Annotated in this window: 46 protein-coding genes, 1 pseudogene, 1 riboswitch and 2 other annotated features (1 of these 50 running past the window's edge); of the genes and pseudogenes, 37 read left to right on the forward strand and 10 right to left on the reverse strand. The window is 34.8% G+C overall.

The window, feature by feature from the left end:
• Nucleotides 1-2,283, forward strand: a 2,283-nt coding sequence (locus DT250_RS27005) for a transglycosylase domain-containing protein (protein WP_149213975.1), incomplete at its 5' end; no start/stop codon positions are given.
• 72 nt (nucleotides 2,284-2,355) lie between these two features.
• On the opposite strand, the gene DT250_RS27010 is transcribed toward DT250_RS27005, so the two are convergent.
• Nucleotides 2,356-2,637 (reverse strand): hypothetical protein, encoded by a 282-nt coding sequence (locus DT250_RS27010; protein ID WP_046955727.1) that lies wholly within the window; start codon nucleotides 2,635-2,637, stop codon nucleotides 2,356-2,358.
• A 237-nt stretch (nucleotides 2,638-2,874) separates the two neighbouring features.
• Here DT250_RS27010 and DT250_RS27015 point away from each other — a divergent pair, with 237 nt between their 5' ends.
• From DT250_RS27015 to DT250_RS27050, 8 genes and pseudogenes are all read left to right on the forward strand, one after another.
• The gene (locus DT250_RS27015) at nucleotides 2,875-4,020 is read left to right on the forward strand and encodes an MFS transporter (protein WP_088122049.1); all 1,146 of its coding nucleotides are present in this window, start codon (nucleotides 2,875-2,877) and stop codon (nucleotides 4,018-4,020) included.
• A gap of 68 nt (nucleotides 4,021-4,088) precedes the next feature.
• A pseudogene (locus tag DT250_RS27020) lies at nucleotides 4,089-4,279 on the forward strand (hypothetical protein); the annotation flags it as partial.
• 396 nt (nucleotides 4,280-4,675) lie between these two features.
• Nucleotides 4,676-5,797, forward strand: a complete 1,122-nt coding sequence (mmgD, locus tag DT250_RS27025; RefSeq protein WP_002108333.1) for a citrate synthase — start codon at nucleotides 4,676-4,678, stop codon at nucleotides 5,795-5,797.
• 98 nt (nucleotides 5,798-5,895) lie between these two features.
• Nucleotides 5,896-7,332, forward strand: a complete 1,437-nt coding sequence (prpD, locus tag DT250_RS27030) for a 2-methylcitrate dehydratase (protein WP_149213976.1) — start codon at nucleotides 5,896-5,898, stop codon at nucleotides 7,330-7,332.
• Between the two features lie 18 nt (nucleotides 7,333-7,350).
• Nucleotides 7,351-8,259: a methylisocitrate lyase gene (gene prpB / locus DT250_RS27035; RefSeq protein ID WP_149213977.1), complete on the forward strand. Its 909-nt coding sequence runs from the start codon at nucleotides 7,351-7,353 to the stop codon at nucleotides 8,257-8,259.
• A gap of 154 nt (nucleotides 8,260-8,413) precedes the next feature.
• Entirely contained in the window at nucleotides 8,414-10,123 is a 1,710-nt protein-coding gene (locus DT250_RS27040; protein ID WP_149213978.1) for an acyl-CoA dehydrogenase family protein, read from the forward strand.
• 16 nt (nucleotides 10,124-10,139) lie between these two features.
• Complete coding sequence (locus DT250_RS27045; protein ID WP_149213979.1) at nucleotides 10,140-11,030, forward strand: NAD(P)-dependent oxidoreductase; 891 nt, start codon at nucleotides 10,140-10,142, stop codon at nucleotides 11,028-11,030.
• A gap of 36 nt (nucleotides 11,031-11,066) precedes the next feature.
• Nucleotides 11,067-12,527, forward strand: coding sequence for a CoA-acylating methylmalonate-semialdehyde dehydrogenase (locus tag DT250_RS27050; RefSeq protein ID WP_149213980.1), 1,461 nt, complete (start codon nucleotides 11,067-11,069; stop codon nucleotides 12,525-12,527).
• A 71-nt stretch (nucleotides 12,528-12,598) separates the two neighbouring features.
• On the opposite strand, the gene DT250_RS27055 is transcribed toward DT250_RS27050, so the two are convergent.
• Together DT250_RS27055 and DT250_RS27060 are read right to left on the reverse strand one after the other, a co-directional pair.
• Nucleotides 12,599-13,231 (reverse strand): LysE family translocator, encoded by a 633-nt coding sequence (locus tag DT250_RS27055; RefSeq protein ID WP_000572331.1) that lies wholly within the window; start codon nucleotides 13,229-13,231, stop codon nucleotides 12,599-12,601.
• A gap of 227 nt (nucleotides 13,232-13,458) precedes the next feature.
• Nucleotides 13,459-14,514, reverse strand: coding sequence for an enoyl-CoA hydratase/isomerase family protein (locus DT250_RS27060; protein ID WP_149213981.1), 1,056 nt, complete (start codon nucleotides 14,512-14,514; stop codon nucleotides 13,459-13,461).
• A gap of 316 nt (nucleotides 14,515-14,830) precedes the next feature.
• Between DT250_RS27060 and DT250_RS27065 the strand changes: the two genes are divergently transcribed.
• The 4 genes from DT250_RS27065 (at nucleotide 14,831) to DT250_RS27080 (ending at nucleotide 19,770) form a co-directional block, all read left to right on the forward strand.
• Nucleotides 14,831-15,088 carry a hypothetical protein gene (locus DT250_RS27065; RefSeq protein WP_046955733.1) on the forward strand — a complete coding sequence of 86 codons (258 nt, stop codon included), beginning with the start codon at nucleotides 14,831-14,833 and terminating at the stop codon, nucleotides 15,086-15,088.
• 183 nt (nucleotides 15,089-15,271) lie between these two features.
• The gene (locus DT250_RS27070; RefSeq protein WP_000667347.1) at nucleotides 15,272-15,511 is read left to right on the forward strand and encodes a DUF2584 family protein; all 240 of its coding nucleotides are present in this window, start codon (nucleotides 15,272-15,274) and stop codon (nucleotides 15,509-15,511) included.
• 15 nt (nucleotides 15,512-15,526) lie between these two features.
• The gene (locus tag DT250_RS27075) at nucleotides 15,527-16,684 is read left to right on the forward strand and encodes an exonuclease SbcCD subunit D (RefSeq protein WP_149213982.1); all 1,158 of its coding nucleotides are present in this window, start codon (nucleotides 15,527-15,529) and stop codon (nucleotides 16,682-16,684) included.
• A complete protein-coding gene (locus tag DT250_RS27080; RefSeq protein ID WP_149213983.1) occupies nucleotides 16,681-19,770 on the forward strand; it encodes an AAA family ATPase in 3,090 nt (1,029 codons plus the stop codon). Before DT250_RS27075 ends, DT250_RS27080 begins: the two co-directional genes overlap by 4 nt.
• Nucleotides 19,771-19,893: 123 nt before the next feature.
• Here the strand turns inward: DT250_RS27080 and DT250_RS31855 are convergent, their stop codons facing one another.
• Nucleotides 19,894-20,067, reverse strand: coding sequence for a hypothetical protein (locus DT250_RS31855; RefSeq protein ID WP_098122520.1), 174 nt, complete (start codon nucleotides 20,065-20,067; stop codon nucleotides 19,894-19,896).
• A 335-nt stretch (nucleotides 20,068-20,402) separates the two neighbouring features.
• Here DT250_RS31855 and DT250_RS27085 point away from each other — a divergent pair, with 335 nt between their 5' ends.
• Nucleotides 20,403-20,702: an ArsR/SmtB family transcription factor gene (locus tag DT250_RS27085; RefSeq protein ID WP_000214798.1), complete on the forward strand. Its 300-nt coding sequence runs from the start codon at nucleotides 20,403-20,405 to the stop codon at nucleotides 20,700-20,702.
• A 58-nt stretch (nucleotides 20,703-20,760) separates the two neighbouring features.
• Here DT250_RS27085 and DT250_RS27090 read toward each other — a convergent pair whose 3' ends face one another.
• Nucleotides 20,761-20,946 carry a YkvS family protein gene (locus tag DT250_RS27090; RefSeq protein WP_149213984.1) on the reverse strand — a complete coding sequence of 62 codons (186 nt, stop codon included), beginning with the start codon at nucleotides 20,944-20,946 and terminating at the stop codon, nucleotides 20,761-20,763.
• 479 nt (nucleotides 20,947-21,425) lie between these two features.
• On the opposite strand from DT250_RS27090, the gene DT250_RS27100 reads away from it, so the two are divergent.
• From DT250_RS27100 to DT250_RS27145, 10 genes are all read left to right on the forward strand, one after another.
• The gene (locus DT250_RS27100; protein ID WP_060488686.1) at nucleotides 21,426-22,628 is read left to right on the forward strand and encodes an L-lactate MFS transporter; all 1,203 of its coding nucleotides are present in this window, start codon (nucleotides 21,426-21,428) and stop codon (nucleotides 22,626-22,628) included.
• A 647-nt stretch (nucleotides 22,629-23,275) separates the two neighbouring features.
• On the forward strand, nucleotides 23,276-24,061 hold the full coding sequence (dhbA, locus tag DT250_RS27105; protein WP_149213986.1) for a 2,3-dihydro-2,3-dihydroxybenzoate dehydrogenase: 786 nt from the start codon (nucleotides 23,276-23,278) through the stop codon (nucleotides 24,059-24,061).
• A gap of 26 nt (nucleotides 24,062-24,087) precedes the next feature.
• Nucleotides 24,088-25,287 carry an isochorismate synthase DhbC gene (gene dhbC / locus DT250_RS27110; RefSeq protein WP_149213987.1) on the forward strand — a complete coding sequence of 400 codons (1,200 nt, stop codon included), beginning with the start codon at nucleotides 24,088-24,090 and terminating at the stop codon, nucleotides 25,285-25,287.
• A 12-nt stretch (nucleotides 25,288-25,299) separates the two neighbouring features.
• Complete coding sequence (locus DT250_RS27115; protein ID WP_149213988.1) at nucleotides 25,300-26,916, forward strand: (2,3-dihydroxybenzoyl)adenylate synthase; 1,617 nt, start codon at nucleotides 25,300-25,302, stop codon at nucleotides 26,914-26,916.
• A 30-nt stretch (nucleotides 26,917-26,946) separates the two neighbouring features.
• Complete coding sequence (locus tag DT250_RS27120; protein ID WP_149213989.1) at nucleotides 26,947-27,840, forward strand: isochorismatase family protein; 894 nt, start codon at nucleotides 26,947-26,949, stop codon at nucleotides 27,838-27,840.
• 33 nt (nucleotides 27,841-27,873) lie between these two features.
• Nucleotides 27,874-35,031, forward strand: coding sequence for an amino acid adenylation domain-containing protein (locus tag DT250_RS27125; protein ID WP_149213990.1), 7,158 nt, complete (start codon nucleotides 27,874-27,876; stop codon nucleotides 35,029-35,031).
• Complete coding sequence (locus tag DT250_RS27130) at nucleotides 35,028-35,252, forward strand: MbtH family protein (RefSeq protein WP_088063306.1); 225 nt, start codon at nucleotides 35,028-35,030, stop codon at nucleotides 35,250-35,252. The genes DT250_RS27125 and DT250_RS27130 overlap by 4 nt, the downstream gene beginning before the upstream one ends.
• Nucleotides 35,252-36,694, forward strand: coding sequence for an MDR family MFS transporter (locus tag DT250_RS27135; protein WP_149213991.1), 1,443 nt, complete (start codon nucleotides 35,252-35,254; stop codon nucleotides 36,692-36,694). Before DT250_RS27130 ends, DT250_RS27135 begins: the two co-directional genes overlap by 1 nt.
• 64 nt (nucleotides 36,695-36,758) lie before the next feature.
• On the forward strand, nucleotides 36,759-37,508 hold the full coding sequence (gene sfp, locus DT250_RS27140; RefSeq protein WP_088122065.1) for a 4'-phosphopantetheinyl transferase Sfp: 750 nt from the start codon (nucleotides 36,759-36,761) through the stop codon (nucleotides 37,506-37,508).
• Between the two features lie 35 nt (nucleotides 37,509-37,543).
• On the forward strand, nucleotides 37,544-38,086 hold the full coding sequence (locus DT250_RS27145) for a hypothetical protein (protein WP_046955745.1): 543 nt from the start codon (nucleotides 37,544-37,546) through the stop codon (nucleotides 38,084-38,086).
• 39 nt (nucleotides 38,087-38,125) lie between these two features.
• On the opposite strand, the gene DT250_RS27150 is transcribed toward DT250_RS27145, so the two are convergent.
• Entirely contained in the window at nucleotides 38,126-38,398 is a 273-nt protein-coding gene (locus tag DT250_RS27150) for an HU family DNA-binding protein (protein ID WP_001043960.1), read from the reverse strand.
• A gap of 204 nt (nucleotides 38,399-38,602) precedes the next feature.
• Here DT250_RS27150 and DT250_RS27155 point away from each other — a divergent pair, with 204 nt between their 5' ends.
• Together DT250_RS27155 and DT250_RS27160 are read left to right on the forward strand one after the other, a co-directional pair.
• Entirely contained in the window at nucleotides 38,603-39,370 is a 768-nt protein-coding gene (locus DT250_RS27155) for a DUF3891 family protein (RefSeq protein WP_149213992.1), read from the forward strand.
• Between the two features lie 14 nt (nucleotides 39,371-39,384).
• Nucleotides 39,385-39,909 carry a DinB family protein gene (locus tag DT250_RS27160; protein WP_149213993.1) on the forward strand — a complete coding sequence of 175 codons (525 nt, stop codon included), beginning with the start codon at nucleotides 39,385-39,387 and terminating at the stop codon, nucleotides 39,907-39,909.
• A 99-nt stretch (nucleotides 39,910-40,008) separates the two neighbouring features.
• On the opposite strand, the gene DT250_RS27165 is transcribed toward DT250_RS27160, so the two are convergent.
• The 3 genes from DT250_RS27165 to DT250_RS27175 all read right to left on the reverse strand — a co-directional run bounded on the left by DT250_RS27165 (nucleotide 40,009) and on the right by DT250_RS27175 (nucleotide 43,808).
• A complete protein-coding gene (locus tag DT250_RS27165) occupies nucleotides 40,009-41,202 on the reverse strand; it encodes a S8 family peptidase (protein ID WP_060488697.1) in 1,194 nt (397 codons plus the stop codon).
• Nucleotides 41,203-41,428: 226 nt separating this feature from the next.
• Nucleotides 41,429-42,796: an alanine/glycine:cation symporter family protein gene (locus DT250_RS27170; RefSeq protein ID WP_000451054.1), complete on the reverse strand. Its 1,368-nt coding sequence runs from the start codon at nucleotides 42,794-42,796 to the stop codon at nucleotides 41,429-41,431.
• A 107-nt stretch (nucleotides 42,797-42,903) separates the two neighbouring features.
• A riboswitch (glycine riboswitch) is annotated at nucleotides 42,904-43,024 on the reverse strand.
• 208 nt (nucleotides 43,025-43,232) lie between these two features.
• On the reverse strand, nucleotides 43,233-43,808 hold the full coding sequence (locus DT250_RS27175; RefSeq protein WP_088081789.1) for a hypothetical protein: 576 nt from the start codon (nucleotides 43,806-43,808) through the stop codon (nucleotides 43,233-43,235).
• A gap of 132 nt (nucleotides 43,809-43,940) precedes the next feature.
• Here DT250_RS27175 and DT250_RS27180 point away from each other — a divergent pair, with 132 nt between their 5' ends.
• The 4 genes from DT250_RS27180 to thrS all read left to right on the forward strand — a co-directional run bounded on the left by DT250_RS27180 (nucleotide 43,941) and on the right by thrS (nucleotide 48,595).
• Nucleotides 43,941-44,306, forward strand: a complete 366-nt coding sequence (locus DT250_RS27180) for a hypothetical protein (RefSeq protein ID WP_147788060.1) — start codon at nucleotides 43,941-43,943, stop codon at nucleotides 44,304-44,306.
• Nucleotides 44,307-44,512: 206 nt separating this feature from the next.
• Entirely contained in the window at nucleotides 44,513-45,133 is a 621-nt protein-coding gene (locus tag DT250_RS27185; RefSeq protein ID WP_149213994.1) for a YdbC family protein, read from the forward strand.
• Nucleotides 45,134-45,316: 183 nt separating this feature from the next.
• The gene (gene rluF, locus DT250_RS27190) at nucleotides 45,317-46,024 is read left to right on the forward strand and encodes a 23S rRNA pseudouridine(2604) synthase RluF (protein ID WP_001222161.1); all 708 of its coding nucleotides are present in this window, start codon (nucleotides 45,317-45,319) and stop codon (nucleotides 46,022-46,024) included.
• 125 nt (nucleotides 46,025-46,149) lie between these two features.
• Nucleotides 46,150-46,373, forward strand: a binding site (T-box leader).
• A gap of 35 nt (nucleotides 46,374-46,408) precedes the next feature.
• Nucleotides 46,409-46,631, forward strand: a binding site (T-box leader).
• Nucleotides 46,632-46,675: 44 nt separating this feature from the next.
• Nucleotides 46,676-48,595, forward strand: coding sequence for a threonine--tRNA ligase (gene thrS, locus DT250_RS27195; RefSeq protein WP_098705183.1), 1,920 nt, complete (start codon nucleotides 46,676-46,678; stop codon nucleotides 48,593-48,595).
• Nucleotides 48,596-48,720: 125 nt separating this feature from the next.
• Here thrS and DT250_RS27200 read toward each other — a convergent pair whose 3' ends face one another.
• Nucleotides 48,721-49,203, reverse strand: coding sequence for a DUF2975 domain-containing protein (locus DT250_RS27200; protein WP_046959368.1), 483 nt, complete (start codon nucleotides 49,201-49,203; stop codon nucleotides 48,721-48,723).
• A gap of 392 nt (nucleotides 49,204-49,595) precedes the next feature.
• On the opposite strand from DT250_RS27200, the gene DT250_RS27205 reads away from it, so the two are divergent.
• The 7 genes from DT250_RS27205 to DT250_RS27235 all read left to right on the forward strand — a co-directional run.
• Complete coding sequence (locus tag DT250_RS27205) at nucleotides 49,596-50,363, forward strand: ABC transporter ATP-binding protein (RefSeq protein WP_000106412.1); 768 nt, start codon at nucleotides 49,596-49,598, stop codon at nucleotides 50,361-50,363.
• 11 nt (nucleotides 50,364-50,374) lie between these two features.
• Nucleotides 50,375-52,258: an FtsX-like permease family protein gene (locus DT250_RS27210; protein ID WP_149213995.1), complete on the forward strand. Its 1,884-nt coding sequence runs from the start codon at nucleotides 50,375-50,377 to the stop codon at nucleotides 52,256-52,258.
• 273 nt (nucleotides 52,259-52,531) lie between these two features.
• Nucleotides 52,532-53,563: an alpha/beta hydrolase gene (locus DT250_RS27215; protein ID WP_088063312.1), complete on the forward strand. Its 1,032-nt coding sequence runs from the start codon at nucleotides 52,532-52,534 to the stop codon at nucleotides 53,561-53,563.
• A 214-nt stretch (nucleotides 53,564-53,777) separates the two neighbouring features.
• Nucleotides 53,778-55,064: an MFS transporter gene (locus DT250_RS27220; RefSeq protein ID WP_149213996.1), complete on the forward strand. Its 1,287-nt coding sequence runs from the start codon at nucleotides 53,778-53,780 to the stop codon at nucleotides 55,062-55,064.
• A gap of 53 nt (nucleotides 55,065-55,117) precedes the next feature.
• Nucleotides 55,118-55,984 (forward strand): ABC transporter permease subunit, encoded by an 867-nt coding sequence (locus tag DT250_RS27225; RefSeq protein ID WP_149213997.1) that lies wholly within the window; start codon nucleotides 55,118-55,120, stop codon nucleotides 55,982-55,984.
• Nucleotide 55,985: 1 nt separating this feature from the next.
• The gene (locus tag DT250_RS27230; RefSeq protein ID WP_088063314.1) at nucleotides 55,986-56,990 is read left to right on the forward strand and encodes an ABC transporter permease subunit; all 1,005 of its coding nucleotides are present in this window, start codon (nucleotides 55,986-55,988) and stop codon (nucleotides 56,988-56,990) included.
• A gap of 108 nt (nucleotides 56,991-57,098) precedes the next feature.
• On the forward strand, nucleotides 57,099-57,671 hold the 5' portion of the coding sequence (locus DT250_RS27235) for an alpha/beta fold hydrolase (protein WP_046955760.1). It continues 186 nt past the right edge of the window; only the first 573 of its 759 coding nucleotides appear in the window; the start codon lies at nucleotides 57,099-57,101; the stop codon falls past the right edge of the window.

Raw genomic sequence — 57,671 nt, forward strand, 5'->3', positions numbered from 1 at the left:
TCCTCAAAAATTTATGATAAAAATGGCGATTTGGTATATGAATACGGGAAAGAAAAACGGACGAATGTTACGTATGATCAAATTCCTAAATTAGTAGAAAATGCATTTTTAGCAACTGAAGATGCACGTTTTTATGAGCATAGTGGAGTAGACTTTAAAGGTACTGCCCGTGCTGTTTTGGTGAGTCTTAAAGGAGATTACGGTTCACAAGGTGGAAGTACGATAACACAGCAGGTTATTAAAAACTACTTCTTATCGATGGAAAAAACATCAAAACGTAAGGTTCAAGAAATATATTTAGCGTATAAGCTAGAACAACAGTATTCAAAACATGAAATTTTAGAAATGTATTTAAATAAAATTAATTTAGGAAACCGTTCATATGGTATCGCAACAGCAGCACAAAACTACTATGGTAAAGAATTGAAAGATTTAACATTACCAGAAGTTGCGATGCTTGCAGGGTTACCGAAAGCACCAAATAACTATGATCCATCGAAACCAGAAAATGTTCAAAGAGCAACAGAAAGAAGAGATGTTGTACTAAAATTAATGAATCGACATGGTTATATTACAAAAGCAGAAATGGAAGAAGCATCGAAAGTTTCAGTAACGGATGGTCTTAAACCTGCAACTGAACTTCAAGCAATGCCATATCCTGCATTTATGGATGCAGTTGTGAAAGAAGTAGAAAAAGAATTGCCCGATGCTAATATTGGCTCAGATGGTTTAGAAATTCATACAACTTTGGATCCAAAAGCACAGAAATTAGCTGATAATATTTTAAATACAAATATTATTAATTATCCAAATGATAAATTCCAAGGTGCTTTCACATTTATGGATACGAAAACAGGTGAGGTTCGTGCTATAGGTAGTGGACGCGGTGAAAATAAAGCAGTATTTAAAGGGCATAATATGGCAATTGAATTAGATCGTGCAGCTGGTTCGACGATGAAGCCAATCTTTGATTACGGTCCTGCAATTGAATACTTAAAATGGGCTACGTATCATCAAATTGATGATTCTCCATTTAAATATTCAACTGGACAAGAACTTCGAAATGCGGACAGAAGTCATTTAGGCCCAATTACTATGCGTGAAGCGTTAAAAATGTCACGTAACGTTCCAGCAGTTAAAACTGCAAAAGAAGTAGGACTTAATAAATCAAAGGAATTCTCTGAGAAATTAGGTATTACATTTAATAAACCGCTGGCAGAATCTACAGCTATTGGTACAAACGAAGTATCACCAACTGAAATGGCGGGTGCTTATGCGACATTTGGAAATGGTGGAAAGTATGCAAAACCGCATTTTGTTAAGAAAATAGTTTATCCAGACGGCAAGTCACAAAGTTTTGAGCAAAAACCAAAACAAGTTATAGCTGACTCTACAGCATATATGATTACTGATATGCTTCGTTCAGTAGTGACATCAGGTACTGGTACAGCGGCAAATATAAGTTCTTTAGATGTAGCTGGAAAAACAGGTACAACAAACTATGCTTCAAAACAATTAGCTCAATATAAAATTCCAGAAAGTGCAACTCGTGATAGTTGGTTTGCAGGTTATACGCCGCAATATACGATGGCAGTATGGACTGGGTATATGAAAGATGGTAAAGACGAGTATATTAGTAGTAAAAATACGAAAATTGCACAGTTGATCTTTAAAGAAATGATGAGCGAGATGGCTACAGATAAATCAAGATTTAAAATGCCAAGTAGTGTAATTCAAGAAGGTAGTGAGCTACGTATAAAAGGGGAAAAACGTGATTCTTCTCCAAATACGAGCGTACCGGATACAACGGAACAACCAAAACAAGATCAACAGCAAAAAACTGAAGAAGAGAAAAAGCAAGAAGAATTAAAGAAACAAGAAGAAGAAAAGAAACAAGAGGATCTTAAGAAACAAGAGGATCTTAAGAAGCAAGAAGAGCAAAAGAAACTAGAAGAGCAAAAGAAACAAGAAGAAGAAAAGAAACAAAATGAACAAAATAATGGAAATGGCCAAGGAACGACACCTCCAGCGAATAACGGAGGAGGCCAAGGAAATACAACACCTCCAGCAAATAATGGAGGAGGCCAAGGAACACCACCTCCAGCGAATAACGGAGGAGGCCAAGGAAATACAACACCTCCAGCGAATAATGGAGGAGGCCAAGGAAATACGACACCTCCAGCAAATAATGGAGGGGGTCAAGGAAATACAACGCCACCAGCGACCACACAACCAGATACTGGTGGGAATACAGGAGAGGCTCCTGCTAATAATGGGCAATAAGAAAATTTTATGAATAATATTAAAAAGCACTTAAGATTTGTAAACATTACAAATCTTAAGTGCTTTTTTCGTTTAAATGTTAAAAGTACCATAGAAATTTTGAAAATAAATGGAAGGGAAATGATAAAAAACTTGAGCCTGAGGTAATGGAGGATAACTTTGGCTTTGAAAGGTGGTACTACTTGGATGTGCGCCATGATGCCAAAATGAGGGAGTAACTTGACCTGGAATTTGATATTGTTGCCAAGTTGCAGGAAGTTCAATTCCTACATCGGAACTAGCTGTATGAACGGCTGGAACGTGTATCCCAGGAGTCGAAGGAACGACGGCTGTTACTCTTGAAGATACCCACATAACATAATCACTCCTAAGTTGTGATAATAAAATAGTATATTCTTTTCACGCGTATAAAGGTACATATAGATAGGACTTTAGGCTAATGTATACTTATAAAGTTGTAAGACCAATTTATATTGATGGTGGACCATTTATTATAAAAAGTTACGTCTATTTACGGAGGGAAAAGGGACTAAGAAAATGTAAAATGGAGGTGTTAATTGCAAGAATATACGTGTTTATGGAGGGATTTTAATGGAACGATTATGGACGAAATCATTTATTCAAATGACTTTCGCAATGTTATTTTTATTTACAGGATTTTATTTACTTGTACCAACGCTCCCGCTCTTTATTAAAGAGATAGGCGGCAATGAATCACAAGTTGGACTTATGATGGGAATGTTTACAATAGCAGCAGTTGTAATACGACCGATTATCGGAGGAATGTTAGATCAATATGGGAGAAGATCTTTTATTATTTTCGGACTCGTCTTTTTTGGGATAACGATGTATTCTTATAATTTAGCATCGACTATTGTTCTTTTAGCTGTTTTACGGGTTATTCATGGGGTGACATGGGCTGTTTCTACAACAGCTGTTGGAACAGCGATAACTGATATTATTCCAGATTCACGCCGTGGTGAAGGTATGGGTTGGTACGGGATGGCTATGACAATTGCAATGGCAATCGGCCCAATGATTGGATTATCGGTTGTACAACATTATTCATTTCACGGCCTATTCTTGTTGGCAACTCTTTTATCCTTTATGGCAGTCCTATTATCGTTCATGACGAAAATGCCATTCACACCACAAAAAGAAAAAGGGAAAATGCAGTTGTTTGAAAAATCGGTTCTATCCATTACAATTGTAGTTTTCTTTTTGTCATTTGCATATGGAGGAATTACGACGTTTTTACCGCTATTTGCATCTTCAATCGATGTGAATCCTGGGACATTCTTTCTTGTATATGCAGTTGCTTTAACGATTGTAAGACCAATTTCAGGAAAACTATTAGATAAGTATGGAGAAGAATTTATCATACTCCCGGCACTATGTATTACGATTATCGCGATAGTTGTATTAACGATTTCAAATAGTTTAATAGGGGTAGTTATCGCAGCTGCATTATACGGTGTTGGATTCGGTTCAGCACAGCCCGCATTACAAGCAGCGATGCTTACAATTGTTGATCCGAGTAAAAGAGGAGTTGCTAACGCTTCATTCTTTACCGCATTTGATTTAGGGATTGGACTTGGTGCGATTTTACTTGGAGTTGTTTCGCAAATGTTTGGTTACCGTATTTTATTTGCAGGTAGTGCAATTTCAGGACTAATCGCTTTCATTATTTTTGTCATTTTTGTAAAACAGCGATTAGGTAAAAAAGAATTTGCGTAAACGGGAGTAACATAGATGAAAATTTCAATTGAACTTAACGATTTACAATGGTTAAAGGATAACATAATAATAGTTCAATTCAGCCGGACTATTCTTTAGGGATAGTTTCTGAGAAATCAGATGGGGAAATCGTGTCAGCTGAGAAAGAAGTCATTCTATTTTGGGAGATGTTTATAATCTTTGGTACTTTAAAAACTATCATTTAGTTAAATGTTACTATGAGGAAACGGAAGAAATTCAATTTAATTATGTGAAATAATAACTTTTTTAAAAATAAATAAGTTTTATATAAGAATTATATTGATGAGATAGTGAAATAAATATCATGTAGAAACGAGTTGTATATGTGTACAGCTCGTTTTTTTTATTTTCTTTAAAAAAATGGTTGAATGATATATTCTGTGGGATTTTCTGAGTCATCCTTATATTTTGTTTTAATAAGATGCATAAAGAAGTCAGTCCTTTCTTTATAAAATGTGAAAATTATTTTTGGAAAATTGTATTGTTACATCGGTAAAAGTATAGGAAACTTATCATTATAAAATAAATTGAAATCTTCTAAAAACTCTGATACATTGAAATAGAAATGTAGTTTCACGATTTTGTAAAGGCTTACAGTTATGTGCACGAAGATCTATTAGGATTGGAGGAAATAATGATGAAAGCTGAAGAAAAATTTTCCCCGGGATTAGATGGTATAGTGGCAGCGGAGACGAAAATTTCGTTTCTTGACACAGTGAAAGGTGAAATTGTAATTCAAGGGTATGATTTAATCGAACTCTCAAAAACAAAAGAGTATTTAGACATTGTGCACCTTTTATTGGAAGAACATCTACCAAATGAGGATGAAAAAGCAAAACTCGAAAAGAAATTAAAAGAAGAATACGCGGTACCAGAAGGTGTATTCAACGTATTAAAGGCATTACCGAAAGAAACGCACCCGATGGATGGATTGCGTACAGGTGTGTCCGCATTAGCTGGTTACGATAATGATATCGAAAACCGCTCGTTAGAAGTAAACAAAAGCCGCGGGTACAAATTATTGAGCAAAGTACCAAACATTGTAGCGAATAGCTATCATATTTTAAATAATGAAGAGCCAATTCAGCCTCTTCAAGAATTATCATATAGCGCGAATTTCTTCTATATGTTAACAGGTAAAAAACCAACTGAACTTGAGGAGAAGATCTTTGATCGTTCCCTTGTTTTATATAGTGAACATGAAATGCCAAACTCTACATTTACAGCGCGCGTTATTGCATCAACGCAATCGGACTTATATGGTGCTTTAACAGGTGCAGTTGCATCTTTAAAAGGTAGCTTACACGGTGGTGCAAACGAAGCGGTTATGTACATGCTGTTAGAAGCTGGTAATGTTGAGAAGTTTGAAGAGTTGTTACAGAAGAAATTATATAACAAAGAAAAAATTATGGGCTTTGGACATCGTGTGTACATGAAGAAGATGGATCCAAGAGCACTCATGATGAAGGAAGCTTTGAAGCAGTTATGTGATGTAAAAGGTGATTATACACTATATGAAATGTGTGAAGCTGGAGAAAAGATTATGGAGAAGGAAAAAGGAATTTATCCGAACCTTGATTATTATGCAGCTCCAGTATATTGGATGCTTGGTATTCCAATTCAACTTTACACACCAATCTTCTTTAGCTCTAGAACAGTGGGACTATGTGCGCACGTAATTGAGCAACATGCGAACAATCGATTGTTCCGTCCACGTGTAAATTATGTTGGCGAGCGACATGTACTTAGTAAATAAGAACAACTGGGGAGTTGTTAGTGCCGCCCGCTAGATGGGTGTTTGACCGACACCCATCATTAATAATAACGAATTTTCGACAGAAAGGGAAGAATAGTATGATTAAAACAAATGAAATTAAACAAAAAGATGCATTATTAGAAGAAATTGCGGATTATGTATTAAATAAAGAGGTAACTAGCGCAGAAGCATTCAGTACTGCTCGCTACGTATTACTTGATACAATTGGATGCGGAATTTTAGCACTACAATATCCAGAGTGTACGAAATTACTAGGACCAGTTGTACCAGGAACAATCGTGCCAAATGGTACACGTGTACCAGGTACGTCATATGTGCTTGATCCAGTGAAAGGTGCATTTAATATCGGATGTATGATCCGTTGGTTAGACTATAACGATACTTGGCTTGCAGCAGAGTGGGGACATCCATCTGATAACTTAGGCGGAATTTTAGCAGTTGCAGATTATATTAGCCGTGTTCGTATCTCAGAAGGAAAAGAACCATTAAAAGTACGTGAAGTATTAGAAATGATGATTAAAGCACATGAAATTCAAGGTGTACTTGCTTTAGAAAATAGCTTAAACCGCGTCGGTCTTGACCACGTATTATACGTAAAAATAGCAACAACTGCTGTAGTTGCAAAAATGCTCGGCGGAACACGTGAAGAAATCTTTAATGCATTATCACATGCATGGATTGATAATTCTAGTCTTCGTACATATCGTCATGCACCAAATACAGGCTCACGTAAATCATGGGCAGCAGGTGATGCAACAAGCCGCGGTGTTCATCTTGCAATGACTGCTCTAAAAGGTGAAATGGGATATCCAACAGCATTATCTGCACCAGGCTGGGGATTCCAAGATGTATTATTCAATAAACAAGAATTAAAGTTAGCAAGACCATTAGAGTCTTATGTAATGGAAAATGTATTATTTAAAGTTTCATATCCAGCAGAATTCCATGCACAAACAGCTGCAGAGTGTGCTGTGAAATTACATCCAGAAATTAAAGAAAGATTAGATGAAATTGACCGTATTACAATTACAACTCATGAATCAGCAATTCGTATTATCGATAAAGAAGGTCCATTAAATAACCCAGCTGATCGTGATCATTGCTTACAATACATTACGGCAATCGGTTTATTAAAAGGAGATATCGTTGCGGATGATTATGAGGATGTAGTAGCAAATAATCCACGTGTAGATGAATTACGTAATAAGATGGTTGTTGTTGAAAACAAACAGTACAGTTTAGATTACCTTGACCCGAACAAGCGCTCAATCGCCAACGCTGTTCAAGTTCATTTCAAGGATGGCACTGTAACAGAAAATGTGGAATGTGAATATCCACTTGGTCACCGTTTCCGTAGAGACGAAGCAATTCCAAAAGTTGTTCAAAAATTCACTGCAAATATGGCAGGTCATTATTCTAGTAAGCAACAAGAACAAATTCATGAAGTTTGTCTAAATGAAGAAAAACTAGAAAATATGAATGTAAACGAATTTGTAGATCTATTCTTAAATTAATAATAGGGGGAATTTAGAATGGCTTGGGTTGTGAATAAACAGTCAACACAAGAGGAGCTTGCGAATCGCTTCCAAGCTTTAGTAGAAGCAAATGGGATTTTGCAAATTCCAGGTGCTCATGATGCAATGGCTGCTCTTGTTGCGAAAAATACAGGTTTTTCAGCTTTATATTTATCGGGAGCTGCTTATACTGCAAGTAAAGGTCTACCAGATTTAGGAATCGTGACGTCTACTGAAGTAGCAGAAAGAGCAAGAGATCTAGTAAGAGCTACAGATTTACCAGTTCTTGTTGATATTGATACAGGATTTGGCGGTGTATTAAACGTAGCGAGAACAGCAGTAGAAATGGTGGAAGCAAAAGTTGCGGCTGTTCAAATTGAAGATCAACAATTACCGAAGAAATGTGGACATTTAAATGGTAAGAAACTCGTTACTACAGAAGAATTAGTTCAAAAGATTAAAGCGATTAAAGAAGTTGCGCCAAGTTTATATATTGTGGCACGTACAGATGCTCGTGGTGTAGAAGGCTTAGATGAAGCGATTGAAAGAGCGAACGCCTATGTAAAAGCAGGTGCAGATGCGATATTCCCTGAAGCGCTTCAATCAGAAGAAGAGTTCCGTCTATTTAATAGTAAAGTAAATGCGCCTTTACTTGCGAATATGACTGAGTTCGGGAAAACGCCGTATTATAGTGCAGAGGAATTTGCGAATATGGGCTTCCAAATGGTTATTTATCCTGTAACTTCACTTCGTGTTGCAGCGAAAGCCTATGAGAATGTGTTTACTTTAATTAAGGAAACAGGTTCTCAAAAAGATGCACTTTCAAGTATGCAAACGAGAAGTGAGTTATATGAAACAATTTCATATCATGACTTTGAAGAATTAGATACTGGAATTGCAAAAACAGTATTATCAGAGGATCAATAGATAAAACAACTAAGGCGATGAGAATACATCTTTGGCAAAACGAACTGCTTGATGTGAAAATTCATCGCCTTCTGTTTTCAAAAATAAGAAATTCCACTCATCGTAGACGAGCATACGTAGTAGCAAGTAAGGCCGAAATGATAGGGGGATTCAGATGGAGAAAACAAAGTTACCGTGGGATGAATTTTTTTCACTTAATAAAGATGTGAATTATACTTTCTTTACGCCAGAAGATTTTTCAGGAGATGAAGATTTAATCGCAAAAACGACAGAACAATTCGTTAAACAAGAAATTATTCCACAAATGGAGAATATAGAACAACATAACTATAAAATTTCTCGTCAATTATTTGAGAAAGCTGGAGAACTTGGATTATTAAGTATCGAAGTCCCAGAAGAGTACGGCGGATTTGAGTTAGGAAAGGCAGTTTCAGGGCTTGTAGCAGAAAAAATGGGATACGCTGGTGCATTTAGTGTTTCCTTTAATATACACGCTGGTGTAGGTACATTGCCTTACATATATTACGGAACGAAAGAACAAAAAGAAAAATATTTGCCGAAAATTGCGTCTGGAGAATGGATTGGGGCTTATGCTTTAACTGAGCCAAATGCTGGTTCTGATGCTTTAAGTGCAAAAACAAGTGCAGTATTAAATGAAGATGGTACTGCTTGGAAGTTAAATGGTGAGAAGCAGTGGATTACAAATGCTCATATGGCAGATGTATACGTTGTTTTTGCGAAGACAAATAAAGGAATGACAGCATTTATTGTCGAAAGAACATGTGAAGGTGTATCCATTGGACTAGAAGAAAAGAAAATGGGGATTAAAGGTTCTTCAACGGCTACCCTAATTTTAGAAGATGTTGTCATCCCTGCTCAAAATGTTTTAGGGGAAGTTGGAAAAGGGCATCACGTAGCTCTTAATATTCTTAACTTCGCTAGACTAAAGCTGGCTTTTGGAAATATTGGAACAGCAAAACAAGCAATTGGTTTGTCGGTTCAATATGGAAAAGAGCGAAAACAGTTCCAAACGGAATTAGTAGATTTTACGATGATTCAAGAGAAAATTGCAAATATGATCATTGCTACATATGGAGCAGAAAGTGCAGCCTACCGTACAGCAGGTGTAATTGATGAAGCAATTCATGAGAGTGATGAAGATCTTATGAAGAAAATGTCTCAATTTGCAATTGAATGTGCACTTAATAAAGTAAATGCATCTGAAACACTTGGTCATATCGTAGATGAAGCTGTACAAATTCATGGTGGTTACGGTTATATGCAAGAGTACGAGGTAGAACGATTATATCGTGACGCTAGAATTAGTCGTATTTTTGAAGGAACAAACGAAATTAATAGATTAACAGTTGCTAAAATGTTAATGAAGCAAATGGAACGAATTGAAGATACTGAAGTAGAGATTGATGTAGCAAATGTTGAAAGAAACCATCGTTACATTTTATTAGCGAAAAAATTGTTGAAACAATCTTTGAAAACGCTCTCTAAAACTCCAGGGTTAAAAATTGACCAAGAACAAGAATATTCACGTGTATTATCAAATATGTTAACGGACGTGTACGTCATGGAATCAGCATTTTTACGTACGAGTAAAGCAATTAGTAAAAATGGTGAAGAGAAAGAGCGTACGAAACAAATGATAACTGACGTTATTTGTGAAGAAGGCTATCGTAAAGTAGAAGAAGCGGCGATTTCTATACTTTCAGCGGCTGTCACAGAAGAACAAGATAGACACGTAATTTTAGCTGAAATTCGTCAATTATTAGTGCCTTTATACACGAACGTGTTTACGAAAAAGAGAGAAATTGCGAAAGCTATTATAAATCGCGGAAAGTATATTGTGTAAATAGGAGGAAAGCGATATGAAAAAGATTGGCTTTATCGGTTTAGGTAACATGGGTCTTCCAATGTCTAAAAATTTAGTTAAATCAAGTTACACAGTATACGGTGTGGATTTAAATAAAGAGGCTGAAGCTTCCTTTGAAAATGAAGGAGGAGTTATTGGCATATCAATCTCAAAACTAGCAGAAACATGCGATGTGATTTTTACAAGTTTACCTTCACCTCGCGCTGTTGAAGCGGTGTATTTTGGGGAAGAAGGATTGTTTGAAAATAGCCACTCGAATGTAGTTTTAATTGATACAAGTACTGTATCTCCACAATTAAACAAACAGTTAGAGGAAGCTGCAAAGGAAAAGAAAGTAGACTTTTTAGCAGCACCTGTTAGTGGTGGGGTAATTGGAGCCGAAAACCGTACATTAACGTTTATGGTTGGTGGATCGAAAGAAGTATATGAGAAAACGGAATCTATCATGGGCGTACTAGGCGCGAATGTTTTCCATGTTAGTGAGCAGATTGATAGTGGCACAACAGTTAAATTAATTAATAACCTATTAATTGGTTTTTATACAGCTGGTGTGAGTGAAGCTTTAACATTAGCGAAAAAGAATAATATGGATTTAGATAAAATGTTTGATATTTTAAATGTAAGTTACGGTCAAAGTAGAATTTATGAGCGTAATTATAAAAGTTTCATTGCAACTGAAAACTACGATCCAGGCTTTACTGTGAATTTATTAAAGAAAGATTTAGGATTTGCAGTAGATTTAGCGAAAGAAAGCGAACTTCACTTACCAGTAAGCGAAATGCTATTAAACGTATATGAAGAAGCAAGTGAGGCAGGATATGGTGAAAACGATATGGCTGCTTTATATAAGAAAGTTAGTGAACAGTTAATTTCTAACCAAAAATAATAGACTTATATACATCATAAAAAAGGAGAGAATATAATGATTACAACTGAAATTAAACGAGTAAAAAATCATATTAATGGTGAGTGGGTAGAATCTACTGGTACAGAAGTAGAAGCAGTTCCGAATCCGGCGACTGGAAAAATTATCGCTTACGTTCCGCTATCTCCGAAAGAAGATGTTGAAAAAGCTGTTGAAGCGGCAAAAGCAGCATACGAAACATGGTCTAAAGTACCAGTTCCGAATCGTTCAAGACAATTGTATAAATATTTACAGCTTTTACAAGAAAATAAAGAAGAGCTTGCAAAAATCATTACGCTAGAAAATGGTAAAACATTAACGGATGCAACTGGTGAAGTGCAGCGCGGGATTGAAGCGGTAGAACTTGCAACATCAGCACCAAATTTAATGATGGGACAAGCTCTTCCGAATATTGCTAGCGGCATTGATGGATCGATTTGGCGCTACCCAATTGGAGTTGTTGCTGGTATTACACCGTTTAACTTCCCAATGATGATTCCATTATGGATGTTCCCACTTGCAATTGCTTGCGGTAATACGTTCGTATTAAAAACATCGGAAAGAACGCCACTTTTAGCAGAGCGACTTGTAGAGTTATTCTATGAATCTGGTTTTCCAAAAGGGGTATTAAATTTAGTACAAGGCGGAAAAGATGTTGTAAATAGCATTTTAGAAAGTAAAGATATTCAAGCTGTTTCGTTCGTTGGCTCTGAGCCAGTAGCTCGTTACGTATATGAAACAGGTACAAAACATGGGAAACGTGTACAAGCGCTAGCTGGTGCGAAAAACCATGCGATTGTAATGCCAGATTGCAATCTTGAGAAAACAGTGCAAGGTGTAATTGGATCTGCATTCGCAAGTAGTGGAGAGCGCTGCATGGCATGTTCAGTAGTAGCAGTAGTTGATGAAATTGCTGATAAATTCATCGACGTACTAGTAGCAGAGACGAAGAAGTTAAAAGTAGGTGACGGTTTCCACGAAGATAATTATGTTGGACCATTAATTCGTGAATCTCATAAAGAGCGCGTATTAGGCTATATTAATAGCGGTGTAGCAGATGGAGCAACTTTATTAGTTGATGGTCGCAAAATTAAGGAAGAAGTTGGAGAAGGTTACTTTGTAGGTGCGACAATCTTTGATGGTGTAAATCAAGAAATGAAAATTTGGCAAGATGAAATTTTTGCTCCAGTATTAAGCATTGTACGAGTTAAAGATTTAGAAGAAGGTATTAAATTAACAAATCAATCTAAATTTGCAAATGGCGCGGTTATTTATACGTCAAATGGTAAACATGCACAAACGTTCCGTGATAATATCGATGCTGGTATGATCGGTGTAAACGTAAACGTTCCAGCACCAATGGCATTTTTCGCATTTGCAGGAAATAAAGCTTCATTCTTTGGTGATTTAGGTACAAATGGTACAGATGGTGTTCAATTCTATACACGTAAAAAAGTTGTAACAGAGCGCTGGTTTTAATAGAGAGTAAACAGCCAAAACAGTTGTTAAATGAAAAACACCACTCTGAAGATGTGGTGTTTTTCGTCTTGTTAATTATTTTTTTCAAAAGCTAGTTTAATACCAAAACCAATTAAGACGATTCCTGTTAAGCCTTGAATATAACGTTGCGTCCTCGGTTTTTTCATAAAAGCACTAATTTTATCAATTAAAAATATATAAAAAGCGAACCAAATAACTGTTAATACGAGGTAAGTAAGACCCATTACGAGAAGTTGAATAAACGTATTATGATTTGGATTTAAAAATTGAGGTAAAAAGGTTAAAAAGAAGACTGCAACTTTAGGGTTTAATAAATTCGTAAGAAACCCTTGGCGAAAGCAAGAAGTGTGTTCATCTTCATTATTTAAAGATATATCGTTCGTATCAAAGCCTTCTTTGTTTCTTACCGCTAAAAGGGCTTTAATGCCAATATAAATTAAATACAGAGCTCCAACGTACTTGAAAATAGAAAATAAAAGAGCTGACTTTACAATAATTGCGGAAAGTCCGATTACTGCTGCTAAAGTATGAATTAAAAGTGCAACACATGTACCGAACACTGTTTTCACTCCACCGACCTTACCGGCAACCAATGTATTTTTCGTCGCCATTGCAGTATCAGGACCGGGTAAAATAATAAGACAAATAGACATAATGATGAAAAGAAAATAATTTTCAATCATAGTTGCTCCTCCTTTTTATTTTTAGAATATTTGATTAAAAATAGTGTAGCACACATTTTTGATTTAATAAAATTAAATTTTATTAAAAATTATTAAATGAGAAAGAGGCTATATAGTAGTGAAATTCCACTACTATATAGCCTCAATTTTATCCCGCATGACCGGACGATCGGTGAGGGCTAATAATAAGCGGGTAATGAACCCTCACTGATTAATGTTTCACCTTATTATGCATTAAGTAAGTTAAAGAACCGATTTACATCTTCTTCTGAAACATCACTTAATTGCTTATATTTATAATTCGGATTTTGATCTTTATCAACGACAACGGATCGTACTCCTTCGAAGAAATCTTCATGTCTCATGAAATTTTTAGCAAGTACAAGGTCGGTAGCAAAACATTCTTCAACGGATTTATCTTGTCCATCAATAAACTGTTTTAAAGTTACTTTTAATGAAATAGGGGATTTTGATAATAGCGTTTCTTTTGTTTTTAAAGCAAAGGAACTTTGAGCTTTCTCCAATGAATCGGTGATCTCTTCAATTGTATCGAATGCAAAATGTGAATTAATTTCTTCTAATGAAGTAGAAAGCTCGCTTTCTAAGTTTGGAGCAGTTGCAAATGTACGAATGACTTCTTTTAAATTAGTATGTACATCATCTTGTTTATGCCAATTTACACTTTCAAGTTCAGTAAGGAAAATTGGTAATGAATCAGATGTCATAAAGTAATCAGCAGCGTTTATAAATAATACGTCAGAAGCTTTTAAAACAGATGCTGTTAAAGCAACATAGCGGCCAGCAAACCCTGGAGCTTTATTTAAGAAATAAGCAGCACCGACATCTGGGAAGAAGCCGATATTCATCTCTGGCATTGCCCATTTCGTACGCTCAGTTACAATTCGATATTTCGCACCATTTGTAAGACCGACACCACCGCCCATTACAATTCCATCTAAACAAGCGATGATCGGTTTTTTATATTGATAAATATATGTATCAATTTCATACTCTTCTTCAAAAAAACGTTCCGCATGCTGCAATGCAGTTTCATTTGAACGCGCTTCATAAAGAGTTTTAATGTCGCCGCCTGCACAAAAACCTTTTGTGCCAGCTCCTTTTAATACGATAAGCGCAATTCGCTCATCATTTTCCCACTCTTTCAGTTTTTGCCCAATTGGTTGCAACATGTCATAAGATAAAGAATTAAGTGCTTTTGGGCGGTTTAAAGTAATTGATGCAACGCCGTTTTCGCTAACAGAAAATAAAACGTGTTCAGTCATAATTCATCCTCCCTTACATATCTTCTTATTCTTAATTCTTGATACGTACTGAAATGTCCTTTATAAATTTTGTCTAAACTTGACGGTGCGTGTTAATTTCGACACTGCATATTTTGACGAGTTATATTTGCAGGATTTTGAAGGTTGAAAATGAATATTACAACATTACTGTAATTGTAATTATTTGAAATTATCATGATAAACACGCTATTATATATGTGTAAATTGTGCATAATTACTTCAAAAAGAGTATTTGAAGTGATTATGATGAAAGAAAAATTGCTTTTCATTAGAAATAGAGAAAGGAGAAATCGGAATGCCAGGACCTTTACTATTGTCGGTGATTATTTTGTCTTCTTTAATGATAGGGATAACGCAGTATTTTCATCATACAGATACGACAGAGGAAGTGAAGGATAAAGTACGACTTGTATTTCCGATTTTTATCATATCTATTTCTTTTTGCATTTTATTAAATAAGGATGGGTACATTATCGCAGTATTTTCATTTTTTGTAGCGATCGTTTTCATTACAGTTTTATATTATGTAATGAAAGACTTTATACAAAAATAAAGATGTCACATTAGACATTTTTATTTTTACAATAAATAAAATTTCACATACCGTATTATATATAAAAATAAAAAACATATAGCGGTAGAAAAGTGTGTACTTTGCCGTGTATTTACTTGTCAATCTTGCATAGCCAATATACTATTAATAGTGTAGAGATTAGAAAAAGGGGTTGTATCTGTCATGAAATTTGAGATGCACACAAAAATTATTTCAAATGAAAAAGAAGTAAGATTACATATAGAAGAAAACATATTTCAATTAAAATTGGATGGTTATCACTTATTTACAGTTCAAGAAATATTGCCTTTATATAAATCAAATGAAGAAAGAATTGGTAGTGCAATGATACAAAAGTTAGAGTGGGAAAACGGAAAAACTACAATAAACTATCAACTCGTATCACTAAAATCAGTAAATTAAAAGGAGCAGGAAACTATGAAGTTATTTCATACAGCGGATTGGCATTTAGGAAAGCTCGTTCATGGCGTGTATATGACTGAAGATCAAAAGATTGTATTAAATCAGTTTGTACAAGCTGTTGAAGAAGAAAAACCAGATGCCGTAATTATTGCAGGGGATTTATATGACCGAGCAATTCCACCTACGGAAGCAGTAGACTTATTAAATGATGTTTTACAAAAAATAGTCATTGATTTACAAACACCAGTTATTGCGGTTGCAGGAAACCATGATAGTCCAGATCGTATTCATTTTGGAAGTAGTTTAATGAAGAAACAAGGATTATTTATTGTGGGACAATTTCAATTTCCATATGAGCCAATTATATTAAATGATGAATATGGCGAGGTTCACTTCCATCTCGTTCCATATGCGGATCCAAGCATAGTTAGACATGTTTTGAAAAACGAAGATGTACGTTCTCATGATGATGCGATGCGTATTTTTATGAATGAGCTTTCTAAAACAATGGATAAAGAAGCAAGACACGTATTTGTTGGTCATGCATTTGTAACTTCTGCGGGAGAAGCGGAAGAGAATACAAGTGATGCAGAACGACCACTTTCAATTGGTGGTGCTGAATACGTAAATAGTCATTATTTTGATAAGTTTCATTACACAGCGCTTGGACATTTACATCAAGCGCATTTTGTACGTAATGAGACAATTCGATATTCAGGTTCTCCACTTGCATATTCTATTTCTGAAGAAAAACATAAAAAAGGATATTATATTGTGGAACTGGACGAGCAAGGTGAAGCAACAATTGAAAAAAGGTTACTTGCACCACGTCGTAAAATGCGAACAGTAGAAGCGAAAATAGATGAATTATTACAACATCCAGTAAGTGAAGATTATGTGTTTGTAAAATTATTAGATGAAAATCCTGTCTTGCAGCCAATGGAAAAAATACGATCTGTATATCCAAATGCAATGCATGTTGAAAGATCTATTCAAAGACGAGAGTTCACAGAGTCAAATGAAGTAACTGTTTCAAGACATAAAACGGATGATTTATCGTTATTAAAGGCTTTTTATAAAGAAATGAAAGGCTTAGATTTATCAGAAGAGAAAGAACGTCTATTTGTAGAAGTACTACAAACAGTGCAAGAACGGGAAGGTGAACGAGGATGAGACCGATTCAACTAATTATGACAGCATTTGGGCCATATAAACAGAAAGAAGTAATCGATTTTAATGATCTTGGAGATCATCGTATTTTCACCATTTCTGGGAATACAGGAGCTGGAAAGACAACGATTTTTGATGCGATTTGTTATGTGTTATATGGTGAGGCAAGCGGAGAAGAACGTAGTGATACGAGCATGCTTCGCAGTCAATTTGCGGATGATAATATGTATACAAGTGTAGAACTAACCTTTCAGTTAAAAGGGAAACGTTATGAAATAAAACGACAACTTGGACATAAAAAACAAGGGAACAAGACAATTACGGGACATGCAGTAGAACTATATGAAGTGATTGATGAAGAGAATGTTCCAGCTGTTGATCGTTTCCATGTAACGGATGTAAATAAAAAAGTGGAAGATTTAATTGGTTTAAGTAAACATCAATTTAGCCAAATTGTTATGTTACCACAAGGGGAATTCCGAAAACTATTAACATCTGAGACAGAAAACAAAGAAGAAATTTTACGTCGTATTTTTAAAACGGATCGTTATAAGTTAATGCGTGAGTTACTTGATCAAAAACGAAAACAATGGAAAGACGTTTTACAAGAAAAACAGAAAGAGCGAGAGCTATACTTCCGTAATGTTTTCAAATTACCAATCCGTGATGGAGCATTATTAGAGACATTGGTGGAACAAGAACATGTAAACACGCATCAAGTAGTAGAAGCATTAGAACAAGAAACAGATGTGTATAAGGCAGAGGTTGAGCAATTACAAGTAGAACAAGATGTTCAAGCGAAGCAATTAAAGGATGCTGAAATACGTTTTCATGCAGCGAAATCTATAAATGAGAAATTTATAGATTTACAACAAAAGAATGAGAAATATAACACTTTACAAGAAAATCGTACCGTTATTGAAATGAAAGAAAAATCTTTTAAACGTGCGGAAGAAGCGAAGCGCTTATTACCATTTGAACAATGGTACGAAGAAGCAATGCAAAATGAGCAGAAGGCTGAAAGTTTATTAAAACAAATAATCGCTAAAAAAGAAAATGTAACGAAAAGCTTTGAACTTGCTCAGGAGAAATATGAAGCGGTAAAGAATAAAGAACCTGAGAGAGAAAATGCAAAAAAACTTGTTCAAAGATTAGAAGAGTTACAACCGATTATTGCATCATTAGCTGAGAAACAGTTGAATTTACAAAATGCAGAAATTCAAATAGGGAAATTAAAAGAAAGTATGCAAAACTTAGATCGACAATTAGATGAGCATACAAATCAAAAACAGCTAATGTCTGATGAATTACAGCAATTAGAACGAGCACTTGAGCAATATGTAGCTAAAGTAGAAGAACTAACGAATATGCGAGAAGATGCCAAAGTTTTAAAGCAAGCATATGATGTTTGGCAAGAAAAGCAAAAATTCGAGAAAGAAAAAGAAGCGGCATATAATAAGATGCGATTGGCAGTTAACGCATATGAAAATATGGAACGTCGCTGGTTAAGTGAACAAGCTGGTATATTAGCTCTCCATCTACATGATGGCGAATCTTGTCCAGTATGTGGTAGTACGAACCATCCGAAAAAAGCTACAGAGCAAAGTGATGCGATCGATGAAAAAGAGTTAAATGATTTAAGAGAAAAGAAAAATGTTGCTGAAAAATTACATGTTCAATTAGAGGAGAAATGGAATTTCTATCACCTACAATATGAACAGGTAATAGAAGAGGTTAAGAAGCGAGGCTATCGCTCAGAGGAATTAGTTGAAACATACAGTGCACTTGTTCAAAAAGGAAAACAATTAGCAACTGAAGTAAATACGCTAAAAGCAAGTGAAGAAACGCGTAAGCAAACTGCTGTGAATATAAAGAGTGTAGAAGAAAAAGTAGATGCACTTCAGAAACAAAAGCGTGAGGTAGAAATAGTACAGCACCGTACAGAAATGGAGTGTATGCAGCTTCGTACGTCATATGAACATGACAAGAAAAATATTCCAGATAACTTACAAACAGTACAAGCTTGGAGAATTCAGTTTGACCAAGCTATACATGAACTCAGATTAATGGAAGACGAATGGAAGAAAGTACAGGAAGCGTATCAACATTGGCAAAATGAAAATATACGTATTCAAGCAGAACAGGAAAGTGCTTCTAATCAATTTGAAAGTACAAAATTGAAGAAAGAAGAGACGTTTACGCGCTTTATGAAAGAGCTTGAACAGAGCGGATTTATAGATCAATCCACGTATAAAGAAGCTAAATTAAATGATATTGAGATGGAGATGTTACAAAAAGAAATTCAAAGTTATTATTCATCTCTTGAAGTGCTTGCAAAACAAATTGAAGAGTTACATGCTGAATTAAAAGATAAAGAGTACATGGATATTACGGCGTTAGGTGAACACATAACAGAATTACAAATTAATCTCGATATAATAAAAGAAAAACGCCAACGTGCGCAAACTACGGTAACATATATTTCTGATTTACATGAAAACATTAGACGAATTGATGAACAAATTCATGAGGAAGAAAAAGCTTTCCAAGAACTTGTTGATTTATATGAAGTAATGAAAGGTGATAACGAAAGCCGTATATCATTTGAACGTTACATCTTAATAGAGTATTTAGAACAAATTGTTCAAATTGCAAACGAACGATTACGTAAATTATCAAATGGACAATTTTATTTAAAACGAAGTGAACGAGTTGAAAAGCGCAATCGTCAAAGTGGATTAGGATTAGATGTATACGACGCATATACTGGCCAAACACGCGATGTAAAAACATTATCTGGCGGTGAGAAATTTAATGCCTCACTTTGCTTAGCGCTTGGAATGGCAGACGTCATTCAATCGTATGAAGGCGGTATTTCCATCGAAACGATGTTTATCGACGAAGGTTTTGGTTCATTAGATGAGGAGTCATTAACAAAAGCAGTAGACGCCTTAATTGACTTACAAAAATCAGGCCGATTTATCGGTGTTATATCACACGTTCAAGAGCTGAAAAACGCAATGCCGGCTGTGTTAGAAGTAACGAAGCAGAAGGATGGGTGTAGTCAGACTCGGTTTGTGGTGAAGTAAGTTCAAGTGTAATTCATACTTAAAGCATTCTTTGCGGGTTTCTAGTATAGAACTTATGATAAAACAAATGCCATCTCTTAATAGAGGTAGCATTTGTTTGTTATTCAATATAAAACAATTCACCTACGAGTTATCTGGAGAAGGCGGTGTATTTTCCAAACGATTATAAGCTTTAAAAGCCGAAATTGCGGATATAACACCACCTACTAAAAATAAAGCTGATCCACTAACTAATATGATACGACTGACATACGTTTCACGCGCTTCTTCAACTTCTTCTTGTAGCACTGTTGGCATTTGAAATCCCCCTTAAACAACATTTATTTTGTAGATAGTATATACAAACGCCTAAAATATGTTAAAATCACTGGATAGTGTTATGAGGAAGTATATAGTTAGATGTGAAGTGTTTGAAAAATCTTCATTATAAATATATGCTAACTTCACATAGAGCACATATTAACATTGTATTATGTATATGTACCAAATAAATAAATAAAGTGAATTGTATTTCGTTCTGTTTTTAAAAATTTAAAATTCTATTATTTTTATATAAAGGTTTCACATCGGAGTTTTAAATATTTTGGAAATAGATCTAAATAAGAGGAATTCATATAAAAGGGGAATGTCTTATGACAACATATACGAGTGAAATGAGAAAAAGTTTAGTTTCAGAAGAAGATGTAGATATTTTAAAAATTATGGCTCACCCAATCCGATTACAAATTGTAAATGAATTAAGTACGAGAAAAACATGTAATGTAACGCAATTAACAGAATTACTAAATATTCCACAATCGACTGTTTCGCAACATTTATCAAAAATGAAAGGTAAAGTGTTACGAGCTGAGAGAAGGGGCTTAGAAATTTATTATCATATTAATAATTTAAAAGCGAGTAAGATTGTAAGTGTTTTAGGATATATAAACTAATGAAGTATTTTCATATAAAATAGCCGCTGCTGGTGAGCAGGGGCTATTTTTTGTTGTTTTATGTATTCGTATTTAAAATTTTATAGTTTTTATGATTTACAATCGTTCGATCAAATTCAAAAGTACCACTGCTTACATTTGTAATTTCAACTAAGACCGATTCAGTATAAAGTTTTAATACAGATCCTGTAATCTTTAAATTATTTCGTTGAAAAAGTATAGTATCCCCTACGTTTGCTTTCATAGTACCTCCTCATTAAAGACAGAAATATTTTTTTATTATATATATTAAACCACGTATAGATATATTAGTGAATATTTAGTTTTGTTTATCAATAAAATATTTTTTATTTTATAAAAAATAAAGTGCACTATAGTGTAAAAATAGTTTTTTTGTTGTATAGGAAAATCGAATTTTTGTAATCTAGCCATCATATAACTTGAGACATAATTTTTATAAAAGAAGATGATAAAACAGCTGTAAGTCGTATGGATGCAAAACATGATAATAACTATTTACGTATTTAATAATTCGTTTTTTGTATTTCGTCCTTCGTTTTCTGTAACTGATTCCATATTTTTGACGCCCTGTCTTGTAAGTGCTTACATAAGTGGTGACATCTTATACAATGAAGGTGTTAAATCAAAAGAGGTGGTCAATATGAACATAAAAAAAGTAAATTTAGCGAACAGCATTGAAATAGAAAGAGGAGGCAGAAAGGTATGAAAAAATCAAATGTTAATCCATGGCTAGTTGTACTTGGCACAGTCATCGTACAAATGGGGCTTGGAACGATTTATACATGGAGTTTATTTAATCAGCCTTTAGTTAGTAAATACGGTTGGAGTCTTAACGCAGTTGCTATAACTTTCTCAATTACTAGTCTTTCCTTAGCGTTTTCGACTTTATTTGCGAGTAAATTGCAAGAAAAATGGGGACTTCGTAAACTTATTATGATAGCTGGACTAGCATTAGGACTAGGATTAATACTTAGTTCACAAGCTTCCTCATTAATATTGCTTTATGTACTAGCAGGGGTTGTTGTAGGTTATGCAGATGGTACAGCATATATCACTTCACTATCCAATTTAATAAAGTGGTTTCCAAAGCGTAAAGGTTTAATTGCTGGTATTTCTGTCTCTGCATATGGTTCGGGTAGCTTAATCTTTAAATATGTTAACGCACAGTTAATTGAATCAGTTGGTGTATCACAAGCGTTTATATACTGGGGTTTAATTGTTACAGCTATGATTGTAATTGGCGCTTGTTTAATCCATCAAGCTGCAGATCAAGGAGCAGTCCATGAAACAAAAACTCAGGAATATACAACGAAAGAAATGTTAGGCACAAAACAAGTATACTTATTATTTATTATGTTATTTACATCATGTATGAGTGGCTTATACTTAATTGGTATGGTAAAAGACATCGGTGTTCAACTTGTAGGGCTTAGCGCAGCGACAGCAGCTAATGCGGTGGCTATGGTTGCAATCTTCAATACATTAGGTCGTATTATTTTAGGACCGTTATCAGATAAAATCGGCCGTTTAAAAATCGTTACTGGTACATTTGTTGTTATGGCAGCTTCAGTCTTGGTTTTAAGTTTCGTAGATTTAAATTATGGTATCTACTTCGTATGTGTAGCAAGCGTAGCGTTTTGCTTTGGTGGAAATATCACTATTTTCCCAGCTATCGTTGGTGATTTCTACGGTATGAAAAACCATAGTAAGAACTACGGAATTGTGTATCAAGGATTTGGATTTGGAGCACTTGCAGGTTCCTTTATCGGTGCACTTCTAGGTGGATTCAAACCAACCTTCATGGTGATCGGTGTATTATGTGTCGTATCATTTGTTATCGCAATTTTAATTCAAGCACCTAAGCAGAAAAAAGAACAAGAAGAAGAGTATCGCAGCGTAGCATAAGTATATAAATCTTCTATCACACTATAAATACGAAAAAGCATCCTATTAAATAGGGTGCTTTTTTTATGAATGATTGTAACGAGGTTATATAATATTTGGGATTTTTCGAGACAAAAAAGTGAGTGAAATACCTGTTTGGATTATATTGGAATATCAAAAAATGATACATCATATTCGAAATACGTATTAAATCTTAAATTATAAACAAGACATACATCAGTAATTGCAAGATATATTTTCTCGGTATTTTCAGAAAAATGTTGAGAAAATATATACTTGGTTTTTTGATAAGGCTTTGTAAATGAAGGTATCTACAGTTAGTCTTCTACAAGTTTAAAAAGAGGAGTATGAATTAAATGTGTAATGTAAGTACTTATTAATGCTTTTAGATGTAATTGTGTTGAGAATCATTAAAATATTTTATCTGAAAAATAAAAATAGGTTGACAAGTTTATTGAGAAAGATTATCATTTAGGTGTAAGAATGTTAAATGAAAAACATTATCAATGAATAATATTTTGATCAAAAAGTACACTTGACCAATTAGTTTAGTAAGTGTATTATTTTTTACATTATCAGTGATAATGAAAATCGTTATCATTAATGATGTTAAACTGGATTAATTTTTATATGAAAGGATAGAGGAAATGAACATAGGGGAATTTGATGGGAAAACGGTTTTAGTAACTGGTGCAGCGCAAGGTATAGGTAGTGTTGTAGCAAACATGTTTTTAGAAAGAGGAGCTACAGTTATTGGGGCTGATCAAACTGAAGAGGGGTTAAACGTACTCTTAAATCAAAATGAATTAAATGAAACACGTGTGAAAACGTTTCGTTTAGATGTGAGTGATAGTGCCGCTGTTGAAGAAGTAGTAGAACGGATTGAAAATGATATAGCACCGATAGATATATTAGTAAATGTTGCAGGGGTTTTACGTATGGGAGCGATTAACTCTTTAAGTGATGAAGATTGGAATAAAACATTCTCTGTAAATTCTACAGGAGTTTTCTATATGTGCCGAGCAGTAAGTAAATATATGATGCAAAGAAAGTCAGGGGCAATTGTTACAGTTGGCTCAAATGCGGCAAATACTCCGAGAATGGAGATGGCTGCGTATGCTGCATCAAAAGCTGCAACGACGATGTTTATGAAATGTTTAGGGTTAGAACTTGCAGCATACAATATTCGCTGTAACTCAGTTTCTCCAGGTTCTACTGAAACTGAAATGCAAAGATTATTATGGGCTGATGAGAATGGAGCTGAAAATATAATTGCTGGTTCTCAAAATACATATAGACTCGGTATTCCGTTACAAAAAATCGCACAACCTTCAGAAATTGCTGAAGCAGTATTGTTTTTAGCCTCTGATAAAGCGAGTCATATTACAATGCACAATTTATGTGTCGATGGCGGAGCTACATTAGGAGTTTAATAAAAAATTCAGGAGGTTTTAATACTATGAATGAACTTATAGCCGTAAAGGAACTGTCGGAAAAATTATTAGAAGATTATAAAACTGAATCTTCGTTCTTTTTCGCTTCACCAACTCGAACGATATTGACAGAAGGAGAGTTTACTACAGTAAAACATCATGAAATTGAAAGTTTTACAGAACTTGTACAAGCGGTATTAAGTAATGCAAAACAAGCTGGAAATCCGAATCCTATCGTTGTTGGTGCTTTGCCTTTTGATCGTAGAAAAGAAGTTCAACTTATCGTACCAGAACATAGTAGAATTACTGAGCGTTTACAGTTAGAGACAACAAATGAGATAAAACGAAATGAGAAACTGACATTTGAAATGACACCGGTTCCAGCTCCTGAAGTTTATATGAATGGTGTGAAGCAAGGGATTGAAAAAATTCAGGACGGAGATTTAAAGAAAATCGTTCTATCTAGATCGTTAGATGTTAAATCTTCAGAGAAGATTGATAAACAAAAACTACTTTGCGAATTGGCAGAGCATAATAAGCACGGTTATACATTTGCTGTGAATTTACCGGAAGATGAAAACGAGTGTAATAAAACATTAATTGGAGCAAGTCCTGAATTACTCGTTTCACGTAATGGTATGCAAGTTATTTCTAATCCGTTAGCTGGTTCAAGACCACGTAGTGATGATCCAGTAGAAGATAAGAGAAGAGCAGAGGAATTACTTTCTTCTCCGAAAGATTTACATGAACATGCGGTAGTAGTGGAAGCGGTTGCTGCTGCGCTTCGTCCATACTGTCATACATTACAGGTTCCGGAAAAACCATCCGTTATTCATAGTGAAGCGATGTGGCATTTGTCTACTGAAGTGAAAGGTGAACTAAAGGATCCGAATACTACTTCTTTGGAATTAGCAATTGCTCTTCATCCTACGCCAGCAGTTTGCGGAACGCCGATGGAAGAAGCGAGAGAGGCGATTCAAAAAATTGAGCCATTTGACCGTGAATTCTTTACAGGAATGCTAGGATGGAGCGATTTAAATGGAGATGGTGAATGGATTGTTACAATTCGCTGTGCTGAAGTACAAGAAAATACACTTCGATTATTTGCAGGAGCAGGAGTTGTTGCTGAGTCAAAACCAGAAGATGAGTTAGCAGAAACATCAGCTAAGTTCCAAACAATGCTGAAGGCTTTAGGATTAAGAGATAATTCGTTGAATGAAAAATAGGGGGAAGAAATAATGTTATCAGGTTTCACGGGATGGCCAGAAGAATTTGCAAATCGTTATCGAGAAGAAGGATGTTGGCTTGGAGAAACATTTGGTTCGTTGTTGAGAGAACGTGCTGAAAAGTATGGAGATGAAATTGCAGTTGTAAGTGGTAATATGCATATGACGTATAGTGAGCTTGATAAAAAAGTAGATCGCTTAGCTTCAGGTTTACTGAATTTAGGAATAAAGAAAGAGGACCGAGTTGTAATTCAGTTACCCAACATTATTGAGTTTTTCGAAATATGCTTTGCACTATTTCGAATTGGAGCACTTCCTGTTTTTGCACTACCTTCACATCGAAGCAGTGAAATTAGTTATTTTTGTGAGTTTGGTGAGGCGAGTGCTTACGTTATTTCAGATAAGGCTCTCGGCTTTGATTATCGAAAACTAGCAAGAGAAGTGAAAGAGAAAGTACCAACTTTACAACATGTAATTGTAGTGGGAGAAGAAGAAGAGTTTGTGAACATAAGTGATCTGTATATAGATCCCGTTCCATTACCAGAAGTTCAGCCAAGTGATGTTGCGTTTCTCCAATTATCAGGAGGGACAACAGGACTTTCTAAATTAATTCCTAGAACACATGATGACTATATTTATAGTTTATGTGTTAGCGCTGAAATTTGTAATTTGAATACGGATAGCGTCTATATGGCGGTTCTTCCAGTAGCGCACAATTACCCGATGAGTTCTCCAGGGACATTTGGAACTTTCTATGCGGGTGGAAAAGTAGTGTTAGCAACTGGTGGTAGCCCAGATGAGGCATTTGCTCTTATAGAAAAAGAAAAAGTTACGATTACTGCTCTAGTTCCACCATTAGCAATGATTTGGCTTGATGCAGTTTCTTCTCGTAATAATGATTTATCGAGCTTAGAAGTGATTCAAGTAGGTGGTGCTAAGTTTAGCGCTGAGGTTGCAAAGCGTATACACCCTACATTTGGATGTACGTTACAGCAAGTGTTCGGTATGGCAGAAGGGTTAGTAAATTACACAAGATTAAATGATCCGGAAGAAATCATCATTCATACACAAGGGAGACCGATGTCTACATTCGATGAAGTAAGGGTCGTTGATGAAAATGATAACGATGTGAAACCTGGTGAAGTAGGTAGTTTGTTAACAAGAGGGCCATATACAATTCGTGGCTATTATAAAGCAGAAGAGCATAATGCACGATCATTTACAAAGGATGGATTTTATCGCACAGGTGATCTTGTAAAAGTAAATGAACAAGGTTACATCATTGTAGAAGGTAGGGATAAAGATCAAATTAACCGTGGTGGTGAGAAAGTTGCTGCGGAAGAAGTTGAAAATCATCTATTAGCACACGATGCAGTACATGATGTAGCCATCGTATCAATGCCTGATGATTATTTAGGAGAACGTACTTGTGCATTTGTAATAGCTCGTGGACAAGCTCCGACAGTAAGTGAATTAAAAATGTTTTTAAGAGAACGGGGTATAGCGGCTTATAAGATTCCAGATCGAATTGAATTTATTGATTCATTCCCGCAAACAGGTGTTGGAAAGGTAAGCAAAAAAGAGTTACGTAAAGTCATTGCGGAAAAACTTATTACGGTAAAACGATAATAAATATAAAAATTGGAAGGAAGTGATTAGATGGCTATTCCATCTATTTCAGTATACAAAATGCCAGTTGAATCAGAACTACCAAAAAATAAAGTGAACTGGAAACCAGATCCGAAACGTGCGGTTCTTCTAATCCATGACATGCAAGAATATTTTCTTGATGCATATAGCGATAAAGAATCACCAAAAGTAGAACTTATTTCAAATATTAAGGTAATAAGAGAAAAATGTAAGGAACTTGGTATACCAGTTGTTTATACAGCACAACCAGGTGGACAAACGTTAGAACAACGTGGATTATTACAAGACTTCTGGGGTGACGGTATTCCTGCTGGACCAGATAAAAAGAAAATTGTCGATGAACTTACTCCTAATGAAGATGATATATTCTTAACAAAATGGAGATATAGTGCATTTAAAAAGACAAATCTATTAGAAATTTTAAATGAACAGGGAAGAGATCAACTTATTATTTGCGGTATTTATGCGCATATCGGCTGCCTTTTAACAGCTTGCGAAGCATTTATGGATGGTATAGAACCATTTTTTGTAGCAGATGCAGTTGCTGATTTTTCAATAGACCATCATAAACAAGCATTGGAGTATGCATCTAATAGATGTGCAGTAACGACATCAACAAACTTACTGTTAAAAGATTTACAAAGTGTAAAAAGTGATGAGAGTGAAGGAATCACTTTACAGGAAGTGCATGAACTAGTTGCACAACTACTTCGTGAGCCAGTAGAGAGTATTGATATTGATGAGGACTTACTAAATAGAGGACTTGATTCGGTCAGAATTATGAGTTTAGTAGAGATGTGGCGTCGCGAAGGGAAAGAAATAACTTTTGCAGATTTAGCAGAACGTCCAACTGTTTCCTATTGGTACAGTTTACTATCTTCACAGACAGCACAGGTGCTGTAACAAATAGACTACATAATAAAGGGGTAGTAAAGAATGCCTAATAGTCAAAAGGTTCGTCATTCGTTATCATCTGCGCAGACTGGTATGTGGTTTGCACAGCAATTAGATCCGCTTAATCCGATTTATAATACTGGGGAATATGTTGAAATAAACGGAAATATTAATCAAGAAATTTTCGAATTAGCAGTACGTAAAGTTGTAACAGAAGCAGAAGCACTACATGTTCGCTTCGAAGAGGATGAAATTGGTCCATGGCAAGTTATTGAAGAATTACAGTTTCATATGCATTTTATTGACGTTCGTAAAGAAGAAAATCCTGAAGAAGCTGCTAAAGTATGGATGAAAAATGATTTATCTATGCCAGTCGATTTGAAAAGAGATACTTTATTTACTGAAGCACTTATTCAAGTTGAAAATAATCGTTTCTTTTGGTATCAGCGCATCCATCACATTGTGATGGATGGCTATGGATTTTCACTTCTAAGCCAAAAGGTAGCGAAAGAGTATACATCACTTATAGAAGAAACAAGAAAGAATGAAAAGCCATTTGGTTCTCTTGCAAAAATTGTACAAGAAGATATGGAGTATCGTGAGTCTAAACAATTTCAGGAAGATCGTACTTTTTGGTTAGAAAAGTTTGCAGATGAACCGGATGTCATAAGTTTAGCAGAACGAGCGCCGAGAACATCAAATGGATTTTTACGAGAAACAGCTTATTTATCCAGTTCTAGCACGAAAACTTTACTAGAAGATATCAATGTTTCTTTAACAAATTGGCCGGAATTTATTGTAGCTGTAACAAGTATTTACATGCATAAATTAACAGGTGCAAATGATATTGTTTTAGGTTTACCAATGATGGGGCGTCTCGGTTCTGCATCTATTTATACACCGAGCATGGTAATGAATTTAGTACCACTTCGTATTACAGTAACTCCAAATATAACTCTTGCGGAATGCATACAGCAAGTTTCTAAAGAGATTCGAGAAGTACGTCGTCATCATAAATACCGTCATGAGGAATTAAGAAGAGACTTAAAGTTACTAGGTGAAAATCAAAGGTTATTCGGGCCGTTAGTGAATGTGATGCCTTTTGATTATGGGCTTAATTTTGCTGGGAATCGTGGTATTACACATAATTTATCAGCAGGACCAGTCGATGATTTATCGATAAATGTATATAAACGTTTTGATAAAAATGAGCTAATGATTCATTTTGATGCGAATCCGTTAGTATATAGTGATACGGAACTAGCATTGCATAAAGAGAGATTTATGAATGTATTAGAATTAGTGATAAATGATTATCAAAAAGACGTGTCGATTGGAAATATAAACATTACTCTTCCAGAAGAAAATCATAAAGTTTTATTCGAATGGAATGAAACTAAGGAAGCTGAGGATTTAATCACTCTACCTTTATTATTTGAAAAACAAGTACAAAAAAATCCAAATAAAATAGCGGTTACGTGTAGCGGAGTAGACCTTACGTATAAAGAGCTAAATGAACGTGCGAATGAACTAGCGCACTATTTAGTAGAAGAAGGAATAGGGCCAAATCAGTTTGTAGCTTTAGTATTTCCAAGGTCAATAGAAATGGTAGTTAGTATGCTAGCAGTTTTAAAGGCTGGTGCAGCGTATTTACCGATAGATCCAGAATATCCAGCTGAGCGAATACATTATATAGTAAATGATGCAAAACCAATTTATATCATCACACATTCATCTGTTTCATCTACTTTAGTTATAGAAAATGATATAAAAAAAATCGAATTAGATCGAGAAGAAACAGGACTAGCATTAAAAGCATATTCTCATAGGAATCTACCATTTAGAAATGATGATTCATTTTTAAAGCCTGCGTATACAATTTACACTTCAGGCTCAACCGGAAATCCAAAAGGTGTAATTGTTCCTATGAAAGCTTTAAGTAACTTTCTATTGGCTATGGACGATATGTTTTCACTAAATGAGAACGATCATTTAGTAGCAGTTACAACATTTGCGTTTGATATTTCTGCTCTAGAGATTTATTTACCTCTTATTAGTGGTGCAAGTTTAACAATTGCACAAAAAGAGGTAATTCAAGAGCCTTCTGCGTTAACGGCACTGTTACAAGAAGAAAGAGTGACAGTTATGCAAGCTACACCGACGTTATGGCAGGCGTTAGTAACTGAATATCCAGAAAGGCTACAAGGGCTAAATGTGCTCGTTGGTGGTGAAGCTCTTCCAGCCCATTTAGCAAATATATTAAAAGAATTAGGTTGCTCTATTACAAACTTATATGGACCAACTGAAACGACTATTTGGTCTACTGTCATGAACATTAATGAAAATGAAATTGGTATACCTCCTATTGGAAAGCCAATTTGGAGTACAGACGTGTATGTATTAGATGCAGGTTTACAACCAGTACCACCTGGATTAATTGGTGAATTATATATTGCAGGGGAAGGGCTTGCGAACGGATATTTAGGAAAACCAGAGTTAACGGCTGAACGGTTTGTTGCAGATCCTTATGGAAAACCAGGGAAGCGCATGTACCGCACAGGTGATCTTGTGAAATGGCGTAACGATGGTGTGTTAGAGTACATGAGCCGCGCAGATCATCAAATTAAAATTCGTGGTTTCCGAATTGAATTAGCTGAAATTGAAATGGTATTACAACGACATGAATATATTCAACAAGCGGTAGTAATGGTACGGGAAGATCGCCCAAATGATAAACGAATCATTGCGTATATCGTTGCCGAAGGGAATGAAGGGATTAACCTTTCAGAAATTCGTTCTTATGTTTCAGAAAGTTTAGCGAATTATATGGTGCCATCGGCATTTGTTGTGCTAGAAGAATTACCATTAACGCCAAATGGAAAGGTTGATAGAAAGAAATTACCTGCTCCTGATTTTAATGAAATGAACAAGGAGCGAGTTGCTAGAAATCCGAAAGAAGAAATATTATGTGATTTATTTGCAGAAGTACTTGGTGTTTCTCGCATTAGCATTGATGATAATTTCTTTGAAATGGGTGGCCATTCGCTTCTTGCATCTCGTCTAATGGCAAGAATTCGTGAAACGTTAAGTGTTGAATTAGGAATAGGAAAACTATTTGAATCGCCAACTGTTGCTGAACTGGCGAAACAATTGGATCAAGCAAAAACTGCAAGACCAGCTATTAAGAAAGTAAGTAGACCAAATGAAGTTCCACTTTCATTTGCACAGCGCAGGTTATGGTTCTTAAATTGTTTAGAAGGTCCAAGTCCTACTTATAATATTCCATTAGTCGTTCGTATTTCTGGAAAGTTGAACGAGGAAGCATTGCAAGGTGCCTTTTATGATTTAGTTGAGAAACATGAAACGCTTAGAACGATTTTCCCTAACGTATTAGGTAGTTCCTATCAGAAAATTTTAGATATGGAAAATTTAAATCTAGAAATGATAATAACAAAAACATGTAAAGATGAATTAGAAAGTGTGCTTGCAGAGGCGGTAAGATATAGTTTTAACCTTGATGTTGAACCAGCAGTTCGTCTGCAACTATTTACAGTGAATGAAAACGAACATGTATTACTAATTCTATTGCACCATATTGTAGGGGATGGCTGGTCATTACAACCGTTAACGAGAGATTTTACAGTGGCATATAAAGCACGATGTCAAGGTAACAGAGTGCAGCTAGAGACACTTCCAGTTCAATACGCAGATTATGCACTTTGGCAACAACAGTTGCTTGGTGATGAAACTACAGAAGAGAGTCTTATTTCAACACAATTAGAGTTTTGGAAGAAAGAGCTAGAAGGTTTACCAGATCAGCTGGAGTTACCTACAGATTACCAGCGTCCAATTGAAACGAGTTATCGCGGAGAAACACTTCATTTTCAAATAGATGCGGGTATGCATAGTAGGTTAGTAGAGCTTGCACGGAAAAACGGAGTTAGTTTGTTTATGGTGTTGCAAGCAGGACTTAGTGCACTATTTACAAGATTAGGTGCAGGTACTGATATACCAATTGGTAGTCCGATTGCTGGAAGAAATGATGATGCACTCTCTGACATAGTCGGTTTATTTGTAAATACATTAGTGTTACGTACAAATACAGCAGGAGATCCAAGCTTTAAAGAATTATTGAATAGAGTGAAGCAATCAAATCTTGCAGCTTATGAAAATCAAGATGTTCCATTTGAACGACTCGTTGAAGTGTTAAATCCAGTACGTACTCGAAATAGTCATCCGCTGTTTCAAGTTATGTTAGCTTTCCAAAATACGCCAGAAGCAACGTTTGATGCTCCGGATATAGAAGCGAACCTTGAAATTCAAAGCGTTGGTTCTGCCAAGTTTGATCTAACATTTGAAATTAGCGAGAGTAACGGAGTTGATGGTACTCCAGATGGCTTAAACGGATTACTAGAATTTAGTACGGATTTATATACACGTGAAACAGTTCAAAAATTAGTTGAACGATTTATTTTGTTATTAGATGATGCAGCGAAACATCCGGATCAATCAATTGGCACATTAGAAATATTAACTTTAGCAGAGAAAAATACAGTGTTAGAAAAGTGGAATGGTGGTTTTCAAATTGTACCAGAAATGACATTGCCACAATTATTTGAAAAGCAGGCTCATATAAATCCAAATTCTATTGCTGTCGTCTTTGAAGATGAAAAGTTAACTTATGAAGAGTTGAATAAAAAAGCGAATAAAATAGCTCGATTGCTAATAGCAAATGGAGTAGGCCCTGATCAACTCGTTGCTTTAGCGATGCCGAGATCTTTAAATATGGTTGTAAGCTTACTAGCTGTTCTGAAAGCTGGTGCGGGATACCTTCCGTTAGATCCGGATTATCCGTCAGATCGTATTTCATTTATGCTCCACGATGCGAAACCATCATGTGTTTTAACAAATTCAGATGTGGAAATTGAATGTGATGAGGAACTGAAAATTTTAGTTGATGATGTGAAAGTAATAGGGGAAATTGAGAAATATAGTGAAGACAATATTGATGAAATGGAGCGCATGAAGCAGTTATCTCCTTCGCACATTGCGTATGTTATTTATACATCAGGCTCAACTGGTAGACCGAAAGGCGTTATGATACCTCATCAAAATGTAGTAAGACTTTTAGGAGCAACTGATCATTGGTTCCAATTTGACGAGAACGATGTATGGACAATGTTTCATTCATATGCTTTTGATTTCTCGGTTTGGGAAATTTGGGGACCTTTATTATATGGTGGGCGTTTAGTCGTAGTACCACATACTGTAAGTCGCTCGCCGAAAGAATTTTTACAACTTCTTGTTAAAGAAAAGGTAACTGTTTTAAACCAAACTCCATCAGCGTTCTATCAATTGATGCAAGCAGATCATGAAAATGAAGAAATTGGCCAAAAATTATCTTTACGATATGTTGTTTTTGGAGGAGAAGCACTTGAGCTAAGTCGATTAGAAGATTGGTATTGTCGACATTCTCATAACGCACCAAAACTTATTAATATGTACGGTATTACGGAGACGACAGTACATGTTAGTTATATTGAATTAGATGAAACAATCGTCTCTTTACGAGCAAACAGTTTAATTGGGTGTAGTATACCTGATCTTAAAGTGTATGTGTTAGACAACTATTTACAACCGGTGCCACCTGGAGTAGTTGGAGAAATGTATGTTGCAGGTGCAGGGCTTGCTCGTGGATATTTAGGAAGAGCAGGCTTAACAGCAGAACGTTTTATTGCAGATCCATTTGGTAAGCCAGGTACAAGAATGTATCGTACTGGGGACTTAGCACGTTGGCGTCAAGATGGGACGCTAGATTATATAGGACGTGCAGATCATCAAATAAAAATTCGTGGATTCCGAATTGAATTAGGGGAAATAGAAGCGGTAATAATGAAACATCCTAAAGTTGAGCAAGTAGCCGTTATTGTACGGGAAGATCAACCAGGGGATAAACGGTTAGTTTCTTATATCGTCGCATCAAATAATGAAATGATTGATACGAATGAAATGCGTAAGTATGCTGGAGGTAGTTTACCAGATTACATGGTTCCATACGCTTTTGTAGTAGTAAATGAGTTGCCTTTAACTCCAAACGGTAAATTAGATAGAAAGGCATTGCCGGCTCCAGAATTTATCGCATCATCTTCTAGTCGTGGACCAAGAACACCGCAAGAAGAAATGTTATGTGACTTGTTTACAGAAATTTTAAGTGTGCCGCAAATTGGAATTGATGACGGATTCTTTGATTTAGGTGGCCATTCACTTCTTGCAGTGCAGCTTATGAGTCGTATTAAAGAAGCACTTGGGGTCGAACTAAATATCGGAACTTTATTTGCAGCACCTACTGTTGCGGGTCTTGCTGAAAGACTTGAAGTGGGAAATGGACAAAGTGCACTTGATGTGTTGCTTCCATTACGAGCAAGCGGAGACCAATTACCACTATTTTGTGTACACCCAGCAGGTGGATTAAGTTGGTGCTATGCAGGACTTATGAAATCTTTAGGAACAAATTATCCAATCTACGGTGTCCAAGCACGTGGTATTGCTAAAAATGAAGAACTTCCAAAAAGTTTAGAGGAGATGGCGGCGGATTATTTAAAACACGTTCGTGAAGTACAGCCTCACGGACCATATCGTTTACTCGGTTGGTCGCTCGGAGGAAATGTTGTGCATGCAATGGCGGCGCAACTGCAAAATGAAGGGGAAGAAGTAGAATTACTCGTTATGCTGGATTCTTATCCAGGTCACTTCTTACCGAATACGGAAGCACCTACTGAAGAAGAAGCGTTAATCGCATTACTTGCTTTAGGTGGATACGATCCAGATAACATGGATGGTAAACCACTTACGATGGAAAGTGCAGTAGAAATACTTCGTAAAGATGGAAGTGCATTAGCAAGTCTTGAAGAAGAGACGATTTTAAATTTGAAAGAAACATATGTAAATTCGGTAGGATTGTTAGGGAAATATGTACCGAAAGTTTATAACGGAGATATTTTATTCTTTAGATCTACTGTTATACCAGACTGGTTCGATCCTATCTCTCCAAATACGTGGCTAAATTATTTAGAGGGGCAAATTGTGCAACACCATATTGATTGTAGACATAAAGATTTATGTCAACCAGGACCACTTACAGAGATTGGACAAGTATTAGCGAAATATTTGCAGGATAAGAAAGGGGTAAGTACAGTATGACGAATCCGTTTGAAAATGATAATTACACATATAAAGTACTAAAAAATGAGGAGGGCCAGTATTCTCTCTGGCCTGTTTTTCTTGATGTACCTATTGGTTGGAATGTCGTGCATGAAGAGGCTAGTAGGAATGATTGTTTAAAATATGTTGAAAATAACTGGGAAGATTTGAATCCGAAAAGTAAACAAGTGGGCGAAAAAATATTAGTAGGAAAACGATAATGAAGGCAAAAATAAATCCAAAAGTAGTTGTAAGCATCGTATATATAACAGCGATGTTTATGGCTACGATGGATGCAACGATTGTGAATGTAGCACTCCAAACGATAAGTAAAGAACTACAAGTGCCTCCATCTGCAATGGGGACGGTTAATGTTGGGTATTTAGTTAGCTTAGCTGTTTTTCTTCCGATTTCTGGTTGGTTAGGAGATTGCTTCGGTACGAAAAGAGTATTTCTAACCGCTCTTTTCGTATTTACAACTGCGTCTGCATTATGTGGAATAGCGAATGATATTACTTCATTGAATCTTTTTCGCATCATGCAAGGTGCTGGCGGGGGGCTTTTAACACCAGTTGGGATGGCGATGTTATTCCGAACATTTTCACCAGAGGAAAGGCCGAAAATTTCACGGTTTATTGTGTTGCCAATTGCTGTAGCACCGGCAGTAGGACCAATTATTGGCGGTTTTTTTGTAGATCAAATGTCTTGGCGCTGGGCATTTTATATTAATTTACCGTTCGGAATCGTAGCATTACTATTCGGTCTACTATTTTTAAAAGAGCATATTGAAAAATCAGCTGGTCGCTTTGATTCTCTCGGTTTTGTTCTTTCAGCACCAGGATTCGCGATGCTTATCTATGCACTTAGTCAAGGGCCGTCAAAAGGCTGGGGTTCTTCAGAGATTATAAGTACTGGAATAGCTGGTATTGTATTCATTACATTGTTTATCATTGTAGAACTTAGAGTAAAGCAACCGATGTTAGATTTACGCTTATTAAAAGAACCAGTCTTTAGAAAAATGAGTCTTATTTCATTGTTTTCATCCGCTGGTTTACTAGGAATGTTATTTGTTTTTCCACTTATGTATCAAAATGTAATAGGAGTTTCCGCATTGGAATCTGGTCTTACGACATTCCCAGAGGCGATTGGGTTAATGATATCGTCACAGATTGTGCCATGGTCATATAAGAAACTAGGAGCTCGAAAGGTAATTTCTATTGGATTAATTTGTACGGCGATTATCTTTGTTTTATTAAGTTTTGTAAATCACGTTACGAACCCATGGCAAATTCGGGCATTATTGTTTGGTATCGGTATTTTCTTAGGTCAGTCTGTTGGAGCAGTTCAATTTTCTGCATTTAATAATATCACGCCACCTTCTATGGGGAGAGCTACGACTATATTTAATGTGCAAAATCGATTAGGTTCAGCGATAGGAGTTGCAGTTTTAGCTAGTATACTAGCCGGTTTTGGAAATAACAGTGTACAAAATAATGCTCAGTCAGATTTCTTACCATATCAAGCTGCGTTAATTGGATCAGCAATATTTTTACTCGTAGCATTACTATTTTCTTTACGTATTTCTGATAAAGAGGTAATGGCAAAGAAGAAGAAAAAGCCGTTATCTATATTACAAAAAGAGAAAGAAGTTGTAAACGAATAAGTTATAGAATAATAATACTCTTTTGAAATAAAATGATATTGTTTTTTAGAAGGAGAGAGTTTACATGATAGAGAGTAAAGTTGTAGATTCTGTACCAACTCTTAATGAGAATAGTTGTCAAATATGGTGGGCAAGAATTTCAGATTTACAAACATGGCATTACAATTTACTAAATGATGTTGAACGAGAGAAAGCAAATTCATATCATCATTCGGCAGATCGTGCACGATTTATAATAGGTTGTGTAATTAGTAGGTTAGTTCTTGGTAAAATACTTTCTATGTTACCAGTTCAAGTGCCAATTGATAGGATGTGTCCAGTATGTAAGTTACAACATGGCAGACCGCAATTGCCAAAAGGAATGCCACAAATATCTGTTTCACATTCGGGTGAGTGGGTTGTTGTTGCATTTACAAAGTCTGCACCTGTAGGCGTTGATGTTGAACAAATGAATCCAAATGTAGATGTTATGAAAATGGCAGAGGGCGTATTAACAGACATTGAAATAGCACAAGTTATGAAGTTACCTAATGAACAGAAAATAGAAGGTTTTTTAACATATTGGACTCGAAAAGAAGCGGTACTAAAAGCGACAGGTGAAGGACTAATGATTTCACCAGTAGGTATTACTGTATCAGCTCCAAATGATCCTCCAAATTTGTTAGTTTTTAAGGATAGGCAAGAGTTAGTAGAAAATACAATGATGGAGGATATAAGGCCAAGTGCAGATTATATGGCTTCAATTGCAATATTTAGTAAAGAAGTAACTGAAATTACACAGTTAGACGCAGTAGCGCTTTTAAATTATAAATAAGTTAAATAAAAAATCTTATAGAAGAGGTGTTCCTCATGTTAGTAGCGGAAAATAGAACAAATGAATTCACTTATAATGTACAAGCAATTAAAAATATTTTATTTTCTGGAGATACATCATCTATTCATGCTTTAGAAAAGCTTTTGAATGATACAGTTCAGTTTGAAATTCTCGAACAAGAGGTACTTGATAGACAGTACATCCCGAAAGAAGCAAAGAATTTCTTTGATAAAAACGGAACATTTCTTTACCGTGTATCCAATGTTAGTTATAAAGGAAAAGTGTTATCTGAGAATCTAATTTTTGCGGACACTTCGTTTTTACCAAATACAATTAAGAGTGAATTAGAGAGTGGGAATATTCCAGTTGAAAAAATTATAGAAAAGATGGAAGTAAGAAGAAACGTATTATACGAAGGATATCAGCCATCTGGGAATATTATTGAATTGTTTGATGGATGCTCTGTTACGGCGAATGTGTATCCAACTAGAAAATATCAAATTGTAAGTAATTGCAAATGCATATTTTATATTTGTGAAGTATATCATGCAGAGAATATAAAAAATCTGCTTAAATAGAAAATAAGAAACCAGCCTATAAAATGGCTGGTTTCTTATTTATTTCACAGCTTCTTTTAACTCTTTACCAGCTTTAAATGCTGGAACTTTACCAGCAGCGATTTGAATTTCTTCGCCAGTTTGTGGATTACGTCCTGTACGAGCAGATCTTTCGCGCACTTCAAACGTTCCAAAGCCGATTAATTGAACTTTATCGCCAGATTGTAATGCAGTAGCAATTGTGTCAAATACGGATTGTACCGCTGCAGAAGCTTCCTTTTGAGAAATATCAGCGGATTGTGCCACGTTTTTAACTAATTCTGTTTTGTTCATGTTTTCACCTCATAAAAAGTTTTTTAGAATGAATGTTTTAGTATAATGGATAGTATAGAGAAAGCTATTTATATGGTTAGAAAGAATACTATATAGTTATGTTAATTTCGTTGTAAGAGACTGAATCCCTGCTAATAATTAGGGATTAATTAAGAATTGATGTATAGAAAATGCTGTAATATGAGGATGAGGGGGAGTATATGAATGATTTTTCGTGAAAAGAATGAGAAAGAAAGTATATTAATTCGTCAACATGATCATGGTTTTTTAGCTGGAGAGATTGCAAAGCATATAAAAGAAGATTTTTTTGAAGATGAAACATACTTAAAAGAGACAATTGATGCAATTTATGAGCATGATAGAGGATGGATAGAACTTGATAAAGTACCAATATTGAATGATGCTAAAAATATTCCATATACATTTATGGATTGTCCAAGTTCATTGCGTTTTGTTTTTTATACGATTGGTTTGAATGAAATTGAAGATTCGAATCCATACGGAGCATTACTTTGTAGTAAACATTTTTTATCATTTTCATTAAATGACGAAGACGAAGAAATGATGTCTTTTTATAAACATGAATTGAAACGACAAAAAAGAATTTTGAAAACGTTAACGAAAGAACAATTTACGATGTTCGATAAACATTATAGATTATTAAAGTTTTGCGATGAACTTTCTTTATATGTGTGTATGAATAAACCTGGCGCAGAAAAGGAAGATGAAATTGATTTGTTTAAAGATGGTTTTGAAGGAACGGAAATGTTTAATAGTAAGGTGGAGAAACTTATTCAAGCTGAATGGGTGGACGAGGAAACAATTCGGATTACACCGTTTCCATTTCAAACGGAATTTCATACGCATGTAAAATATAAAACTATAAATAAACATGTAGTTGAAGAAAAAGGGATTGCAAAAGCTGATAGAGAATCGGAAATGGAGAAACAAAACATTCGTTTCGTACAATAAGGAGGCGATTTAGATTGAAAGAGTACATGTTAAAACAGTTTGATTACCATGATTGGGCTAATACACGATTATTCAATCGATTAAAAGAGTTACCAAGCTATGAGATAATCTTTAGCGAAAAGATACAGAGTGTATTTCCATCAATTAAGGATACTTTTGCGCATATTTATATTACAGATCAAGTGTGGTTACACATATTGCATGGTAAAAGTATGAATGAAGCAATACAAGACCGAGAAAATTTACGAAAACAAATCGAAACTAAATCGTTACATGAATTAGAAAAAATGTTTAAAAACATGGCAAATCAATATAAAGACTTTTTAATTACAATACAAGACGTGAATGCTGTATTTGTTATCGAGAATCCATATGCAGGGAAATTAGAAACTTCAATTTTAGAGTTAGTACAACATGTCGTAAATCATGGTACATATCATAGAGGAAATATAACAGCGATGATCCGTCAACTCGGTCATTCGTCGACAATGACGGATTTTGTACTGTATTTACATATGGTGCAGAAGGAGGGGGAGTAATATAGTTTGTAAGAAGGAGAGCCTTTAATTGTAAAAGTCTCTCCTTCTATTTTATCTCGCACTAATGGCAGATCACTGATTAAAGTTTTACATTATTTCTTAAGAGGCTTTATTTTCTTGTAATTGTTTAGCATATTGTATAGCTTTATATGCATTGACTCTACCATTTTTCCAATACGTACCTGTACCACTAATTTTATCAGACGTTGACTCAATAATTTGGCGGATTTGTGTATTGCTATATCCTTGATTTGCTAAAAGAGCAGCGACTCCTGCAACATGAGGTGTTGCCATAGATGTACCACTTAATGATTGATACGTGCTTCCTTTATATGTGGAATATATATTTGAACCTGGTGCTGCAACATCTACCCAGTTACCATAAGTAGAAAATGAAGATTTTCTATCTGATTGATCTGTAGAAGCAACTGCAATCACCTCGTTGTAATAAGCAGGATAATTAGCTTTTGTATTTCCAGCATTTCCAGCAGCTGAAACAATAACAGAGCCTTTATTCCATGCATATTGAACGGCTTGTTGTAAAGCAGTCCCACCATTTGGAGCGCCTAAGCTTAAGCTAATTACTTTTGCACCTGAATCAGCAGCTTCTCTAATCCCTTGCGCTACAGCATCAAGAGTACCACTTCCTTGATTATCTAATACGCGGATGGCATAAATTGAAGTTTGTGGGGCAACACCAGCAATTCCAACACTATTATTCGTAAGTGCTCCAGTAATTCCAGCGCAATGCGTACCATGACCATTACCATCATCAGATGTATTGTCGTTGTCAACATAATCATGTCCGTAAATTACTTTCGAAGCTAAATCAGGGTGTGAACCTTGAACTCCTGTATCAATAATAGCTACTTTTACACCAGGATCACTTCGTTGACTATCCCAAGCTTGTGGAGCTTGAATTTTTTGCAATCCATATTGATTTTTAAAATATGGGTCGTTCGGAGTCCAAAAGGCGTGAACGTAATAATTCGGTTCTGCATATTCCACATCTGGATTATTTTTATAGCTTTTTATTTTTTCTTTGACAGTACCTTTTGAAAATTGAACGACTTCAAAACCTAACGTATCATCTTTAGATAAAACGTTAGCACCGACAGATTTGTGAAAAGATTGAACATTACTTAAAGAGGCATTTTGTTTGAACTTAACGATTAATTGGTTAGGGACGTAATCAGTAGATGATGTTTCAGCACTTGAAGTATTTGTGTTAAAAAAGAAACCACCAATAATAAATGATAAAACAGATAGGAAAACAATGATTTTGTTTTTCAAAAGATTTTTCCTCCCTTTTCTTGGATGAGTTTTTCGGCGACACTTTAATGTCACATTCCTTTTCAACTATATAGTTAGACCATACGATTTATGTCATTTATGTGAAAAACTTTTAGTGGAATAAAAAAAGGGAAAGATCGATATAAATATATTTTTCATGACATTTACTGAGTTAGAAAATGAAAAAAGGAATGCTCATTATGTATGAGTCATTCCTTTTTTTATATTAACTTGCCTGTTTTTTATGACTTTCTTTCAATTTCTCTGCTTGTAAAAAGCGATTCGTTTCAGCAACAACAATACCACTTAACCCAATAAGGCCAATTAAGTTTGGAATCGCCATAAGTCCATTTGCAATATCAGCAAATGTCCATACGATACCTAGTTTTAAATTAGCCCCAATAGCAATCATGACGATAAAGATTGCTTTATAATATTTAACAGCACCTTCTCCAAATAAATAAGCCACGCACTTCTCGCCGTAATACGACCATCCTAAAATAGTAGAGTAGGCAAATAATATAATTGCGATACCAAGAATCATACTACCAGCAGTGCCAAATACAGATTGGAACGCAAGTGTTGTCGCTTCAACGCCAGTTTTACCTGATTTCCATGCACCTGTAGTAATTAATACTAGCCCTGTAATGGTACATACAATAAACGTATCTAGAAAAGTACCAGTCATAGAAACTAAAGCTTGCTTTGCAGGTGAATCTGTTTTTGCAGCCGCTGCGGCAATAGGGGCACTTCCTAAACCAGCTTCGTTCGCAAATACACCGCGCGCCATTCCGATTTGAATAGCTGATGCAATTGTTGCGCCAATAAAACCACCAGCCGCTGCAGTCCCATTGAATGCGCCAGAAAAAATAAGTGAGAATGCTTCTGGAATTTGATCGTAGTGATAGAAAATAATAATAAGCCCAGCAATGATATAAAAGAAAGCTTTAATAGGAACGATATATCCTGTCACTTTCCCGATTTTTTTCACACCGCCTAAAATAACAATGGCGATTAAAAACGACATGAATATACCAGTTAAAGCAGGAGGAAAAGAGAAATTAATTCGCATTGCCTCTGCAACTGAGTTAGATTGCACCATATTACCGATACCGAAAGAAGCAGTTGTGCCGAATATAGCGAATAAAACAGCAAGCCATTTCTTACCTAAACCACGTTCTAAATAGTACATTGGTCCACCTGAATATTCACCATTTTCATTACTAACACGGTATTTCACCGCAAGAATTGCTTCGGCATACTTTGTTGCCATACCGAACAAAGCAGTAATCCACATCCAAAAGATTGCACCGGGTCCACCAATCGTTACAGCAGTTGCAACACCGGCTATATTCCCCATACCAATCGTTGCCGCCATAGCTGTCATAAGTGCTTGGAAGTGGCTAATATCTCCAGAGGAAGATGTATCTTCTGATTTTTTAAAAGCTAGTTTGTGAGCGTATAATAGTTTACTAAACTGTAAACCTTTTAAACGCACTGTGAGAATGATACCAGTACCAACGAGTAACAATAACGTTGGTAATCCCCACACATAGTGATTGATTTGTTCTAATACTGTACTTACTGTCTCCATCTGTATTCTCCTTTTTATGAAAAAATAAAAACCACTTCAAGTAAATGAAATGGTCTCTGGAGAAACAAGGGATAGAAAAATAAACCGATACAAATCGGCATTTTCTTTCGCTTGTCTCTGTCCTTTTACCTGAGAGATTATCCGCTATAGTAGCGGATTTGCTCCTTCGGTGCTCTTTTTCCTCCGCGCTATATAAAAGCGAGAGGGAGTCTCTCCAGAGATTCGTCCCCATGCAGTTCTACTTGTAAACAAGACCTGAGAGTTTCAAAGTTGATTCAGCAACTTTTTGCCCCGTCGGTAGATCAATAGACCTTCTCCTGAATGGTTCATCCGAATTATAAAATTTATAAAAATATTGATTGTAAATCAATAAAAACATTATAGACAGACAAAATATGAATTGCAATCTTTTTTTATTTTAAAATAGTAACCAGTTTTATTTTTTTGCAAGTCCTAATTTAACTTCAACTTCATTTAACGTAGATAAAGCGAGGACAATATGTTGGTCCGCAAGTCCTAAAGCATGTTTAGTATTTTCAATTGTTTCATTGGATAGAGTAGAGTTATTTGCTCCGTCTATAATTAAATTTGCTGCGTTTTTCATAAATTTAGAAGCAGTCTTAAATTCAGTTGTGAAATAAATTAGTTGTTCTTGTATTTGTACTTCCGATATATTTTCTTTAATTTTCACAGTGTCTATTTCGTTCATGATTTTTTCATATTGTTTGGAAATAGCAGTCATTGTGACTAATAGTTTATCTCTATCTACTGAATCTCCGTTCGTGTTAATCTCTTCCCAGGTAGGCAACCAATCTTTTTCGATGATGTCATTATAATTTGTAGTTAATTCATCAATTTTTGGTTGTAATTTAGTTTTAAAACTTTTTGTATCAATTGTTTCTACGGTAGTTTTTTCGTTATTATTTTTATCTTTAGTTGTGTAGAAAATCGTACAGGTAATAATAAAAATAGAAATAACGATTGTCCATTTATTAAAAAATAATTTCTTCAATGGGTAATACCTCCAAAAATAAATATCTTTTAATTATAATATATAACAATAATATTGTTAATGATAGAGAATATAGTCTGGAATTAATTTGAATTATATTTTTTATATACGTAAATAATCGAGATTAGTAAAATAATGAAAGTAATATGTGAGAAAAGAGGGTTTTTAGTGAAAATGAATAGAAGAAAACTAGTTTCAAATATTTCAACGGTTGTGTTATTAGCTGGTTTATTTACACTTATATATTTAGACAAAGAATCTAAAATTGAAGATTTTCCAGTACCAATGTCAGCAATTCATATTAACGATGATAAGGAAGAGGAGTATAAATATATAAGTGTAATGCCTATTACAAAGGCTAGTGGATGGGAGAACTTAGGGGAAAACGGACATACTGTTAGTTTTAAAAAAGAGGAGCGGAAGGTAACTGTATTACATTATCCAGGAGAAATTACATATTATTTATTTGAACAAAAGGTGAATAAGGAAGGGAGATAAGATAAAGTTGTAATTCGTTAAGGGTTACATCTTTTCTTTTGATTCTGAATTATTTGAAATACAATCAGATAGATGGTTTGATAGATGTAGTGATAAATATGATTAGTTCTATATGCACATAAAGAGTAATGAGGAGATTATAAAAATATTATGTAAACTGAAAATTATAAGTGGAAGGTAAATTATATCCTAAGGGGGAGTTAAAAATGTTAATAAAAACAATCTACTGTAAAGTGGAAGAAGAGAAAAAAGAGTTATTTTCAAAAGCACAAGAAAAATGGCAAGCTATACAGCAGCTAGATGGATTTCATGGGCAATTTGGTGGATGGTATGAGGATGAGGCATGTGTATTTACTTTATGGGAAGATAGAAGTGCGTATCAATCATTTATGAATGCTGCTCACGATACCATTTATTTAAATAGTAATCAAGAGGATACGTTTCTTTCATGTGAAATTGAATTGTTTCAAACGTTGTATGATATAACTGATATGCCTTTGAAAGACGTAGTTACAGAAGGAACATTCGTAAGAGTTGCTATATGTGATGTAAAGGTGGGAAAGGAAAAGTATTTCTTACATAAACAAGAAACAATTTGGAATAAAGGGATGAAAAATGCAAAAGGGATGTTAGGTGGAGTTATTGGGAAGTCTTTAAAAACTGAAAATCGTTACATTGTGCTAACTTATTGGAAAGATGAAATGACGCATCAAAATTATGTAGAAGAGATTTTCCCTGAGTTGTATAAACTAGCTAATATTCATGATGATTTAAAAGATATAAGAGGTAAACAAGCTGTATGTAAGGAAGAGTGGCTTGTATATTAAGTGTACAAAACGTGCATAAATGAATGTATAATAAAGATATTTTCTTATAAACGAGTAATTAATAGAAGACGTTATATACCCTTTCATGTTAATATATTTAAGTTATAATAGAAGGCTTACCCTTTTGTATTGTACGGTAGAAGCAGTGTGAGCTTGAATTTTTTTGAAAAGGATGTGCCTAATTTGCGTATCAATAAATTTATTAGTGAAGCTGGAAAAGCGTCTCGACGTGGAGCAGATAAACTAATTAATGAGAGAAGAGTAATTATTAACGGTAAGGTTGCAAAAATTGGTGACCAAGTAAATCCAGGTGATGATGTACGTGTAAATGGAGAGCAACTTCGTATTGCTCGAGATCACGTATATATCGCTTTAAATAAACCAGTAGGTATTACATGTACGAGTGAAAAAGCTGTAAAAGGTAATATTATCGATTTAGTGAATCATCCATTACGAATTAGTCACATTGGACGTCTTGATAAAGACTCAGACGGTTTAATTTTATTAACGAATGATGGTGATATTGTAAATGAAATTTTACGTGCTGAAAACAAACATGAAAAAGAATATATCGTTTCAGTAGATAAGCCAATTACACCTGATTTTCTAGAGAAAATGGCAGCTGGTGTGAAAATTTTAGGAACGAAAACGCTTCCTTGTGAGGTAACACAGTTATCAAAATATGAATTCCAAATTATTTTAACTCAAGGGTTGAATCGTCAAATTCGTCGTATGTGTGAAGCTTTAGGTTATCAAGTATACACTTTAAAGCGTACAAGAATTATGAATATAGAATTAAATAATTTACCTGTTGGACAGTGGAGAGATTTATCGAAGAAAGAGAAACGACGTCTATTTTCAGACTTAAATTACGAACCACAAGATTGGTAAAATTGAGAAGAGGAAACCAAAAATCTATTTTTGGTTTCTTTTTTTATTTAATAAAAAATCATTTTTAAACACTTGCAAAAATAAAATGAATAAGATATAGTAAATAACAATTAATGGATGTACTTTTAAAAGCAAAGAAAAGGACACGAGTTATTTTATCCGGTTATACAGAGAAGGAAGGAAAGCTGAGAACTTCCTAACGCAGAAAAATAACTTACCACCTTAGAGCTGCACTGGGGAAACTAAGTATCTAGTGCCGTGTAAGCGACGTTATCGCAAAAGAAGCCATTATGTTTTTTGTGATGGGAATCTGGGTGGAACCACGGATATAAGCATATTCGTCCCTATTTTAGGGATGAATATGCTTTTTTGTATTTAATTTCATAATAAGCGAAGAAAAGGACACGAGTTATTTTATCCGGTTATACAGAGAAGGAAGGAAAGCTGAGAACTTCCTAACGCAGAAAAATAACTTACCACCTTAGAGCTGCACTGGGGAAATTAAGTATCTAGTGCCGTGTAAACGACGTTACCGTAAAAGAAGCCATTGTATATTTACAATGGGAATCTGGGTGGAACCACGGGTAAAAGCACGCTCGTCCCTATTTTAGGGATGAGTGTGCTTTTTATTATGAAATGGAGAGATGAAAAATGAAAGAACAGATGATTGAAATGAAATTTCCGGATGGAAGCGTTAAAGAATTTGTAAAAGGAATTACTTTAGAAGAAATTGCGGGATCCATTAGCAGTAGTTTAAAAAAGAAAGCAGTCGCAGGGAAAGTAAATGATCAGTTATATGATTTACGCCGAAATATTGAAGAAAATGCGGAAGTAGAAATCGTTACTATAGATTCAAATGAAGGGGTAGAAATTGCAAGACACTCTGCGGCACATATTTTAGCGCAAGCTGTAAAGAGAATGCATGGTAATGTAAACCTTGGTGTAGGACCTGTTATTGAAAATGGATTTTATTATGATATGGATCTTCCGAGTAGTGTAAACGTAGAAGATTTACCGGAAATCGAAAAAGAAATGAAAAAAATTATAAATGAAAATATAAAAATAGAGCGAGTTGAGGTTTCACGAGAAGAGGCAAAAAAACTGTTTCAAGAAATGAATGATCACCTGAAATTAGAATTGTTAGAAGCAATTCCTAGTGGGGAAAGTGTAACACTCTATAAACAAGGTGAATTTGTAGACTTATGTAGAGGACCTCATTTACCGTCAACAGGCTATTTGAAAGCCTTCCAATTAACTCACGTTTCTGGTGCATACTGGCGAGGTGATAGTAACAATCAAGTGCTTCAGCGTATATATGGTGTTGCGTTCTCTTCTCAAAAAGAATTAGAAGATTATTTACATTTCGTTGAAGAAGCAGCAAAAAGAAATCATCGTAAATTAGGTAGTGAGCTGGAGTTATTTATGTTTTCTGAAGAGGCTCCGGGAATGCCATTTTATTTACCGAAAGGACAAATTATTCGTAATGAATTAGAAGCATTTTTAAGAGGAATTCAAAAAGAGTATAAGTATCAAGAAGTACGTACTCCGTTTATGATGAACCAAGAATTATGGGAGAAATCAGGACACTGGGGACATTACAAAGACAACATGTATTTCTCTGAAGTAGACAATAAAAGTTTCGCATTAAAACCAATGAACTGCCCAGGACATATGTTAATGTTCAAAAATAAATTACACTCTTATCGCGAATTGCCAATTCGTATGTGTGAGTTCGGTCAAGTACACCGACACGAATTTAGCGGGGCATTAAATGGATTATTAAGAGTACGTACTTTCTGCCAAGATGATGCTCATTTATTTGTAACTCCAGAACAAATTGAAGATGAAATTAAATCTGTAATGGCGCAAATTGATTACGTTTATAAAACTTTTGGATTCGAATATGAAGTAGAGCTTTCTACTCGTCCAGAAGATTCAATGGGTGATGATAAGTTGTGGGAGCAAGCAGAAGAGGCATTAGAAAATGTATTACATTCATTGAATTATAAATATAGACTAAATGAAGGTGACGGTGCATTTTATGGACCGAAAATCGACTTCCATATTAAAGACGCTTTAAATAGAAGTCATCAGTGCGGGACAATCCAACTAGATTTCCAAATGCCAGAGAAGTTTGATTTAAATTATATAGATGAGAAGAATGAAAAGAGAAGACCAGTTGTCATTCACAGAGCAGTTTTAGGATCTTTAGACCGCTTCTTAGCGATATTAATTGAGCACTTTGGAGGCGCGTTCCCGGCATGGGTGGCACCGGTTCAAGTGAAGGTCATTCCAGTTTCGAATGCAGTCCATGTACAATACGCAGATGAGATTGCGGATAAATTAGCACAAGCTGGCATTCGTGTTGAAAGAGATGTACGAGATGAAAAGTTAGGATATAAAATAAGAGAAGCACAAATGCAAAAAGTTCCTTATGTTCTTGTTATTGGGGATAAGGAAATGGAGAACGGATCTGTAAATGTACGTAAATACGGTGAAGACCAGTCAGAAGTTATTGAACTAAATGGGTTTGTGGAGAGTATAAAAGAGGAAATAAAAAATAAGAAATAGAGATTGATAATAAAATACACCATTAACATGTATTACTGAATTTAAACTCATTAAAGAACCATAATAAATGATGAAGGGATAGCTTAATCGCTATCCCTTCATCATTTATTGCCATATACTTCACTTCATACCGTTAAATCATTTTCTGATTTTATATTAATGGCTTCTTGTAAGAGCTTTTGGAGAACTGCAGCAAAAACAGCAATCACGATAGAGGAGAAAATAATGATCAATCCAATTGGTATAAAACTTGGAGGATCAATTTTTTTTGCCATAAGATAGTAAAGTGGCATACCTAGTATGTATATGGTACCGATAGTGAGGGCACAGTATTTTATATTTTTTAAAGCCTTTACTGATAATACCGAGAACGCTTTGTTCTTATCAATATAACTTAAAAGTTTAAAAACTTGATACAGAGCGAAGTAAAAAGGTATCGTCGCTACGTACATATCAATTAAAACGAGAGATTTCATATAAGCAATAGCTGGATACAATTCTCCAGCGAAATTCCCGATTTTAGGAACTAAAAATATGCACAATGCAAGAACTACTATACCTATAAAAACAATAGCTAGTTTTAAAAAGAGTGTTGTAACTTGTTTCATAAAAAGCACCTCGTTTATTTAATGACAACATGATTTTATCATATAATTTATCGTTTTAAAATAAAATTATATTGTTTTTTAACTTATTATTATTATTGTTATTTATGTATCCTATTAATTTTGATAAAAATAAAAAACTTGCTCATTACAAATGAATCCACCTTATGAAATGGTCTGTAATATTTTTTACCTTACAAAAATGTAAGGTAAATGTAAGCGAAATCGAAGGAACGAGTTTTAGAAAAGTGAGAATATGGAATAGGAAAAAGGTTTACGTAACTCGTGTAATCCTTTCTGATTGAAAAGTTTAAAAATTATTAAGGATTTACATGAGAAAAAGATAAGAAATATGTGAGAAATTAATTTTATACAAAAGGGATGGAGTGAAAGAGATGTCAACAAATGTAGTTACTGTAGAACGTGTAGAAAAAACGTATGGGAAAAGAAATGAGAATCAGTCAAAAGCGTTAAGGGGTGTGTCATTAAGTATTAAAGAAGGGGAATTCGTCGGGATTATGGGTCCTTCTGGATCTGGAAAAACGACTTTACTTAATGTGATTAGTACATTGGATCAAGCAACGGGTGGCAGTGTGACAATAGCTGGTACAAATATTACTTCTATGAAGGGGAATGCATTATCTGATTTTCGATCCCAAAAATTAGGATTCATTTTTCAAGATTTTAACTTACTAGAAAACTTATCAATTTATGAAAATATCGCTTTACCACTTTCTCTGCAAGGCGTACCTTCAAGTGAGATTACGGGGAAGGTAAATGAGGTTGCAAAGAAATTAGGGATTACTGAAATTTTAACGAAATATCCAACTGCTGTTTCTGGTGGACAAAAGCAAAGAACGGCGGCAGCACGAGCTTTAGTACATAATCCAGCAATCGTATTAGCAGATGAACCGACAGGTGCGCTTGATAGTAAAAATGCAAAAAGCTTATTAGAAGCGATGCAAGATTTACATGAAAATCACAATGTAAGTATTTTGATGGTTACACACGATGCATTTAGCGCGAGTTATTGTGAACGTATTTTATTTATTCAAGACGGTCTTCTTTATAAAGAGTTAAAGCGTCAAGGAACGCGAGAAAATTTCTATCAAGACATTTTAGGCGTGCTCGCTCATATGGGCTCAGCTGCTGAGTCTAAGTAGGGGGCAAGACTATGTTATTCAAATTATCACGTCATAGTATGAAAAAGATGTTAAAAGATTATATGGTTTTACTTATTGGTCTCGTTATTAGTATTAGTATTTTCTACATGTTCCAAACGATGGCGATGAATAGTGAATTTACGAAGGATAATAGTCTTATTGGTAGTATTAGACTCGTATTTTGGGTAGGTGCCATACTATTATCTTTCATTACTGTATTTTATATTATATATGCCAATTCTTTCTTACTCACATTAAGAAGAAAAGAACTCGGTATGTACATGATGCTCGGTGCGAAAAAGAAAAAAGTAGCACAGTTATTATTTATTGAAACATTCGGTATGGGTATTGTCAGTATTATTATCGGGATCTTAGTAGGGATGTTACTTGCAAGTGTAGCAGGAAACTTTTTAATGAATGGTATGGAAATTTCAGCAAAAGGTAGTTATTCATCTGTATATACACCAGCAATCTTAGTTACAGCTATTTTCTTCTTAATACTATTTTTTATTACCGGTTTAATGAATAGCATCCGTTTATTACGTAAAACAGAATTAGAATTAATACGTGAAGATGAAACACTAGATGAAGTGAAGAAAAGTAAAACTCGCATTATTATAATGACTGTACTTGGTGTATTACTAGTAAGTACAGGATATTATTTTATGGTAAATATAAAAATGTTTGCTGAACTTGGTTTTATAATAGCGACAATCGTTACAACACTCGGAACATATTTTATCTTTAGTTCATTGCTTCCATTTTTTGTGATGAAAATTAAAGGGAATAAAAAACGAAATGAAACGGGCTTAAATAGTTTTACATATGCACAGCTACGCTTTCGAGTAAATAGTTTATCGAGAGTATTAGGTACCGTAGCGATGTTAATTGCATTAGGTGCAGGTGCGATGACGGCAGGGATGGCGTTCCAAAAAAATGTAGGTATTATGACAGACTTCTCTCGTGTATATGATGTCGTAATTCATGATCCAAATAATCAAGATAAAGCAGCCTTAAAAGAAATGGAAATTGTGGAAGAAAGCAAGTATAAGTATAAAGTAGATGGAGAAGCGGTTTATTATTTACGTAACGACTTAACTGAGAAACCACCACTTGTTTCAGACCACTTTGATACAAAAACTTTAAAAGAACCTGCTCGTAAACGTGTGGCTGAACCTTTAACTGACCCTGTTTATTCTGCTTTGGAAGCTCCTGAAGCAGCCAATAAACTTCCTCGTATGCCAAGGGATTGGGAAGATGCGGTTGTAAGAGAAATACAAATTACACATAATCAATTTAACGGAAAACCTGTAAGGATTGCAGATGAAGAACACTACAAAGCAGTTCAAGGAACGGAACATAGTGTAACATTAGCAAAAGTAGATGATATGAAAAAATATAAACCGTTGTTAATTGAAATAGACAAGAGACAAAAAGAACAAATTGAAAAAACAACAGGTGCAAAAGTAGACTTATTTACGAAAATGACAATTTATCAGTTTATGAACAGTTTCATGAGTGGAACAATGTTTATGGGATTTTTCCTCGGAATTGCCTTTTTAGCAATGATGGCAAGTTCTCTTATGTTCAAAATATTAACAGGTGCTTCTCGTGACGTACGACGTTATGAAATGTTACGAAAAATTGGTGTGAGACGTAGTATGTTAACGAAAAGTATATATAAAGAAATTTCATATTTATTTATCTTCCCGGCAATCATTGGGATTTCCCACGTGTTAGTAGGGCTAAACTTATTTAGCTTCATATTAGTTGACCCGTTTGTAAAAGTGTGGGTGCCGATAGGGATTTTCTTAGTCATTTATTTCATCTATTACTGGATAACTGTTCAACTTTACAAAGGTATGGTAATGCCGAAAGAAGAGGTAGCGAAATAGTTAAAGGAAAAAAGTCTTTGTTTTGAAAACAAGGGCTTTTTTCTTTATTTTTAATACATTGTGACCGAGTCTTTCTATAAAATTTATATTGAAAATTAAGAAAATATTAAGAGTTTATATAGGGGAAAGTTAAGAAGTGTATGGGATATTAAAAATGTGCAAACGAGCAAGATGAAATTAGAGAGAGAAATTGTTATATATTCATATTATTTTGAGGGAGTTTTACAGAATTAAATTGATGTTTTTATAAATTTAAAAGAAAGGAGACTACTTATGAAGAAGATAAAAAAATTAATAAAACTTATTGGTGCCATCACTACACTATTATTAATCGTAGCACTAATATTTCCTACATGGACTTCGCAAATAAAGGGGAAGAACAGTATAAACATATTAGAGCAAGTAGAGATAAATGGCAGTGGTCATGAAATTATGATACGCGGCAAAGATAGGAACAATCCAGTTATTATTTTTGTACATGGTGGACCAGGAACTTCAGAAATACCATATGCTCAAAAATACCAAAACTTATTGGAAGAGAAATTCACAGTTGTTAATTACGATCAAAGAGCGAGCGGGAAGTCGTATCATTTCTTTGAAGACTATTCGAACCTTATATCAGATCTTCTTGTAGAAGACTTATTAGCTATGACAGATTATATTTCAAACCGTCTTGGTCGAGAAAAAATAATATTGGTTGGTCATTCTTACGGTACATATATCGGAATGCAAGCTGCCAATAAAGCCCCGGAAAAATTTGAAGCATATGTTGGCATCGGGCAAATGAGTGATACAGTAGAAAGTGAAATCGATAGTTTAAAATATGTGGTTGAACAGGCACAAAAAGCTGGGAATACAGATGAGGTGTCCTATTTAAATGGGTTGACTGAAAAAATTAAAAATGGCGATACATACACTCCGAGAAATTATGTTGCGAAATATGGTGGAACATCAAGACTCATTGAAAATCCAGATGGTGATAACATCGGAATGTTACTCAGTAATGAATATAACTTGTTAGACGTAATTCGTTATAACGTTGGATTATCACATTCTCAAACTGTCTTATTAGAAAAGGATTTAAAGAATCCATTGCCTACTAAGGTGACTAAAATGAAGCTACCGCTTTATTTCCTTATGGGGAAATATGACTATAACACTTCATATCATGCAGCAAAAACATATTTTGATACGATTGAAGCAGGTCAAAAAGAATTTATTACTTTTGAGAAGTCAGCTCATTATCCACAATTTGAGGAGGAAGAAAAATTTTATAATTGGATGTGCGATACATTCGTAAAATAAATAAAGTGTATCCGAACTTTAGAAAATTATAATAGTTAGCGAGACGTATAAAGATATTTAGATGCATAGTATTAACTGAAGCGAAGTTAAATAAAAAGACTCTTGATAAAAAACAAGAGTCTTTTTTATATTGTTCTCTATACAGAAGGAAAAGATTGGATAATGGTCGAAAAATATAATATAACTTCCAAGAAATGACTGAAAAAATAAAATTTTGTCGAGAGAAAGGGTTAGAAGTATGAAAGAAATGCTACAGTTATTTCGCAACAAAGTGTATGCCCGTTTTTTTCTAGCAAATATTTTAGAGCGACTCGGTTCTATGATTGCTGGAATTTCTTTAATGTTTTATTTGTTAGACCAGTACGGAAAACAACCAGTTTACGCAACGATGACACAAATTATGATGGCATTACCCGCATTAATCTTTTTTCTATTAGTAGGGACAGTAGTGGATCGTTTTGATAGACAACGTATTTGTACGGTAAGCAACATATGTTGTTCGCTCTGTAATATCGGAATTCTAATTTCGCTTTATTACGGAATGATTATACTCGTCTTTATATTTTTATTTTTGGAAAATGCATGTATACAATTTTTCTCTCCATCAGAACAGTCGATGATACAAGGAGTAGTTGAATCAGACCAATACGGTGCAGCAGCAGGTATGAATCAAATGGTAAATAGTTTGTATGCTTTGTTTGGGGTAGGAATTGCAACGATGGTGTACTGGACTTTTGGAATTTACGGGAGCATTTTAGTAAATACGCTCACATTTATTATGAGTGGTATTTTGATTCAAACGATCTCCATTCCAGAAAAAGTTCGTTTGCCAAATGGTAGAACAAAGTGGAAAGAAGTTAATTTGAAGATGTTAATAACAGAGTTTCAAGAAGGGATCAAGTATATATATCAAAATGACACTTTAAAAAAATTACTTTTAGGATTTATCGTATTTGGACTATTAAATGGTATTTTAAGCGTATCCACTACTTACATATTAAAATATAAATTAGCACCAGCAACGTATGAAAGTTTAGCGATGGTGGGCGGTGTAGTTGGAGGGATTTCATTATTAATTGGAAGTATAGTAGCAACAAGTATAGGTAAGAAATATGCACCTAAGCCTATTATTGTATTTGGTATGGCGGGCTCAGGAGTCTTTTTCGGTATGTGTTACTTTGTAAATCACGTATGGTCTTTTTATGTATGTATCGCTTTTGCGACTTTCTTTTTACCATTTATTAATGTTGCAATAATGGGCTGGATGTATGAAATTGTAGAAGAGTCATTCATGGGACGCGTTCAAAGTTTACTTAGTCCATTAACGACAGGATTCCAGCTGTTATCTCTCGGTGCGATAGCGATGTTGTTCCCGAAATGGATTCGTGCAGATACGTTGTTTATTATTTTATTTGGTTTATTATTTTTTGTTACGTGTTTATATCGAGTCATTTTACCTAGTGGAAAGAAACGAGTGCAAGGTATAGCTGAAGAGATGTAATATATCTGGTTTTGATTTCTGAATATTCTATCGGATAGTAAGGAGAAATCGTTATGTTGATGCGAATTGTTAAATGGTGTGGGATTACTTGTTTACAACTAGTAGCTGCTATTTTATGTATAATCTGCTTAGGTGCGCTGCCACGTTTATTTAAGGGATTGCAAATGGATTTAATCGGTTTTTGGAACACGATTGTATTTCTTGGAGGAAAGTTACTTCAACCAGGTGAAATTACATATGGATTTCGGGACTCAAGAAAATTATTTCCACAAATATGGATTCATTATATTGAAACGATGATTGTATTTCTATCAGCGTTTTTACTATCTTTGCTTATAGCGTATGTACTTGTCGTTTGGGTATTGCAACGTTCTCATATGAAACAGAAAATGTGGAACGGGATTTTTCTTACGCTTGAGAGTTTACCAGATATATTACTTATTTTATTATCACAACTTCTTGTCGTAATTCTTTTTCAAAAAACAGGATTTATGCCGGTCAAATTAGCTGGATTAGGGGAAGAAAGGATACGTTTGTTACCGATTATATGTCTTACAATACCAACAACATTATTATTTATTAAACTGTTGTTATTACGATTTAAAGAAGAGTTAGAGAAAGATTATAGTTTGTTTGCCAAGAGTAAAGGATTAAGCTTACAGCATATTTTGACACATCATATTTCAAGAAATGTTTTATTGACGACAATTTATTATGCGAAAACAAATATATTATTTATGCTTTCCAATTTATATATTATTGAATGGATATTTAATACATATGGTATGTTTGTTTTTGTAAAAGAAAATTCTAAATTAGAAATATTTACAGTGAGTCTAGTAATATTATACGTACCGCTTTTTATACTATTTCGTATATTACATACACTCTTGCAAAATGTGATAAAGGAGCGTGTGTAATATGTGGCAAGTTGTAAAAAGAGATGTGAGATTTTGGATAGGTATTACTTTTTTAAGTGTACTAATGATTGTTAGTATTGGATATACGGTGTTTTTTGATGGGAATATTCGCGAACTTACGATGATGTATAACGAAAAAGGAGAACTAGAGGCAGCTCCATTTTCGCCATCAAGTAAATTTTGGTTTGGAAGTGATGTGAAAGGCCGCGACATTGTTCAATTAATAATAGAAGGCGCGAAATGGACAGTTGGAGCGAGTATAATTATAGCGATTTTACGAGTTATAGTTGGAGGGGGAGTTGGTTTACTTCTTGGTATGTATGGTAAACGTTCTTTTCCAGTTATTTCATCATTTTTTGATCCTTTTAGTATTGTACCAATGGTCATGATTTCTTATTTTATGTTAAATGAAGTTTTAACGTTTGACAGTGGAGCGGAAGTTGTGCCGTTGTATTTGCGGGTGGCATTTCAAATTATAGTTCTTGTATTTCTTGCTGTACCAACAGTTATGCTATATGTAGCGCAAGAAGTAAAACGTATTAAGAAAGAGGAATTTATGTTGGCAGCTACTGTTCTCGGCGGGAGTAAATGGCAGAGGTTGAAGCGCCATATATGGCCGCATATGTTACCACCATTTCTTTTATTAGTAGCCCAACAATTTGTGAGTACTTTATTGCTTCTTTTACACCTTGGTTTGTTGCAATTATTTTTTGGTGGAACAATAACCTTCAGTGGAATGGATCCAGATAGTGTAACAAAAGAATGGACTGGCCTAATTGGTCAAAACTTCCGCCATTTAACTACACATACATGGATTGTACTTATACCAATTGCTTTTTATAGTATGACGATTTTAGCGGGAAATCTAGTTAGTAATAGTATGCAAGATGCGATTAAACTAGGAAATATAAAAATACTTAAGAGCAAGGATAAAGAAGTAAAGGAAGAGAAACGAATACAAACTAATGTGAATGATTTTTCTTTCTATAGAGAGGTACAAAAATAAAAAAGATAGCTGAAGTTAAAAAACAGTAAAGTTTTAAAAGAAATAATAATCGAATTATTATGGAAATATCGATAGTGTAAATCCTATAATTGAACTGGGTGATTAAAAGTGACTATACAAAATAAAAAGATAATTGATATATGTGATAACCACAGACTATTAAATAAATATTCACGTAACAGTATTCCAAGCGTAATCTTCATAGCAGGGTTAGGCGATAGTTATGAGACATGGAAAAAAGTCCAAGACCGAATATCGCAAGAAACATCAACCTTTTCCTATAACAGGTCGGGTATTGGCAGGAGTCAAGTCGCATCCGTCCCGACGACTTGCTATAATCTAGTCGAGGAGCTAAACGAATTGTTGCTAGCGCTTGAAGTGGAGAAGCCCTATATATTGGTAGGACATTCTTTTGGTGGTTTGGTCGCTAGATTATATGCCAGCCTTTATCCACTGAACATCTGCGGTATGATTTTGGTTGACGCTGCACCGGAATATAAAGAACTTGCCTATGAAAAGGTTCTACCCGAAAATCTGCTTGCAAGAAATAGGGAATATTACGAGAATCCTATGTTGAATAGTGAGAAGATTGATAAAATACAAAGTTATAAGCAAATCGTTGATCATTCAAAGCAAAGTAACCTCCCTCTTGTAATTATTACAAGAGGTTTACCTGACAAT

Origin of the sequence: Bacillus sp. AR2-1, from assembly GCF_008368755.1 — a bacterium.
Lineage (GTDB): Bacteria > Bacillota > Bacilli > Bacillales > Bacillaceae_G > Bacillus_A > Bacillus_A wiedmannii.

What these genes read in the sequence shown, in the direction of transcription:
- DT250_RS27040 (WP_149213978.1), top strand. Translation starts at nt 8,414, where the DNA reads ATGGAGAAAACAAAGTTACCGTGGGATGAATTTTTTTCACTTAATAAA.
- prpD (WP_149213976.1), top strand. Translation starts at nt 5,896, where the DNA reads ATGATTAAAACAAATGAAATTAAACAAAAAGATGCATTATTAGAAGAA.
- DT250_RS27155 (WP_149213992.1), top strand. Translation starts at nt 38,603, where the DNA reads ATGATTTTTCGTGAAAAGAATGAGAAAGAAAGTATATTAATTCGTCAA.
- thrS (WP_098705183.1), top strand. Translation starts at nt 46,676, where the DNA reads ATGAAAGAACAGATGATTGAAATGAAATTTCCGGATGGAAGCGTTAAA.
- DT250_RS27115 (WP_149213988.1), top strand. Translation starts at nt 25,300, where the DNA reads ATGTTATCAGGTTTCACGGGATGGCCAGAAGAATTTGCAAATCGTTAT.
- DT250_RS27055 (WP_000572331.1), bottom strand. Translation starts at nt 13,231, where the DNA reads ATGATTGAAAATTATTTTCTTTTCATCATTATGTCTATTTGTCTTATT.
- DT250_RS27185 (WP_149213994.1), top strand. Translation starts at nt 44,513, where the DNA reads ATGTTAATAAAAACAATCTACTGTAAAGTGGAAGAAGAGAAAAAAGAG.
- DT250_RS31855 (WP_098122520.1), bottom strand. Translation starts at nt 20,067, where the DNA reads ATGCCAACAGTGCTACAAGAAGAAGTTGAAGAAGCGCGTGAAACGTAT.
- DT250_RS27120 (WP_149213989.1), top strand. Translation starts at nt 26,947, where the DNA reads ATGGCTATTCCATCTATTTCAGTATACAAAATGCCAGTTGAATCAGAA.
- DT250_RS27065 (WP_046955733.1), top strand. Translation starts at nt 14,831, where the DNA reads ATGCCAGGACCTTTACTATTGTCGGTGATTATTTTGTCTTCTTTAATG.
- DT250_RS27150 (WP_001043960.1), bottom strand. Translation starts at nt 38,398, where the DNA reads ATGAACAAAACAGAATTAGTTAAAAACGTGGCACAATCCGCTGATATT.
- DT250_RS27225 (WP_149213997.1), top strand. Translation starts at nt 55,118, where the DNA reads ATGTTGATGCGAATTGTTAAATGGTGTGGGATTACTTGTTTACAACTA.
- DT250_RS27170 (WP_000451054.1), bottom strand. Translation starts at nt 42,796, where the DNA reads ATGGAGACAGTAAGTACAGTATTAGAACAAATCAATCACTATGTGTGG.
- DT250_RS27230 (WP_088063314.1), top strand. Translation starts at nt 55,986, where the DNA reads ATGTGGCAAGTTGTAAAAAGAGATGTGAGATTTTGGATAGGTATTACT.
- prpB (WP_149213977.1), top strand. Translation starts at nt 7,351, where the DNA reads ATGGCTTGGGTTGTGAATAAACAGTCAACACAAGAGGAGCTTGCGAAT.
- DT250_RS27085 (WP_000214798.1), top strand. Translation starts at nt 20,403, where the DNA reads ATGACAACATATACGAGTGAAATGAGAAAAAGTTTAGTTTCAGAAGAA.
- DT250_RS27080 (WP_149213983.1), top strand. Translation starts at nt 16,681, where the DNA reads ATGAGACCGATTCAACTAATTATGACAGCATTTGGGCCATATAAACAG.
- DT250_RS27045 (WP_149213979.1), top strand. Translation starts at nt 10,140, where the DNA reads ATGAAAAAGATTGGCTTTATCGGTTTAGGTAACATGGGTCTTCCAATG.
- DT250_RS27100 (WP_060488686.1), top strand. Translation starts at nt 21,426, where the DNA reads ATGAAAAAATCAAATGTTAATCCATGGCTAGTTGTACTTGGCACAGTC.
- DT250_RS27010 (WP_046955727.1), bottom strand. Translation starts at nt 2,637, where the DNA reads ATGTGGGTATCTTCAAGAGTAACAGCCGTCGTTCCTTCGACTCCTGGG.
- mmgD (WP_002108333.1), top strand. Translation starts at nt 4,676, where the DNA reads ATGATGAAAGCTGAAGAAAAATTTTCCCCGGGATTAGATGGTATAGTG.
- DT250_RS27075 (WP_149213982.1), top strand. Translation starts at nt 15,527, where the DNA reads ATGAAGTTATTTCATACAGCGGATTGGCATTTAGGAAAGCTCGTTCAT.
- DT250_RS27050 (WP_149213980.1), top strand. Translation starts at nt 11,067, where the DNA reads ATGATTACAACTGAAATTAAACGAGTAAAAAATCATATTAATGGTGAG.
- dhbC (WP_149213987.1), top strand. Translation starts at nt 24,088, where the DNA reads ATGAATGAACTTATAGCCGTAAAGGAACTGTCGGAAAAATTATTAGAA.
- DT250_RS27090 (WP_149213984.1), bottom strand. Translation starts at nt 20,946, where the DNA reads ATGAAAGCAAACGTAGGGGATACTATACTTTTTCAACGAAATAATTTA.
- DT250_RS27215 (WP_088063312.1), top strand. Translation starts at nt 52,532, where the DNA reads ATGAAGAAGATAAAAAAATTAATAAAACTTATTGGTGCCATCACTACA.
- DT250_RS27125 (WP_149213990.1), top strand. Translation starts at nt 27,874, where the DNA reads ATGCCTAATAGTCAAAAGGTTCGTCATTCGTTATCATCTGCGCAGACT.
- DT250_RS27060 (WP_149213981.1), bottom strand. Translation starts at nt 14,514, where the DNA reads ATGACTGAACACGTTTTATTTTCTGTTAGCGAAAACGGCGTTGCATCA.
- DT250_RS27130 (WP_088063306.1), top strand. Translation starts at nt 35,028, where the DNA reads ATGACGAATCCGTTTGAAAATGATAATTACACATATAAAGTACTAAAA.
- DT250_RS27015 (WP_088122049.1), top strand. Translation starts at nt 2,875, where the DNA reads ATGGAACGATTATGGACGAAATCATTTATTCAAATGACTTTCGCAATG.
- DT250_RS27135 (WP_149213991.1), top strand. Translation starts at nt 35,252, where the DNA reads ATGAAGGCAAAAATAAATCCAAAAGTAGTTGTAAGCATCGTATATATA.
- DT250_RS27070 (WP_000667347.1), top strand. Translation starts at nt 15,272, where the DNA reads ATGAAATTTGAGATGCACACAAAAATTATTTCAAATGAAAAAGAAGTA.
- DT250_RS27145 (WP_046955745.1), top strand. Translation starts at nt 37,544, where the DNA reads ATGTTAGTAGCGGAAAATAGAACAAATGAATTCACTTATAATGTACAA.
- DT250_RS27210 (WP_149213995.1), top strand. Translation starts at nt 50,375, where the DNA reads ATGTTATTCAAATTATCACGTCATAGTATGAAAAAGATGTTAAAAGAT.
- sfp (WP_088122065.1), top strand. Translation starts at nt 36,759, where the DNA reads ATGATAGAGAGTAAAGTTGTAGATTCTGTACCAACTCTTAATGAGAAT.
- dhbA (WP_149213986.1), top strand. Translation starts at nt 23,276, where the DNA reads ATGAACATAGGGGAATTTGATGGGAAAACGGTTTTAGTAACTGGTGCA.
- DT250_RS27200 (WP_046959368.1), bottom strand. Translation starts at nt 49,203, where the DNA reads ATGAAACAAGTTACAACACTCTTTTTAAAACTAGCTATTGTTTTTATA.
- DT250_RS27205 (WP_000106412.1), top strand. Translation starts at nt 49,596, where the DNA reads ATGTCAACAAATGTAGTTACTGTAGAACGTGTAGAAAAAACGTATGGG.